Source organism: Rhodanobacter sp. BL-MT-08 (genome assembly GCF_054161255.1).
In genome coordinates, this window is sequence record NZ_CP167872.1 from 3,700,856 (window position 1) to 3,758,526 (window position 57,671).

The window sequence follows — 57,671 nt, forward strand, 5'->3', positions numbered from 1 at the left end:
CCGTCCAAACGGCTGAACACTCGCCCAACCCCGCCGTACGCTAAACGGGCTCGGGCTGCAAAAAGGCACCTGGCGTTGTATCATGCGCGACCTCTTTTATCTCTCTATCCGAACGAAAGGATATAAACCCGATGTCCAGCCACCTGTTCACCTCCGAATCGGTCTCCGAAGGCCATCCGGACAAAGTCGCCGACCAGATCTCCGACGCCGTCCTCGACGCGATCCTCGCGCAGGACCCGCGCGCCCGCGTCGCCTGCGAAACCATGGTGAAGACAGGCGTGGCGATCGTCGCCGGCGAAATCACCACCAGCGCATGGATCGACCTGGAAGCACTGACCCGCAAGGTGATCGTGGATATCGGCTACGACTCGTCCGACGTCGGCTTCGACGGCGAAACGTGCGGCGTGCTGAACCTGATCGGCAAGCAGTCGCCCGACATCAATCAGGGCGTGGACCGCAAGAAGCCCGAAGAACAGGGCGCCGGCGACCAGGGCCTGATGTTCGGCTACGCCACCAACGAAACCAGCGAATACATGCCGGCCGCGATCCACTACGCGCATCGCCTGGTCGAGCAGCAGACCAAGGTTCGCAAAAAGAAGAATTCCCCGCTGCCGTGGCTGCGCCCGGACGCGAAAAGCCAGGTCACCCTGCGCTATGAAAACGACGTCGCCGTGGCCATCGATGCGGTGGTCCTGTCGACCCAGCACGACCCCAGCGTGAAGCAGAAGGACTTGATCGAAGGCGTGCGCGAGCTGATCCTCAAGCCCGTGCTGCCGGCCAAGCTGCTGCACAAGGGCACCAAGTTCCACATCAATCCGACCGGCAAGTTCGTCATCGGTGGCCCGGTGGGCGACTGCGGCCTGACCGGCCGCAAGATCATCGTGGACACCTACGGCGGCTGGGCGCGCCACGGCGGCGGCGCGTTCTCGGGCAAGGACCCGTCCAAGGTCGATCGTTCAGCCGCCTACGCCGCCCGCTACGTGGCCAAGAATATCGTCGCCGCCGGTCTTGCCGACCGCTGCGAAATCCAGGTGTCCTATGCCATCGGCGTGGCCGAGCCCACCTCCATCTCGGTCACCACCTTCGGCACCGGCAAGATCGGTGACGACAAGATCGAAAAGCTGATCCGCAAGCATTTCGACCTGCGCCCGTACGGCATTATCAAGATGCTCGACCTGATCCATCCCATGTACCAGCAGACCGCCAGCAACGGCCACTTCGGCCGCATTCCGCAGCTGGTCAAGGATGCCAACGGCGAAAGCTACACCACGTTCTCGTGGGAGAAGACTGACAAGGCCGAGGCGCTGCGCGCTGAAGCGGGTCTGGACAAGAAAGCGTCTGTCGCACGCCGCAAGTAATCCGCCTCGGTGGGTTTGCCAAAACGGAAAACCCCGCGGGCAACCGCGGGGTTTTTGTTATCTCAACCGGACCAATTGCCTTCAGGCTCCGCGGCTTCCGAATGCCTCGACTTACAGCTGCGCCAGCTTGGGCGATTTCTTGCTGCTGGCGTTGCGGGATGCGAGCTTTGTGCCGCCGTGGCTGCGATGCTGTGGCGGACAGCTGCTGCGCGAGTGCGTAGCGCGACGAGGACAGCTTGCTGCAGCCGCGTGGCTTGCAGTGCCGCGACGGGCGACCACGGTGGGCGCGGCTTTTCCGCGCCGACGGTCATGGCGCGCAAGTGCAACTGGCGCACTCTTTGCGCCACGCCGACTGCGCTTCGGCAGCGAGCGCGTGGCCGGCAGGGTATCGGCCTGCGCCGTGGAAATGGGCGACAGCGCCGCCAGCACCTTGAGGGCCGCGTTTTCGCGCACACCTGCCGCCTGGGCAACCAGGGTGGCTGGGGTCTGCTGGTTGGCGAAGCCATCGTCGAGCAAGCGAGCCATCAACTGATCCCGACCGGCAGCAGTACGGCTGCCGAGCACCACGCCAAACAAACGGTGTCCGTCCCTGACGGCAGTTGACGCAAGATTGAAGCCCGACGCGTCGGTGAAGCCAGTCTTCAGGCCGTCCATGCCCGGATAACGGTCCATCAGGTGATTGTGGCCGCGGACGATATGGCCCTGAAAGACAAATTCCTTGGTGGCAAAGTAGTGCGAGTCCTGCGGAAAGTCCCGATACAGCGCCATGGCCAGCTTGACCATGTCGTTTGCTGTAGTCAGCTGATCCGGATCGGGCAGGCCCGAGGCGTTGTTGAAATAGGTATCGGTCATGCCGAGCAGTCGCGCCTGCGCTGTCATCATCTCGGCGAAGTGCGCTTCGGAACCGCCGAGGCCCTCGGCCATCACAGTGGCTGCATCGTTGGCCGACTTCGTCACCATGCCGAGGATGCAATCCTCGACCGACACCGTCTGTCCATTTCGCAGCCCCAGCTTGGTCGGCGACTTGTTGGCCGCCCAGGAAGACACCGGCAGCTGCTGATCGATCTTCAGCTTGCCGTTTTGCAACGCCTGAAAGGCCAGATACAGCGTCATCATCTTGGTCAACGACGCGGGATGAATCTGGTCGTTGGGATTGACCGATTCCACCACCTTGCCGGTGGTCGCATCGATGACGATGGCGGCATAACCGCCGGCATGAACGACGCCGGCAACCATGGCAAGCGCAGCAAATGCCGTCGCCGCAACCATTCCCCGTAGCCGATTGAAGAACCGGCCTGATTTTTCGGATGCGATGGCCAACGTGGTTTCCCCACTTGTAAGTGCCGCGGCGAAGTCCCGCGTGAGGCAACTGTATAGGCAAGCGCAAGCAATATCCAGAACCAGTATGTGAGGTAAGCCGGCCAAGTGGCTGTTAGATATAAATTTATAACATTAGCCGCTTGCAGGTGTGCTAACCCCGCCCAGGCCAAGTCTCAGGGCGTCTCGGACGGTCACCCCGCCGCAAATTTACGGGTCGCCCGAAATATCCAGCCGGCGGGCTTGTTGCGCTGCAGCTACAATGGGGCATGTCACTTATCCAATTGCAACGCGTCGACTTCAGTATCGGCGGCCCCCTCCTGCTTGAACACGTCGATCTGTCGATCGAGGCGAACGAGCGTGTCTGCATCGTCGGTCGCAACGGCGAAGGCAAATCCACCCTGATGAAGCTGATCGCCGGCGAGCTGCATGCCGACGACGGCGAAGTGCGCGTGCAAAGCGGCGTGGTGATTGCGCGCATGGCGCAGGAAGTACCGCAGAACACGGCTGGCAGCGTGTTCGATGTGGTCGCCGAGGGGCTGGGCGATCTGGGTCGTCTGCTCGCGCGTTACCACCACCTGCTGCACGAGCTGAACACCCCGGCCGATTTCGATGCGCTGGGCGAAGTGCAGACGCAGATCGAGGCCCAGCACGGCTGGGACCTGGACCGGCGCGTCACCGAGGTGCTGACCAAGCTCGAACTGCCCGGCGATACCGATTTTTCCGCCCTGTCCGGCGGCATGAAGCGCCGCGTGCTGCTGGCGCAGGCGCTGGTGCGCAAGCCCGACGTGCTGCTGCTGGACGAGCCGACCAACCATCTGGACATCGAAGCCATCGGCTGGCTGGAAAGCTTCCTCAAGCAGTTCGCCGGCAGCATCATCTTCGTCACGCATGACCGCAGCTTTCTGCGCGCGCTGGCCACCCGCATTGTCGAAATCGATCGCGGCGCGCTGACCGACTGGCCGGGCGACTACGACAATTATCTGCGCCGCCGCGAGGAGCGCCTGCACGCCGAATCGCAGGCCAACGCACTGTTCGACAAAAAGCTGGCGCAGGAGGAAGTGTGGATTCGCCAGGGCATCAAGGCGCGCCGCACCCGCAACGAGGGCCGCGTGCGCGCGCTGAAGGCGTTGCGCAACGAGCGCGCCGAGCGACGCAACCTCACCGGCAACGCCAAGATGGCGCTGGCCACCGGGCAGTCCTCCGGCAAAAAGGTCATCGACCTCGAACACGTGCATCAGTCGTTCGGCGGCCGCGTGCTGATCGAGGATCTCAGCACCACCATCATGCGCGGTGACCGCATCGGCATCATTGGACCCAACGGCGCCGGCAAAAGCACCCTGCTGAAGATCATGCTAGGCGACCTGAAGCCCGAACGCGGCACGGCCGAACTGGGCACCAGCTTGCAGATCGCTTATTTCGATCAGCACCGGGTGCAGCTCAACGACAAGCTCAACGCGCTGGACAACGTGGCCGAGGGTCGCGAGTTCATCGAGCTCAACGGCCAGCGCAAGCACATTGTCGGCTATCTGCAGGACTTTTTGTTTTCTCCCGAGCGCGCACGCGCGCCGATCACCCGCCTGTCCGGCGGCGAGCGCAACCGCTTGCTGCTGGCCAAGCTGTTCGCGCAGCCGTCCAACCTCCTGATCATGGACGAGCCGACCAATGACCTCGACGTGGAAACGCTCGAGCTGCTGGAAGAACTGCTCACTGACTATCAGGGCACGCTGCTGCTGGTTTCACACGATCGCGCGTTTCTCGACAACGTGGTGTCCAGCACGCTCGTGCTTGAAGGTCAGGGTCAGATCGGCGAATACGTCGGCGGTTATAGCGACTGGCTGCGTCAGCGGGCGGGCGTGAAAACGTCGGTGCCTGTGGCAAGCCAAGCGGCCGCGTCACCCGTTGCGGCCGCCGCGATTCCGGCAGCGCCCAAGCGCAAGCTCAGCTTCAAGGAACAGCGCGAACTGGAGCAGCTGCCGCTGCGCATCGAGCAGCTCGAAAACGGCATCGCCGCGCACAGCGACGCCATGGCCGAGGCCGACTATTTCAAACAGGAGAGCGCGGCCATCACCAAGGCGAACGAAGCCGTAGCGAAGATGCAGCAGGAGCTGGATGCCGCCTACAAACGCTGGGCGGAATTGGACGGCTAAACGGCTACCACGAAGATTAGCGGGCCGCCTCCGCTGTTGGATATATAGACGCAGGCGCGTCGGCATGACTTCCGGCGTTTTCCGCAGGCGCTTCGATGCTGCATGCTGGGGGCTCGATCCGACGGAGAAAACCACCATGGCGCATCGCCTGACACCGCTGGCCCTTGGTCTGCTGCTGGGGCTGGGTGGCTGTAGCAGCCTGCCGCACGCCAAGGCCCCCGCGCTGACGCCGCAAACCCTGAGCTCGGGTGGCGTGATGCCGATCGAGCAGTCACGCGTGAACTTCGATCATGCCGAGCTGCACTTTACGGTGAACCCCGCGCAGCAAAGCATCGATGCGAACGCGGTGCTGACGTTCACCGCGAAGTCGAGCATCGATACGCTGCTGCTGGACCTGGATCGCAATCTGCCGATCAGCAAAATCACGTTGGACGGCCACGACATCTCCGCGACCGACTGGAGCAATCCGGACGGACGGCTGCGCGTTCGCCTGCCGGCAACCGTTGTCGCGGGCGGGCATGTGCAGGTGGCGATTGCCTACGGCGGCAAACCGCACGTGGCAAAAAAGGCGCCGTGGGACGGCGGCTTCGTGTGGAGTCACACGCCCGACGGCAAGCCGTGGGTAGCCAGCGCGGTGGAAGGCGAAGGCTGCGACCTGTTTTGGCCGTGCATCGATCAGACCGAGGGCGAGCCCGATCTGGTGGATACCTACATCACCGTGTCGAAGGATCTGGCGGCGCCCGGCAACGGCAAGCTGATCGGCATCACCGACGAGGGCGACAAGCACACGTATCACTGGCGCGCCAAGCATCCCAACACCTACGCCATCTCGATCAACGTCGGCCCGTTCAAGCTGCTTCAGGCCAACTACGCCAGCCGCTACGGCAACACCATCCCCATGCAGTTCTGGTACCTGCCCGGCCAGGAAAAGCAAGCGCAGACGCTCTTCGAGGAATTCCCGCACATGCTGGATTTCTTCGAGCAGCAGATCGGCCCCTACCCGTTCGGCGATGAAAAAATGGGCGTGGTGGAAACGCCGCACCTGGGCATGGAGCATCAGACCATCAACGCCTACGGCAACGGTTTCGCCAAAGACGGCTACGGCTTCGACTGGCTGCTGCAGCACGAGTTTTCGCACGAATGGTTTGGCAATCAGGTGACCAACGCCGACTGGGACGACATGTGGCTGCACGAGGGTTTCGGTACCTATATGCAGCCGCTGTACGGCCGCTATCTCTACGGCGACATGCCGTACTTTTCGATGCTGCAGACCGAGCGCGAGTCGCTGAAGAACAAGTATCCGATCGTGGCCGGCCGCAGCCAGACCGAGGATCAGGTCTACGACGACGCGCACGGGCCCGGCAACGACATCTACTACAAGGGTTCGCTGATGCTGCACTCGCTGCGCCAGCTGATCGGCGACCGCGATTTTTTCACCAGCATCCGCCTGCTGGTGTACGGACGCAGCGATCCGAAACCCGGCAATTTCAGCCCGCGCTATGCCAGCACCAAGGACTACATCGACATCGTCAACAAGCTCACCGGCCGCGACATGAGCTGGTTCTTCAAGGTGTATCTCTACGACGCCGCGCTGCCGCGGCTTGAGGTCAAACGGCATGGCGACATGCTCGATCTGCGCTGGGTCACGGAGCACAACGAAGACTTTCCGATGCCTGTCGAAGTACAGGTCGGCGAGACCTTCCAGACGGTGCCGATGGACGCACATGGCGTCGGACACTTGGCGGTACCGGCTGACAGCCTGCTGATCGTCGACCCGCATTCGAAGCTGCTGCGCGAGATGCCGCATATCGAGGCGTATCAGGAGTGGTTGAAGCAGCAGAAGGCGAAGCACAAGTCGAGGACGTAAACGCTATCCGTACTGCCAACAAAAAGCCCGGCAGATGCCGGGCCTCTTGTTGTCGCCTGACATTCAGACGATGGCGTCAGTGCTGCGTTGCCGCCGGTGTAGAGGCAGGCGCCGCCGGGCTGGCCGACGTACCGGTCGGAGCCGGCAACGTCGTCGACAGCACCGAGTCAGTACCCTTGCCGCCGTAAGGAAGCACCTGCGCCGCCAGTTTCGGATCGGCATTGATCAGGCTGACCGCATCCGAAATGATGTGCGCGGTTTCGTTGAGCTCGACGTCCTTGGCTTTCTTGGCGTCCTTCTCTTCCTTCAGCTCGCTCTTGAGGCTGCGCTCGTTGGCATCCAGCCCATCGTCCAGCGTACTGTCCTCATCACTCTGTACCGCATCCGTCCCGTCGATGGCCTTGTGCCGCGCGCGGAAGGCAGCCTGGACTGCATCCTGCTGCTTGCGCTCGGCTTCGCGGGTGGCGAGGTTCATCGACACCGAGGTCTTGGCGCGCATCATCTTGTACTGCGACAGCTCGTCCAGCATCAGCTGCCATGCCGGCGACTTCGCCGCACGCGCGTCGTGCATCTGCTGCAGCTGCGGCAGATAGGCCTGCAGGTTGGCGACGGGCTGATAACCGGCCGGCGAAATCTGCGTCCACTTCAGTGCGTTGTCGTAGGTCGACTCGCCGTAGTCCTTTTCGTCGCCGTTCTTCGGGAACTGGATGTCCGGCGTGACGCCCTTGAGCTGGGTCGAACCGCCGTTGATGCGGAAGAACTCGGCAATCGTCATTTTCAGCTCGCCGTACTGCGGCTTGCCGTCCGGGTTCTGGCTGAAGTGGTCGAGATCGACCAGGTTCTGCACGGTACCCTTGCCGAAGGTCGGCTCGCCGATGATCAGGCCGCGGTGGTAATCCTGGATCGCTGCCGCAAAGATCTCCGACGCGGACGCCGAACCGCGGTTGACCAGCACGGCCAGCGGGCCCTTCCAGACCATGCCGGGATCCTCGTCACCCTGCACTTCGACCTGGCCCTTGGCATCGCGCACCTGCACCACCGGACCCTTGTCGATAAACAGGCCGGTCAGCGAATCGGCTTCGGCCAGCGAGCCGCCGCCGTCGTTGCGCAGATCGACGACGACGCCTTCCACGCCCTCGGCCTTCAGCTCGTTCAGCAGCTTGGTGACGTCGCGGGTGGCGCTCTTGAAATTCTTGTCGCCTTCGCTGCGCGCGCCGAAGTCGGAATAGAACGCCGGCAGGTCGATGACGCCGATCTTGTGGGTGACGCCACCGTCGGTGATTTCGATGACCTTCTTCTTGGCCGCCGATTCCTCGATGCTGACCTTCTTGCGCACGAGGGTAATGGTTTCATGCTTGCCATCGAGACCGGCGTCGGCCGGCAGAATCTCGATGCGCACGGTGGTGTCTTTCTTGCCGCGGATGCGGTTGACCACGTCATCCAGGCGCCAGCCGATCACCTCGGTGACCGGCCCCGTCGCGCCTTCGCCGATCGCCACGATGCGGTCGCCGACGTGGATCTTGCCGGACTTGGCAGCGGGACCGCCGGGCACCAGTTCATGGATTTCGGTGTAGTCGTCGCGCGCCTGCAGCACCGCGCCGATGCCTTCCAGCGACAGCCGCATGGTGATGTCGAAGTTCTCGGCATCGCGCGGGCTGAGGTAGTCGGTGTGCGGATCGGTCGAGTGGGCATACGCCGTCATGAAGGTCTGGAAGGCGTCTTCCGCGTCGAGCTGCTTGACACGGTCGATATAGCCCGAGTAGCGCTTGTCCAGGGTCTTGCGGATGTCGTCGTCATTCTTGCCGGCCAGCTTCAGGCGCAGCCAGTCGTTCATCGTGCGCATGCGCCAGATGTTGTCCAGCTCGGTCTGATCCTTCGGCCATGCGGCGTTCTTGCGATCGAAGGTGTAAGTGTCGTTGGTCGTGAAATCGAAGCCCTGCTTGAGCAGGCTGCGGGCGTAGGTCATCTGCCTGACCGCGCTCTGCAGGTAATCGTTGAACACGGCGAACGGCGCCGACAGATCCTGGTTCCAGATCGCGTCGTCGAACTTGGTCCGCATCGGCGCGAACTTGTCCATGTCGGCCTGGGTGAAGAAGACCTTTTCGCTGTCGAGCAGCTTGAAGTAGGCGTCGTAGATGCGTGCCGACATGGCATCGTCGAGCGGCTTGGCGTCGTAATGGAAGCGGGTCAGGAAGCGCGCGGAGAGCTGCGCTGCCTGGGCTTCATCAGTAGTGGCCTTGAGCGGCCAGACGGACGCCTTGCGGTTCTGCGTGCCGGCACCCATGTCGGCCGCGGATTGGGCGGCGACGCAGGTAACGGTGAGCGCGAGCAGCAGGAACAGCAGGGAACGAAATTTCATGAATTCTCTCAGGCTGACTCGGTGACACCGGCTGCATGGGCCTGCAGATCGGCGTGATAGGACGAACGTACCAGCGGGCCGGACGCGACGTGGTGGAAGCCCATCGCCTCACCGGCTTCGCGCAAAGCTTCGAATTCTTCGGGAGTCCAGTAGCGCACCACAGGATGGTGGTGGGGTGTGGGCTGCAGATATTGCCCGATGGTGATCATCTCGACGTCATGGGCGCGTAAATCCCCCATGGTCTCGATCACCTGATCCCAGGTTTCGCCCAGGCCCAGCATGATGCCGGACTTGGTCGGCACGTCCGGATGCTGCGCCTTGAAGCGCTTGAGCAGATCCAGCGACCACTGGTAGTCGGCGCCCGGACGCACTTCGCGGTACAGATGCGGCACGGTTTCCAGGTTGTGGTTGAACACGTCCGGCGGAAAATCCTTCAGCACGTCCAGCGCGCGCTCCATGCGGCCCTTGCCGCGGAAGTCGGGCGTGAGGATTTCGATCTTGATGTTCGGGCTGGCGTGGCGCACGGCGCGGATGCAGCTGGCGAAGTGCTCAGCGCCGCCGTCGCGCAGGTCGTCGCGATCGACCGAGGTGATCACGACGTAACGCAGGCGCATGTCGGCGATGGTGTCGGCCAGACGTGCCGGCTCCAGCGGATCGGGCGCCACCGGACGGCCATGCGCCACGTCGCAGAACGAGCAGCGCCGCGTGCAGACTTCACCGAGGATCATGAAGGTGGCCGTGCCCTTGCTGAAGCACTCGTGGATGTTCGGGCACGAGGCCTCTTCGCACACGGTGACCAGCGAATTTTCGCGCAGGCGCGCCTTCAGCTGCTGCACGGCATTGCCCTGCGGCAGGCGCACGCGAATCCAGCTCGGCTTGCGCAGCGTCGGCACAGCGGTATCGAAGCCCGCGCGGTTCAGCGCGATCTTGTCGTTGCCCAGCTTTTTCTCGGGAGCGCCAGCTACGACGCTGATCGGAATGCTGCGAATAGGTGTAGTGGACGTGTCGCTCATCGGCGGTACCTAGACCGCCACGCGGGCGGGGAGTTCAGGTAAAACGGGAGGGGCCAGCTCGGCATCGAAACCGAACTGGCGGCAGAATTCACCGATCAGCACCTCTTCGACGTCCGCCAGACGCGTTGGACCGCCCCAGTCTACCATCTGCGTCACTTCCAAACCCTTGTACCCGCAGGGGTTGATGCGCTGGAACGGCTCCAGATCCATGTTCACATCCAGCGCCAGTCCGTGGAAGCTGCAGCCGCGGCGCACGCGCAGGCCCAGCGCGGCGATCTTGGCCGGGCCGACGTAAACGCCGGGAGCGCCGTCAAGTCGCGCGGCGCTGATATCCCAGTGCGCCAGCGCATCGATGATCGACTGCTCGATCTTGTTGACCAGCTCGCGCACGCTCACGCCGACGCGGCGCAGGTCGATCAGCGGATACGCGACGATTTGCCCGGGGCCGTGATAGGTGACCTGCCCGCCGCGATCGACCGGCACAACCGGAATATCGCCCGGCACCAGCACGTGCTCCATCTTGCCGGCCTGGCCCAGGGTGAACACCGGATCATGCTCCAGCACCCACAGCTCGTCGACGGTATCGGCCACGCGGTTGTCCGTAAACGCACTCATCGCCCGCCACACCGGCTCATACGGCTGGCGGCCAAGGCGACGAACTTTCAGCGGCAACGACATGGGGGGCCTGATGATGGGGAACGGGGAACGGGGAACGGGGAACGGGGAACGGGGAAAAGATCAGGGGCAAAGGACGAAGATCAAGAGCCTAGTCGAAAACAAAGCTCAGCTGTCCGGGCAATCACGAAACGAAGCCATGCACTGAAGCTGTGAAAAACAATCGTTCCCCGTTCCCCGCCACTCCTCACATCGTGTACCGAATATCCGGATTCGCGCGCAGCGCCGCGTGTGCCGCTTCGTACTGCTCGCGGCTCTCGCAGCGGATGCTGACGGTAACGGAGACGAAGTTGCCCTCGCCGGACTGCCGGTGCCGCACGGTCTCGTGGAACACGTGCAGGCCGGCGCGCTCGAGCAGCTGCGGCACATGGGTGGGCAGGTTGGCGCTGGCCTTGCCCACGGCGGTGATTTCGAACTCCCCGGGAAACTGGAAGCCCTTGCCTTCCTGCTTGGCCTTGCTGAAGTCGATCGGTTCCATCACTTGCTACCTGGGGCGGGTTCACTGGTGGTCTTGCTGCTGTGGAACCAGAGCAGGATGCTGTCCCACAGACGGCCGAAGAAGCCGCACTGCGGCGCGTCGTTGAGGGCGATCAGCGGAATCGTCTGCACCGGCTGGTCGGCCAGCGTCACGCGCAGCGTGCCGACCTGCTGGCCTTTCTTGAACGGCGCGATCAGCGTGGACGGAATATCCATCGTCGCCTTGAGCTTGTCGTAATCGCCGCGCTTGACGGTGACCTGCACGTCTTCGGCTACGCCGATCGGCAGCTGGTTCGCCTCACCCTTCCACAGCCTTGGCGTGGCGAGCGGCTTGCTGGCGTCGTAGAGCTTGTGCGTCTCGTAGAAGCGGAAGCCATAGCTGAGCAGGGCCATCGCCGAATCGGCGCGCGCCTTTTCGCTGCTGGCGCCCATCACGATGGCGATCATGCGCGAGTCGCCCTGTTTGGCCGAGGCGGCGAGGCAGAAACCGGCGGCGGCGGTGTGGCCGGTCTTGATGCCGTCCACGCTCGGGTCGCGCCATAGCAGCGTGTTGCGGTTGCCCTGCTTGATGCCGTTCCACTCGAACTGCTTGATCGCCGAGATGGCGTAGTCATCCGGGAAATCGTGGATCAGCGCGCGCGACAGAATCGCGATGTCGTGCGCGGTGGTGTAGTGGTTGGCGATCGGGTAACCGGAGGCGTTCTCGAAATTCGAGTTGACCATGCCGAGCTGCTTGGCGTAAGCATTCATCAGGCCGGTGAAGGCATCTTCCGAGCCCGCGGTGTGTTCGGCCAGCGCGATCGCCGCATCATTGCCGGACTGGATGATCAGGCCGTACAGCAGGTCCTTCAGCGGCACCTGACTGTTGAGCTTGAGAAAGCTCGTGGAACCATCCGTGCCCGCACCGCCGCCGCGCCAGGCGCGTTCGCTGATGGTCACCGGATCGGTCATGTGCACCTTGCCGTTGGCCACCTCGGCCGAAACCACGTAGTCGGTCATGATCTTGGTGATCGAGGCCGGCTCCACCCGCAGGTCGGGATCTTTCGAAGCGAGGATCTGACCGGTGGCGTAATCCATCAGCACCCAGCTTTTACCGTCCACATCCGGCGGCGGCGGTACCGGGGCTTCCGGCACCACCGGGCGCGGCACCGGCGACGGACGCGGGGGCGTCTGCGCCACGGCAACGCCGAGCAGCAATGTCAGGGCAGCAAAAGGAACCAGGGTGCGGCGCAAAAAATTCATCGTTGTCAGTTGTCCAGTCTTTGGATGACGAGGCCGCGCGGGCGTCGGCATGAAGCAAGCAGAAGGGGTTGAAATATTCGCTCAGTCTACCGCGACACGCGGCCGCGGCAGACCCATATTGGCGATCCGATCGCTAACCTGATCGGAGCTGTCCACGTCCGGCAGCGGGCCGAGCCGCACACGATGCACCGTGTGGCCGCCGATTTCAGCATCCATCACCTGCACCGGAGCAAAATTGGCCGCACGCAGCCGCTGCGCGACCTGCTCGGCATTGGCCGGGTCGGAGAATGCACCAACCTGAAGATAGATGCCCGGCAGCTTGCCGGGAGGCGCGGCGGGCGGCGGCGGTGGCAGGTCGTGCAGCGGCTCGCCCGGATCGATGCCGCGCACCTCGACCAGCCCGGTACCCTTGGGCCAGACACCGATTTTCACCGCCGCCACGTAGGACAGATCGATGACCCGGTCCTCGTGGAACGGCCCGCGATCGTTGACCCGAACGATCACGCTCTTGCCGTTGGCCAGATTGGTGACGCGCGCATAGCTCGGCAGCGGCAGCGTCTTGCTGGCCGCCGTGAAGCTGTACATATCGTAGTTTTCCAGGCTGGAGGTTTTGTAGCCGTGGAATTTGCTGCCGTAGAACGAGGCGATGCCGCGCTCGACATACCCGCGCGCCGATGGCAGCACGGTGTAAGTGCGTCCGAGCACGGAGTACGGTGACTTGTTGCCGTACAGCGCGCGCGGCTCGACCTTGGGCACCGGTTCGACCAGGTTGCTGATATCCGGCGGCGGACCGTTCGGAATGCTGTCGTCGCTGTCGCGATAGCGGCTGCTCTGGGATTTGCTGGTGTCGTCGTTGACAGCGCTGCCACTGCGGTTGCTGCGCGCGCTGCCGTTGCCCGAAGCCAGGGGCGACGATGGTGGCGGCATCGCCCCGACGCTGCGCGGTGCGCCGCGGCTGGGCCGGGCCTTCGAACCGCTGCAGCCGCTCAGGAGTAGAGGCGCCAAAAGCATTGTCGCCATCAGGGCGATCGCCGCGTGCCGTGCCGGAGCGCCGCCCCTTTTGATCATTGCGCCGGATCCGCCTGCACTCCGGCGGCGATCGCCTTGGCCAGCTGATCGACCGCCATCGCGTAAAGCGGACTGCGGTTGTAGCGCGTGATCACGTAGAAATTCGGAAAGGTGAACCAGTACTCCGGGCCATTGTCGCCCTGCAGGGTCTGCAGGCTCACCGGTTGCCCCGGACTGAGCGGCTGCAGCGGCGCATAGCCCCACGCTTCGAGCTGTTCCAGAGGCCACTGCGGTTGGGCATCCTTGACCGCGATCGGCTTGGGCGCGGCATCCGGCTGGGCGCGCATGGCGACCTCGCCGCCGCTGACCCAGCCGTGCCTGGCAAAATAGTTGGCGACGCTACCCAGAATATCGGGCAGCGAATTCTTCAGGTCGATGTGGCCATCGCCATCCTCGTCCACCGCGTAATCGCGGATGCTCGAAGGCATGAACTGGCCCCAGCCCTGCGCACCGGCATAGGAGCCGGTCAGCGTGTCAACCGGACCGCCCAGATGGCTGTCCGGCAGCTCCAGCAGCGTCTTCAGCTCGCCGCGAAAAAACGGCGCGCGCGGCGGGTAGTACAGGCCCAGCGTGACCAGCGCATCGAGCACCTTGTACTTGCCGGTGATGCGGCCGTAGAACGTTTCCACGCCCACGATCGCCACGATGTATTGCGGCGCCACGCCGTACTGGCGGCCGATCTGCTCGACCAGCGCGCGGTGCTCGCGATAGAAGGCGATGCCGTCGCTGATGCGCTTGTCGGTGAGGAAGATCGGCCGATACTCGCTCCAAGGCTTGGCCTCGGCCGGCCGGCCCATCGCGTCGAGAATGCTCTGCTTGCGCTGCGCCTTGTCGAGCAGCGCATTGAGCACCTGCGGACTCTTGCCGGTGTCGCGCGCCACCTCGCGCACCAGCGCATCCTGGCCTGGATGCATTTCGGCGTGCGCGGGCGACAGTGCGGTGATCGCCGACAGCGTCAGCGCAGCGGCGAATCGAACAGGGGACGAGGTGAAACGCGACGCGGGAATGGAGGGCATGCAGAATAGTCTTTGGCGTTGAAGCAGCATCGTCGAGAGCCTAACACGCGTGCGCGGCGGGCTCGCCGCGCTGCATGCTTTCGCCAAGCCGGCGTTCACTCATGCATCTTGCGGTTGGCATGGATCGACATCAGCACGCCAAAGCCCACCAGCAGCGACACGGCCGAGGTGCCGCCGTAGCTGATCATCGGCATCGGCACACCGACCACCGGCAGCATGCCCGCCACCATGCCGCCGTTGACGAAGACATAGACGAAAAAGCTCATGCCCAGCGCGCCGGCCAGCAGGCGCGAATAGGTGTCGCGCGCTTCCATGGCGATCCACAGGCAGCGGCCGATGATGAAGGCGTAAAGCACGATCAGCGCGATCACGCCGACCAGGCCGAACTCTTCGGAAAACACCGCAAAGATGAAGTCCGTGGTGTGCTCGGGCAGAAAGTCCAGCCGCGACTGCGTGCTCTGCTGGAAGCCCTTGCCGAACATGCCGCCGGAGCCCACCGCGATCTGCGACTGGATGATGTGCCAGCCGTTGCCCAGCGGATCGGATTCGGGATTGAGCAGGGTCAGCACGCGATCGCGCTGGTACTGGTGCAGAAAATGCCAGGCCACCGGAATCATGCCGCCGACGGCCGCCACGATCAGGCCGATGCGCCACCACGCCATGCCCGACAAAAACAGCGCGAACGCGCCGGCGGCCGCCACCAGCAGCGCGGTACCCAGATCCGGCTGCTTGGCGATCAGCGCCACGGGAATCGCTATCAGCAGGCCGACCACCGCGCTGTCTTTCCAGCTCGGCGGCAGCTGGCGCGGATGCAGATACCAGGCGACCATCATCGGCATGGTCAGCTTCAGCAGTTCGGACGGCTGAAAGCGCATCACGCCCAGGTTGAGCCAGCGGTTGGCACCGCGGCCTTCGCCCAGCACCGCCACCACCACCAGAAACGCGGTGCTGGCCAGGTACAGCCAAGGCGTCCAGTTGCGCAGCATCGACGGCGGTATGCGCGAAATCAGCAGCAGCAGCGCAGCGCCGAGCACGAAGCGCGCCGCCTGCCCGCCGACCATCGCCATGCTGCTGTCGCTGGCGCTGTACAGCGTGACCAGGCCCACGCCCGCCAGAAGAAACAGCGCGGCTGCCAGCGGCAGATCGATACGCGGCCGGGTGAGAATGCGGCGAAGAAATCGCTGCAGGCGTATCGTCATCGTGTCGATCATGGGCCGTCTCCGCTGCTGGAGCTTTCTACCGGTGGCGCTTCCACGGATCGGTCCTCCACAGGCAGATCTTCCACTGCCGCGCTGCCGGTTGGTGCAGGCAGTGATTCGTACGGCAGCGGCGTGTCGGACGGTGTCGGATTGACCTGCGTCGCCGCCCAGCTATCGAAAATCTTGCGCACGATCGGGCCGGCATCCTTGGCGCCCCACGCACCAGCTTCCAGCAAAGCGGCAGCGGCAATTTTCGGACTGTCGGCCGGCGTATAGGCCTCGAACCAGGCACGGTGGCGCGCGGCCAGGTGGGCGTTGCTCTTGTTGGTGTCGTAAGCATCCGACGTGCGCGAGAAGCGCTCGGCGGTACCGCTTTTGCCCGCGATCGGGAACGGGAATCCATCGTTGATACCTTTGCCGGTACCGCCGGTAATCACCGCGCGCATGCCCTCGTTGATCACGCTCCAGTCCGATGATTTCTGGATCAGCGAAGGACCGCTGGGCGGATTGGGCAACATCTGCGGTCGTGCGTCACCGCTGGCGCGCGTGGCCATGACCAGTCGCGGCAGATACGGCGTGCCGTGTCCCGCCAGGGTGGCCACCGCATGACCAAGCTGCAGCGGCGTTACCTCCCAGTAGCCCTGACCAATGCCGGCGATCACCGTCTCACCGGGAAACCAGCCCTGTTTGCTGTGTTTGGCCTTCCATTCGCGCGAAGGCAGCACGCCCTCGCTTTCACCGATCAGATCGATGCCGGTCTTGCTGCCAAAGCTGAAGCCGCTCATCCACTTGCTCAGCCGGTCGATGCCGAGATCCAGGGCAAGTTTGTAGAAATACGTGTTGGTCGACAGCTCGATCGCGCGCACCATGTTGACCGTGCCATTGCCGCCACGCTCGTCATCGCGATAGCAGCGCTTTTGCCCCGGCAGACAGAACTCACCCGTCGACAGCACAGTGTCCTGCGGCCGGCGCACACCGTACTCGAGGCCGCCCAGCGCCAGGAATGGCTTGACCGTGGAGCCCGGCGGGTAAGCGCCTTTGAGCGCCCGATCAAGCAGCGGCTTCTCGGCATTGGTGGTCAGCGCGGCGTAGTCGGCCTGCCCAATGCCGTTGACGAACAGGTTGGGATCGAAGCTGGGCACGCTGACCATCGCCAGCACCTGGCCGTTGCGCGGATCAATTGCCACGGCCGCGCCGGGTCGCCCATCGAACGCCGCCATGGCGGCCTTCTGCATGCGCACGTCGATGCTTAGATACAGATTCTCGCCGGGGGTGGGCGGGATGGTCTTCAGCACACGCTGGGTCTGCCCATCGGCGTTCACCTCGACCAGCTCGTAGCCCGGCTTGCCGTGCAGCACGTCTTCGTAATAGCGCTCCAGACCCGTGCGCCCGACGTGGCTGGTGCCCTTGTAGTCGTCGGGATCGAGCCGATCCAGATCATTGGCGTCGATGCGGCTGACGTAGCCGACCACGTGGGCAAACAGCGGACCGAGCGGATAGTGGCGCGTGAGATACGGCACCACGGCGACGCTGGGAAAGCGCCACCGGTTGACGGCGAAACGGTCGATCTCGTCCTCGGTCAGATGCAGCTTCAGCGGCACGCTGTCGAAGCGCCGGCTCTGCGAAAGCTGCTTCTTGAAGGCGTCGACATCGTCCTTGCCCAGCGGCACCACCGTACCCAGTTCGGTCAGCATCGCCTGCATGTCCGGCACTTTTTCCGGAATCACCTCGAGCCGGAACGCCGGCACGTTGTCGGCGAGCAGCACGCCGTTGCGGTCGTAAATCAGCCCGCGCGCGGGCGGAATCGCGCGCGGCTTGACGCTGTTGTTGGTCGAGCGCGTCACGAACTCGTCGTGATGGGTGACCTGCAGAAAATGGAAGCGCGCCACCAGCAGGCCGAAGCTCAGCAGGATCAGCACAAAGCCCGCCACCGCGCGACGCCGGAACAGCGCGCTTTCGCCGCGGGTATCCTTGAATGATCGCCTGAGCTTCATCGATGCAGCATCACGTTGGCGGACGGATCGCAGCGCATCTCACTGGATCCGCAGGCGTGCGCGCAGATCGTCCAGCAGCAGGAACAGGAACGGCCACAGCAGCGCGCCGACGAACGGCGAAATCCACCAGCTCGCCGGCGGCAGCGAGGCGCCGGACAGCACGCGTACCACCAGCAGCAGGATGCGGTCGTTCAACAGCAGCGCCAGCACGGCCAGGGTCTGCTGCCACATCGGAAAAAAACGCAGGCGCGAACGGAAGCGCAGCGCGATGAATACCAGCGCACAAAGGCGCATGGCCTGCTCGCCCAGCACGACGCCGTTGAGCAGATCGGCGGTCAGGCCGAGCGCAAAGGCCATGCCCAGCGTCACGCGGTCCTCCGACTCCAGGCACCAGTACAGAAGAATCAGCGCGGGCCAATACGGCTTGAACGGCTCCAGCACGCTCGGCAGCGGCACCAGCATCAGCAGCAGCGCGAGCGCGAGCGTGCCGATAAACCACCAGCGGCTCAGCCGCTGCTGCCGGCTCACGGTGGCGCTCCGCTGCTGCTATCGGCTGGCGCGGGCATCGCCGGCTTTTTGACGAAGGCACCCGACTGGCTGGACGCTGCCGACACGGGCGCCGTCTGCACGGGTGGCGCTAGATTCGCGGGCGGCCCCATCGGCGTAGCGGGCGCCGGCGGGCCGTCCGGTTCGGCCTGATCGTGCAGCAGCAGCACGTCCTCGCTGCGGTCGATATCCGCCGCGGGGTCCGCTTGCGCCATCTGAAACATGCCGGTGGGGGACGGTGCCACCGAACGCACCTCGCCAACCGGGAAACCAGGCGGGAAACGCCCACCGAGACCAGAGGTCAACAAGTGATCGCCGGCACGCACGTCGGCCGCCAGCGGGATATTCGGCAGCGTCAGCTGGCCGCCATCGGTCGAACCGTAAGCCACCGTGCGCAGGCCGGAGCGCTCGATCGTGACCGGAATCGCGTGCGATGGATCGGTGATCAGCATGACGACCGAGGTGGTCGGCAACACTTCCTTGATCTGGCCCATGACGCCGTGTGCATCGATGACCGGCTGACCGGCCTTGACGCCGTCGCGCGAGCCCACGTTCAAGGTGAGCTGATAACGATACGCGCCCATGTCGACGCCGATCACGTGCGCCAGCTGCACGTTGAGTTCGAGGCTGTGCTGGGTATCGAGCAGCTGCTTCAGACGCTCGTTCTGCACCGCCACCGCGCTCATGCGGTTGAGCTTGGCATTGGCCAGCAGAAGGTCTTCGCGCAGGCGCTGGTTCTGTTCGGTGAGCCGCTCGCGGTCGGCAAAGGCCACGCTGGCGGTACGAACACCTACCGCCGGCAGGCCGGCCAGCCGATATATCGGCTCGATCACCGTGGAGGCCGTGTACCGGAGCCGCCACAGCCAGCTGTTGCGATGGTCGAGCACCATCAGCACCATGGTCAGCGCAAGATAGAAAATCAGGCGCAGCGTGCCGGCCGCATTGCCGGCGAACAGAGGCGAGGATTCGTCGCGCGCGCGCGCCATGGCCGCCCCTGACTACCGCGTATTATTCGGGTGCGAAGAAATCGCTGCCGTGCTGATCGATCAGCTCCAGCGCCTTGCCGCCACCGCGCGCCACGCAGGTCAGCGGGTCATCCGCCACCTGCACGTGCAGGCCGGTCTCTTCGGAAATCAGGCGGTCCAGATCGCGCAACAGGGCCCCGCCACCGGTCAGCACGATGCCGCGCTCGGCCACGTCGGAGCAAAGCTCGGGCGGCGTCTGCTCCAGCGCCGATTTCACCGCCGCCACGATGCCAGCGAGCGGCTCGTGCAACGCTTCGAGGATCTCGTTGGAGTTGATGGTGAACATCCGCGGCACGCCCTCGGCGAGGTTGCGGCCGGAAATTTGGATTTCCTTGACGTCGGCCTGCGGAAAGGCGCAGCCGATTTCCATCTTGATCCGCTCGGCGGTGGATTCGCCGATCAGCGTGCCGTGGTTGCGACGCACGTAGTTGATGATGGCCTCGTCGAAGCGGTCGCCACCGACGCGCACCGACTGCGAGTAGACGATGCCGTTGAGCGATATCACCGCCACTTCAGAGGTACCGCCGCCGATATCGAGCACCATGGCGCCGCGCGCCTCGTGCACAGGGATGCCGGCACCGATCGCGGCGGCCATTGGCTCCTCGATCAGGAACACGTCGCGCGCACCAGCGCCTTCGGCCGATTCCTTGATCGCGCGGCGCTCTACCTGGGTCGAGCCGCAGGGCACGCACACCAGCACGCGCGGGCTGGGGCGCAACAATCGCGACTTGTGCACCTGCTTGATGAAGTGCTGCAGCATTGCCTCGGTCATGGTGAAGTCGGCGATGACGCCGTCCTTCATCGGACGCACGGTGGCGATGTTGCCTGGCGTGCGACCGAGCATGCGCTTGGCCTCCGTACCCACCGCGGCAATGGTGCGGGGACCGCCCGGGCCGCGGTCCTGACGAATCGCCACCACCGAAGGTTCGTTCAAAACGATGCCCTGACCGCGCACATAAATGAGCGTATTGGCCGTGCCGAGATCGATGGAGATGTCGTTGGAAAAGATCCCGCGAAACTTCTTGAACATGGGTCCGCCGTGGGTCGGCTTGGCTAAAAAGTAAGCTCGCCAGTCTAGTCAGCGCGCCCCCCATGCGCAAGAACATTAACGTTAAGAAATCCTTGTACAACACGGCGATAAGCGCGATTCCTGTGCCTGAAAGTGAGTTTTCGTCACTCGCTAAGTGTCGCCATCAGCGGCGTATGGCAGTACGATTCGAACTTTGGCCGGCGCCGGATGGCCCGGTTCCCGTCGTCCGCCGCTGCGGCGTCGTTTCCAAGCGTTCGACCCATCTGAGGGGCACCCGCACATCATGTCTGCCGTTATCTGCGGATCGCTGGCCTACGACACCATCATGGTGTTCCAGGACCAGTTCAAGAACCACATCCTGCCCGACCAGGTGCACATTCTGAATGTGTCGTTTCTGGTCCCGCGCATGCGTCGAGAGTTCGGCGGCTGTGCCGGCAATATCGCCTACAACCTTAAGCTGCTCGGCGGCGATCCGCTGCCGGTGGCGGCGGTGGGTCAGGACTTTGCGCCCTACCGCGAGCACATGCAGCAGCATGGCATCAATCTGGCGGGCGTACGCGTGTTCGACGATCAGTTCACGCCGCAGTGCTTCATCACCACCGATCTGGACAACAACCAGATCACCGCGTTCCATCCTGGCGCGATGTCCAGCGCGCAGGAAAATCACGTCCGAGACATCGACGATATCGATTTCGGCATCGTGGCTCCCGATGGTCGCGAGGCGATGCTGCAGCACGTGGACGAATTCGCGGCGCGCGGCGTGCCTTTCATCTTCGATCCAGGCCAGGCGATGCCGCTATTCAACGGCGACGAGTTCCGCGCGATGATCGAAAAGGCCACCTACGTGATCGTCAATGATTACGAATCGCAGCTGCTGCAAACGCGCACCGGCTGGAGCGCTGCGGAGATAGCATCGCACGTCACGGCCTACATCGTGACCCACGGACCACGCGGCTCGGTGATCCACGTCGACGGCGAAACGCACCAGATTCCACCGGCGCGCGAGCGCAAGATCGTCGATCCGACCGGCTGCGGCGACGCGTATCGCGCCGGATTGATCTTCGGCATCATGCGTGGCCTGGACTGGCCCACCATCGGCCGCATGGCTTCGCTGATGGGTGCCCTGAAGGTGGAACATCCCGGCACGCAGAATCAGCGCTTCACCTACGAGGAATTCGCGGCCGAGTTTGCCGATCAGTTCGGTTACGCGTTCAGCTGACCTTTCCATGTGGACACATGGTCAATAAAAAAATGGGCGGCGTATCACTACGACGCCCATTCTTTTTCCAGCGTATGATTTTTAAAAGTAACGCGCCTCCATTCGCCTTACGCTTTGACTTTGAAGCCCATCGTCGCCTCAACCGCCTGCTTCCAGCCGGCATAGAGTTTTTCGCGGTGATCTTCCTGCATGGCCGGCTCGAAGCGCCGGTCCACTTTCCAGATTTTGGCAATCTCTTCGCGGCTGGACCAGAAACTGGTGGCGAGACCTGCGAGATACGCCGCGCCCTGCGCCGTGGTTTCCTGGACTTCCGGACGCAGCACCGGGATGTTGAGAATATCGGCCTGGAACTGCGCCATGAAATCGTTGGATATCGCACCGCCGTCGGCGCGCAGCTCCTTCAGCGGAATGCCCGAGTCGGTTTCCATCGCGGCCAGCACGTCACGCGTCTGATAGGCCATCGACTCAAGTGCCGCGCGAATGAACTGCTCCTTGGTCGTACCGCGCGACAGGCCGAACACGGCGCCGCGCACATCGCTGCGCCAGTAAGGCGCCCCCATCCCAACGAATGCAGGGACGAAATACACGCCGTCGTTGTCCTTGGCCCGCTCGGCGTAGGACTGCGAATCGCTGGCCTTGCCGAGCATGCGCAAACCGTCGCGCAGCCACTGCACCACCGAGCCGGCGACGAAGACGCTGCCTTCCAGCGCGTACTCCACTTTTCCATCGATTCCCCACGCGATGGTGGTGAGCAAACCATTCTTGGACGCCACCGCTTTCTCGCCGGTGTTCATCAGCATGAAGCAGCCGGTGCCGTAGGTATTCTTGGCCAGACCAGGCTCGAAGCATGCCTGCCCGAACAGCGCGGCCTGCTGATCACCGGCGACGCCGGCAATCGGCACTTCTCGACCCAGCAGATACTGCGGCAGCGTCGTGCCGTAAACCTCGCTGGATGAGCGCACCTCGGGCAACATCGCGCGCGGCACGTCGAGCATCTTCAGCAGCTCGTCATCCCAGTCCTTCGTGTGGATGTTGAACATCAGCGTGCGTGACGCGTTGGTGTAATCGGTGACGTGCGCCTTGCCGCCGGTGAGATTCCAGATCAGCCAGGTGTCGATGGTGCCGAACAGCAGCTCGCCCTTCTCGGCTTTTTCGCGCGCCCCCTCGACCTTGTCGAGGATCCACTTCACCTTGGTGCCTGAAAAATAGGCATCGATCAGCAAACCAGTTTTTGACCGGACCATGTCTTCGTAGCCATCGGCCTGAAGCTGATCGCAGACTTCGCGCGTCTGCCTCGATTGCCACACGATCGCGTTGTAGATCGGCTGACCCGTCGCCTTGTCCCACACGACAGCCGTTTCGCGCTGGTTGGTAATACCGATGCCGACGATGGATTCGGCACTGACCTGGGCGTTGTTGATCACCTCGGTCAAGGTCACCAGCACGCTGGTGAGGATTTCGCGTGGGTTGTGCTCGACCCAGCCCGGCTGCGGAAAGATCTGGGTGAACTCACGCTGTGCGGTGCCGACGACCTGGCCGTCGTGATCGAAAAGCATCGAACGCGAGCTGGTCGTGCCCTGGTCAATGGCCAGGATGTATTGCTTGCTCATGGAATTCGCCTCACATGGTCGAAATGATGAAGAGCGCTAGCGGGCCTAGTCGCCACGATTGGGCGCGATGGCTGCAGTTGATCGCGAAAGCATTACTTGTGCAGTGCGCCTCCCGACGCAGCCATCGCTGCACGTTCTTCTTCTGCAGCGCGCACGCGCGCCGGAAGGAACGGACGGATCAGGCACTGATAAGCGCCGCCTCCGATTACGCCACCAATCAGCGGCCCGACGATGGGTACCCACCAGTAGTTTCCGGGGGACGGGAAGGCCGCGGTATTCCATCCGGCCAGATAGGCGAAAAGGCGCGGCCCGAAGTCGCGCGCGGGATTCAGCGCCCATGCCTCGAGGTAGCCCATGCATGAGCCGATGATGGCGACCAGCAAGCCGATCATTACAGCACCGGAATTGGCCATCGGCGCCATCTCGTTGTACTGCTCGGTGATCGCGAAGATGCCGAACAGCAGCAGGGCGGTGAGAATGATCTGATCAAGCAACGCATGCATCGGCGTGATCGCCAATCCCGGATGGGTGAAGAACACGCCGGCAGCACCGCCGGCTTCGCGAGTCAGATGCTGGGTAGCGTTGAAATGATCAATCACCGGTCCGAACAGCACGTACACGATGGCGGCGCCGGCAAAGCCGCCGACCACCTGCGCCAGCCAATACGGCACGACTTTCTTCCACTCGAAATCGCGGAATATGGCGAGCGTCAGCGTCACCGCGGGATTCGCGTGCGTGCCGGAGACCGAGCCCGTGGCATAAATGGCCAGCGTTACTGCCATACCCCAGGATATGCACACGCCCCAGTAGGCGTTTTGGTAAGGGCTGGGATCGTAGAGCGTGTACATCGCCGCCACCGAGTCGCCGAAGGCGATAACGATGAACATGGCTATCGCTTCGGAAATCAATTCACCTGTGAGTTTGCGCATCTCGCTTCACCTTTTGATTTTTATGCCGCATGGTTGCTGACGCGCAGCGCGCGCAGCCTACATTGGCTCGACAAGCACGCGAATTTATCGAGCGGAAATCCTGGCGAGATAGGCGGTCAGTCTCGCCACGTCGTCAGGGCCGACGCGCAAACCGAGCTTGCTGCGTCGCCAGAGAATGTCCTCGGCCTGAGTGGCCCATTCGTGCCGCACGAGGTAATCGACTTCGGTCTGGTAAAGGTCGGCTCCGAAATGTTCGCCGAGTGCGTCCAGTCCGCTGGCATCGCCGAGCAAATCGCGTGCGCGCGTGCCGTAGTTGTGCACCAGCCGCCAGGCCATGGTTTCGGGCAACCACGGGCGACTCGCACGCAGGTCGTCAAGCAGCGCATCGATATCGGATTCACCGCCGCCAGGCAGTGGACGGGCAGTAGCGGTCCAGGCCGGCTCTGCGTTGCCCAACGCCTCGCCGAGCAGATCGAGCGCTTCTTCGGCAAGCTTGCGGTATGTGGTGAGCTTGCCGCCAAACACGTTCAACAGCGGCGGGCCGCTGCTGCTGTCCAGTTCAATGTGATAGTCGCGCGTCACTTCGGAGGCGTTACCGCTCTTGTCTTCCAGCAGCGGGCGCACGCCGCTGTAACTCCACACGACATCGGCCGGCGTCAGGTTGCGTTTGAAATAACGATTGGTCGCCTCGCAGAGATAGGCCGTTTCCTCCTTGTCGATGGCGGGATGCGCTGGATCGGTCTTGTACTCGATATCGGTAGTGCCGATCAGCGTGAAATCGCGTTCGTAGGGAATGGCAAAGACGATGCGGCGATCGGGCTGTTGAAAAATATAGGCATAGCGATGATCGAACAGCTTGGGAACGACAATGTGACTGCCCTTGATCAGGCGCAGCGCATGGTCGTGTTTGACCTTGGCGATATCGTCGAGAAAGCTCGCTGCCCAAGGACCTGCCGCATTGACGAGGGCGCGTGCGCGAACGATGCGGCGGCTGCCGTGGCCGGATTCAAGCTCGACGATCCAGTCCTCGCCATCGCGCTTTGCGCTGACGCAGCGGGTGCGGGTAAGGATTTCCGCGCCACGATGCGCAGCGTCCATCGCGTTGAGCACAACCAGCCTTGCGTCCTGCACCCAGGCATCGGAGTAGACGAAGCCGACGTGAAATTCATCGCGCAACGGGCCGCCGACCACATGCTTGCTGAAACGAATGCGGCGCGAGCCTGGTAGCGTCCGTCGTCCGCGCCCCAGATGGTCGTAGAGGAATAGACCGATCCTAATCATCCACGCAGGACGCAGGTGCGGTTGGTGCGGCAACACAAAGCGCAGCGGCCAAATGATGTGCGGCGCCGCCTTGAGCAGCACTTCGCGCTCCGCCAGCGCTTTGCCGACCAGCGCAAACTCGAACTGTTCCAGGTAGCGCAGCCCGCCGTGAATCAGTTTGGTGCTTGCGCTGGAAGTGTGCGAGGCGAGGTCATCGCGCTCGCAAAGAAGCACCGATAACCCTCGACCAACCGCATCACGCGCGATACCGACGCCATTGATGCCGCCACCGACCACCAGTACATCGACCCGCTCCACCATATGGCACTCCAAGACCTCAAAACCAGGCGACGAATGCACGAGCATTACATCTCGGCGCGAGAGCCGGATGAGGCATGCCGTTACGAAAAACGAAAATAGGGTTACTTTTTCGAATAAAAGGGAAAACTAACTCTTTGTTATTCGTCACAAACGATCATATTCGAACATTTTCGATCACGCACGCTGCGCTGCAGCGAAGCACCGACGTGCCTCGCTATCCGGCTGTGATGAAAACGGGCCTGTTAAATGGGAATCAGAGCTGCTATCAGCTTGCGATGTGCAGCTGTGTCTCGGATTGTTCGAGCACGGCCGTCAGCGCATCCGGGGGAGGTCGATCGGTAAACCAGGCATTGATCCGAGCAATGGGCCCGAGGCGAACCAGAGCGTTCCGACCAATCTTGCTGTGGTCCGCGGCTAGATACACCTGCCTGGAATGCTCGATGATGGCCTGCGCAACACGCACTTCCTGGAAATCGAAATCGAGAAGCGTACCGTCCAGATCGATCCCTGAAATGCCCACGATGCCGAAGTCCACCTTGAATTGCCGGATCAGCTCAATCGTCGCTTCACCTGTCACGCCGTGGTCCCTCCCCCGCACCACGCCACCGGCCACGATCACCTCGAACGACGGGTTGTTGCTCAACATGATCGCCACATTGAGATTGTTGGTGATGACTCGCAAACCTTTGTGCGTCATCAATGCGCGGGCGACGTCTTCGTTGGTGGTTCCAAGATTGATGAATAGCGAAGCATCATCAGGAATATGCTCCGCAACAAGACTGGCGATGCGCTGCTTTTCCGCCTGCAGAAGCCCCTTGCGAGCGGTGTAAGCCAAATTTTCCACACTCGACGGAAGACTTACCCCACCGTGATAGCGCCGCAGCAGCCCAGCATCGCAAAGTGTTGCCAAATCCCGACGAATCGTTTGTTGCGTCACATCGAAGTGGGACGCCGCCTGTTCAACCGCTACGAAACCCTCGCGCTGAACGAGCGCAATCAGTTCCTCCTGGCGGCGATTGAGTCTTGGATCCATCGTTAGCGGAAGCGTCATCTAGAGGTGCCGATATGATGACTGCTGCGGTGAACGATGTCATGCCGGCGAGAAACGGTGAGGCATAACGTCCTTTGACGCGCCACGCTGGCTAGCGCTTCATATCGTTCGCAGCGTGAAGGCGCTCAGTGGGTGTATGCAGTTGCAGAGGCAAGTCCACGTCTGAACCGGTGAAGTACGAACGAGTCGGCGACGGTTAACCGATAAATAGTAGACATCGCCGAAAATTAGATTACAGCGAACTTCATCGCCGCAAAAGAGAGTTTGCAGGAGCTTGCCGACAGCGTGGCGCAGACAGGCAGCCGATTCGTTTTACCAGGTTAGTAAAAACACAATCCAATCAGTTGATCGAGACTGGGAGGTTTATAAAGCCTCGTAGGCTGTCCCGGTGCGCGCATTGGGCGGCACCGTAGAGAGGCAGCCAAGAAAGATCTACGACGTCTCCGCAGCAGTCTTTCAGCATAAAGCCAGTGCCTGTTCCGCTCGGCCGTTCGGTTGCGGCGCGCATGCGCCGGGCCAGCGCCATAAAACAAAACCCCCACCGATTCCGGTGAGGGTTCTGAGGTATAAGGCCCCTGGCGGTGACCTGTTGCAGCCCGCGCGCTGCGCGCGCAGCCGCACGTCCACACCGCCATAAAACAAAACCCCCACCGATTCCGGTGAGGGTTCTGAGGTATAAGGCCCCTGGCGGTGACCTACTCTTGCATGGCAAAGCCACACTACCATCGGCGCATGCGCGTTTCACTTCTGAGTTCGGGATGGGATCAGGTGGTACCACGCCGCTATGGCCGCCAGGGAAGGGGTTGAAGCAGCGCATGACGCGCCGGCTTCAATCTGGTTCGAGCCCTTTTGAAGAGTCCGCCAAGGATGGCGGGCTTTGCTCTTCGCGAAAAGGACTCGCGTCAAATAGAGGTGTAAACGAGTGACAAGCGTCGAGGTGAAATCGGACGAGACAAGCTTCAAGGAACAAACTGAAGCGTCTTGGGGTTATATGGCCAAGCCTCACGGCTCATTAGTATCAGTTAGCTCCATGCATTGCTGCACTTCCACACCTGACCTATCAACCACCTAGTCTTGATGGTGCCTTAAGGAGAGTCAAGCTCTCGGGAGATCTCATCTTGGGGCGTGCTTCCCGCTTAGATGCTTTCAGCGGTTATCACTTCCGTTCATAGCTACCGGGCAATGCCATTGGCATGACAACCCGAACACCAGCGGAACGTCCACTCCGGTCCTCTCGTACTAGGAGCAGCCCCCCTCAAATCTCCAACGCCCACGACAGATAGGGACCGAACTGTCTCACGACGTTCTGAACCCAGCTCGCGTACCACTTTAAATGGCGAACAGCCATACCCTTGGGACCGGCTACAGCCCCAGGATGTGATGAGCCGACATCGAGGTGCCAAACACCGCCGTCGATATGAACTCTTGGGCGGTATCAGCCTGTTATCCCCGGAGTACCTTTTATCCGTTGAGCGATGGCCCTTCCATACAGAACCACCGGATCACTATGACCTACTTTCGTACCTGCTTGATCCGTCGATCTCGCAGTCAAGCACGCTTATGCCATTGCACACAGTGCGCGATGTCCGACCGCGCTGAGCGTACCTTCGTGCTCCTCCGTTACTCTTTGGGAGGAGACCGCCCCAGTCAAACTACCCACCATACACGGTCCCTGACCCGGATTACGGGCCTAGGTTAGAACGTCAAGCACTTCAGGGTGGTATTTCAAGGTTGGCTCCACGCAAACTGGCGTCTGCGCTTCAAAGCCTCCCACCTATCCTACACAGAAGAACTCAACGTTCAGTGTAAAGCTATAGTAAAGGTTCACGGGGTCTTTCCGTCTTGCCGCGGGAACGCTGCATCTTCACAGCGAATTCAATTTCACTGAGTCTCGGGTGGAGACAGCGCCGCTGTCGTTACGCCATTCGTGCAGGTCGGAACTTACCCGACAAGGAATTTCGCTACCTTAGGACCGTTATAGTTACGGCCGCCGTTTACTGGGGCTTCGATCAAGAGCTTCGCCTTGCGGCTGACCCCATCAATTAACCTTCCAGCACCGGGCAGGCGTCACACCCTATACGTCCACTTTCGTGTTTGCAGAGTGCTGTGTTTTTGATAAACAGTCGCAGCGGCCAGGTTACTGCGACCCTTCAACGCTCAGTCACGCATGTGACCACGCTAAAGGGCGCACCTTCTCCCGAAGTTACGGTGCCATTTTGCCTAGTTCCTTCACCCGAGTTCTCTCAAGCGCCTTGGGATTCTCACCCTGCCTACCAGTGTCGGTTTGCGGTACGGTTCTTCTCTAGCTGAAGCTTAGTGGCTTTTCCTGGAAGCGTGGTGTCAGTCACTTCGCCCAATAGGGCTCGTCTCGGTGCTCGGCATAAAGGGTCCCGGATTTGCCTAAGACCCATGCCTACCGCCTTTCCCCGGGACAACCAACGCCCGGTAGACCTAACCTTCTCCGTCCCCACATCGCACTAGAGAAAAGTGCAGGAATATTAACCTGCTTCCCATCGACTACGCATTTCTGCCTCGCCTTAGGGGCCGACTCACCCTGCGCCGATGAACGTTGCGCGAGGAAACCTTGGGCTTTCGGCGTGGGGGCTTTTCACCCCCATTATCGTTACTCATGTCAGCATTCGCACTTCTGATACCTCCAGCAGACTTTACAATCCACCTTCACAGGCTTACAGAACGCTCCTCTACCGCGTACACATAAATGTGCACACCCCGAGCTTCGGTGCATGGCTTAGCCCCGTTAAATCTTCCGCGCAGACCGACTCGACCAGTGAGCTATTACGCTTTCTTTAAAGGATGGCTGCTTCTAAGCCAACCTCCTGGCTGTCTATGCCTTTCCACATCGTTTTCCACTTAGCCATGACTTTGGGACCTTAGCTGCGGGTCTGGGTTGTTTCCCTTTTCACGACGGACGTTAGCACCCGCCGTGTGTCTCCCGTGTAGTACGTGTTGGTATTCGGAGTTTGCCATGGTTTGGTAAGTCGCGATGACCCCCTAGCCATAACAGTGCTCTACCCCCAACAGTATTCGCACGAGGCGCTACCTAAATAGCTTTCGAGGAGAACCAGCTATCTCCGAGTTTGTTTAGCCTTTCACTCCTATCCTCAGCTCATCCCCATCTATTGCAACAGATGTGGGTTCGGTCCTCCAGTGCGTGTTACCGCACCTTCAACCTGGCCAAGGATAGATCACTCGGTTTCGGGTCTACTGCCTGAGACTATGCGCCCTATTCAGACTCGATTTCTCTTCGCCTCCCCTATACGGTTAAGCTTGCCACAGACAGTAAGTCGCTGACCCATTATACAAAAGGTACGCAGTCACCCTTGCGGGCTTCCACTGCTTGTACGTATACGGTTTCAGGGTCTATTTCACTCCCCTCTCCGGGGTTCTTTTCGCCTTTCCCTCACGGTACTAGTTCGCTATCGGTCAGTCAGTAGTATTTAGCCTTGGAGGATGGTCCCCCCATGTTCAGACAAGGTTTCACGTGCCCCGCCTTACTCAATTTCACACAAAATGTCTTTTCGTCGACTGGGCTATCACCATCTATGGCCGGCTTTTCCAAACCGTTTGACTAAAACATAATGTGCTTTTGGGCTAGTCCCCGTTCGCTCGTCGCTACTCAGGGAATCTCGGTTGATTTCTTTTCCTCCGGGTACTTAGATATTTCAGTTCCCCGGGTTCGCCCTGCATGGCTATGTATTCACCATGCAGTACTGCTTGCGCAGTGGGTTTCCCCATTCGGACATTGCCGGATCAAAGCTTGTTGCCAGCTCCCCGACACTTTTCGCAGGCTGCCACGTCCTTCATCGCCTCTGACTGCCAAGGCATCCACCGTATACGCTTAGTCGCTTGACCATATAACCCCAAGTCGCCTCGGGGCATGCACCCTCATCAGGTGCAGCCAAGTTACTTCGTTTCGTTGCCTTAACACTTATCTCGGTTCGGTTTCGAACCAAGACGCTTGTCACTCGTTTACAGTTTTTCAAAGAACGTCACACCGGCCTCAACGCCGGATGACTTCAAAATCTTGAGGTGTGCTTATATTTTACGAACTGGTCATTCCATGGTGGAGCCTATCGGGATCGAACCGATGACCCCCTGCTTGCAAAGCAGGTGCTCTCCCAGCTGAGCTAAGGCCCCAAGGAATCCTTGGAATATGGTGGGTCTGGGTGGACTCGAACCACCGGCCTCACCCTTATCAGGGGTGCGCTCTAACCACCTGAGCTACAGACCCGGTGAGACTGAACCCAGAACCCAGACCAAGTAACCTGCATCAGGTTACCCAAGACCACGTTCGAAGCGGCTGTTGATGAAGAGTCCGGCCATGGATGGACGGTCTTGATCTTCGCTCTTCGCGAAACGGATTTCGCGTGAAACGACTACGTAAAATACAGGTGCCTTGTGTGGACGTCTTGCGCGAGAGAGCTCGCGACCGTCATTTCTTGAAAGGAGGTGATCCAGCCGCACCTTCCGATACGGCTACCTTGTTACGACTTCACCCCAGTCATGAACCACTCCGTGGTCGTCGTCCCCCTTGCGGTTAGACTAACGGCTTCTGGAGCAACTCACTCCCATGGTGTGACGGGCGGTGTGTACAAGGCCCGGGAACGTATTCACCGCGGCATAGCTGATCCGCGATTACTAGCGATTCCGACTTCACGAAGTCGAGTTGCAGACTTCGATCCGGACTGGGATCGGCTTTCTGGGATTGGCTCCACCTCGCGGTATCGCAACCCTCTGTACCGACCATTGTAGTACGTGTGTAGCCCTGGCCGTAAGGGCCATGATGACTTGACGTCATCCCCACCTTCCTCCGGTTTGTCACCGGCAGTCTCCTTAGAGTTCCCACCATTACGTGCTGGCAACTAAGGACAAGGGTTGCGCTCGTTGCGGGACTTAACCCAACATCTCACGACACGAGCTGACGACAGCCATGCAGCACCTGTGTTCTGATTCCCGAAGGCACTCCCGCATCTCTGCAGGATTCCAGACATGTCAAGGCCAGGTAAGGTTCTTCGCGTTGCATCGAATTAAACCACATACTCCACCGCTTGTGCGGGCCCCCGTCAATTCCTTTGAGTTTCAGTCTTGCGACCGTACTCCCCAGGCGGCGAACTTAACGCGTTAGCTTCGACACTGATCTCCGAGTTGAGACCAACATCCAGTTCGCATCGTTTAGGGCGTGGACTACCAGGGTATCTAATCCTGTTTGCTCCCCACGCTTTCGTGCTTCAGCGTCAGTGTTGTCCCAGATGGCCGCCTTCGCCACTGATGTTCCTTCCGATCTCTACGCATTTCACCGCTACACCGGAAATTCCACCATCCTCTGACACACTCTAGCCAGCCAGTATCCATCGCCATTCCCAGGTTGAGCCCGGGGATTTCACGACAGACTTAACTAACCGCCTACGCACCCTTTACGCCCAGTAATTCCGATTAACGCTTGCACCCTTCGTATTACCGCGGCTGCTGGCACGAAGTTAGCCGGTGCTTATTCCTCAGGTACCGTCAGCCCCATAGGGTATTAACCCGTGGTATTTCGTTCCTGATAAAAGTGCTTTACAACCCGAAGGCCTTCTTCACACACGCGGCATTGCTGGATCAGGCTTGCGCCCATTGTCCAATATTCCCCACTGCTGCCTCCCGTAGGAGTCTGGACCGTGTCTCAGTTCCAGTGTGGCTGATCATCCTCTCAGACCAGCTATCGATCGTCGCCTTGGTGAGCCATTACCTCACCAACTAGCTAATCGAACATCGGTTCGTCTCACCGCGCAAGGCCCGAAGGTCCCCTGCTTTCTCCCGTAGGACGTATGCGGTATTAGCGTAAGTTTCCCTACGTTATCCCCCACGTTGAGGTAGATCCCGATGCATTACTCACCCGTCCGCCACTCGCCACCCACAGAGCAAGCTCTGCTGTGCTGCCGTTCGACTTGCATGTGTTAGGCATGCCGCCAGCGTTCAATCTGAGCCAGGATCAAACTCTTCACTTAAGTTTTCGACTGTCCGAAGACAATCTATCTTTCTGAAGCGTTAGTCCCAACAAAATCAAAACTCATTACTGACTTTTTCTTTCATTGGACGCTTGCATTTGTTGGACAGGTCGTAACCCTCCATCGCAAGACGTCCACACAATTCACCTGCGCACACTGTCAAAGATCAACCACTTGCAACCGATTCCTCGTGTTGCGTCTAAGACGTTTCGTCCTAGGTGAGCCGCCCATTCTATATCGTTTTTTGTGGCCGTCAACAGCGACGTTGAAAAATTTTCATTGTCGCTCGAGAGCCGCAACCCTTTGACGAAGTCGTTTCGTCGGAAGGGAGCGAACTATAGCGCCGACGGACGAATCTGTGAAGAGTGCGTGTGCATATTTTTACAAAAACAAGTCGCTCCAGCGCTGTGAAGCCTCATCCAACCGCGCTTCAGCAGGAACCCGCTTGGCCCTTTACTAACTATCGCTTGCTATCGCTTGCTATCGCTTGCTATCGCTTGCTATCGCTTGCTATCGCTTGCTATCGCTTGCTATCGCTTGCTATCGCTTGCTATCGCTTGCTATCGCTTGCTATCGCTTGCTGCACGCACAGGCACAGGCACAGGCACAGGCACAGGCACAATCACTGCTTGCAGACGCCCCCGCCGCCACATGCTCGCAGGGGGGTTTTGGCGGGGCGCCGGAAAAACCATGGCTGCCTCGACCCGAACATTTTTGAGCATACCCACGCGATAAGGCACGAGATCTTCAGGTCGCAGATTCGCCAGTGCGTCCCAGTCGTCTTCGAAGGGAATGAATTGCTGCATGGTTCGCCACCTCGGGAATGTCTGGCGCGGCAGTGCGCGAGACACATCACAGCAGATGATCGTGCCGGCAGCGTGGCTAATTAGGGCGATTCTCGGGCGCGAAGGCCATCAGTCGATTTCGATCATCTCGAAATCATCCTTGGTCGTGCCGCAATCCGGGCAGGTCCAGGTGTCGGGCACGTCTTCCCACCGCGTACCGGCAGGAATCCCTTCGTCAGGCACACCGATGCTTTCGTCGTATATGTAGCCACATACAACGCACATCCATTTGCGGGTTGCTGCTTCGGAAGAACTCTGGCTCATGGGTCTGGCTTCTTTGTTCACAGGGGAATGGTGCATTCTCGCAACTCGTCCGACATTACGAAAGCGCGCGTGACAATGTATCGCCGGATAAGTGAAAACGAGCATGCCGACACTAAAGGAGCGGATTTGAAATCGATAGCATTGTTGCGCGGTCGCGGCCTGTACACCGTGACTGACGGGCCGCGGCCTGATTTGCTTGACGTGGTCACGCAGGCGTTGGCGGGCGGCGCACGCGTCGTGCAATACCACGACGATACTGCCGATGACCTTCGGCGCCGCGCCGAAGCCGCTGCTTTGAAGCAGCTGTGCCATCGGCACGACGCACTGCTGATCATCGATGCCGACGTCACGCTGGCCAAAGAGGTTGCTGCCGATGGCATCCATCTGGGGCCCGACGATGCCGACCCAGGCTTCGTGCGGCATGAACTTGGTGCCGACGCCATCATTGGCGTGTCGTGCCTGACTTCGGCGGAACGTGCAAGCGCGGCAGTAGCGGCCGGAGCCAGCTATGTATCGTTCGGTGCGTTTTTCAAATCGCCGACCAAGCCACTGGCAGGGCACGCACCTATTGAACTGCTGAGACAAACGGCCGCGTTAGGCATACCGCGGGTGGCGATTGGCGGCATCACGCCGGACAATGGCAGGCTGCTAGTCGATGCCGGGGCGGATTTCCTTGCAGCGGTGTCGGCCATCTTCGGTGCCGCCGACATCCGCGCCGCCGCGCAACGCTTCACTGACCTTTATTCCATCGATCGCGATCACGGAACGCCTGCATGACAACCAACCAAGAACTCTTTCAGCGGGCACAGGGCCTGATGCCCGGCGGCGTCAACTCGCCGGTGCGCGCCTTCAAGTCAGTCGGCGGCGAGCCGTTTTTCACGGCGCGCGCCGAGGGCGCTTATCTCTGGGACGTCGAGGGCAAGCGCTATATCGACTACATCGGTTCGTGGGGCCCGATGATCCTCGGCCACAACCATCCTGCCGTGCGCGACGCGGTGGAGCGCGCGGTGAAAAACGGCTTGTCCTTCGGTACGCCGTGCCCGGCCGAAGTGACCATGGCCGAGACGATCACGCGGCTCATCCCGTCGATCGAGATGGTGCGCATGGTCAACTCCGGCACAGAGGCGACAATGTCCGCGATACGGTTGGCGCGTGGTGCCACCGGTCGCAGCAAGATCGTGAAGTTCGAAGGCTGCTATCACGGCCACGGCGACAGCTTTCTGGTGAAGGCTGGTTCGGGTGCGTTGACGTTCGGCGTACCGACCTCGCCTGGCGTACCGAAAGCGAATGCCGATCTCACGTTGACCTTGCCGTACAACGATATCGAGGCGGCCAAGGCACTGTTCGCCGAGTGTGGCGACGACATCGCCGGACTGATTATCGAGCCGGTCGCCGGCAACATGAACTGCATTCTGCCTTTGGACGGCTATTTGGCGGCACTGCGCGAGCTGTGTACGCAGCACGGCGTGCTGCTGATCTTTGATGAAGTGATGACCGGCTTTCGCGTCGCGCTCGGTGGCGCGCAGGCGCATTACGGCGTAACGCCCGACCTCACCTGCTTCGGCAAGATCATCGGCGGCGGCATGCCGGTTGGCGCGTACGGTGGTCGGCGCGACCTGATGGAGCAGATCGCGCCCTCCGGCCCGATCTACCAGGCCGGCACACTGAGCGGAAACCCGGTTGCGATGGCTGCGGGACTGGCGGTGCTCGAACAGGTCCAGACGCCCGGCTTTCATGACGCGCTCTCGACAAAGACGAAGCTACTCACCGACGGACTTCAGCGCGTCGCGGATGAGGAAGGCATTCCCTTCAGCACCAATGCCGTCGGCGGCATGTTCGGTCTGTTTTTCAGCGCGGAGAAAGTGACCAGCTATGCGCAGGCCACATCAGCCGACAGCGCCATGTTCAACCGCTTCTTCCACGGCATGCTGAAACGCGGCGTGTATCTGGCGCCGTCAGCGTTTGAAGCGGGGTTCATCTCCATCGCGCACAGCGAACAGGACATTGCCGATACGCTGGACGCCGCGCGCGCCTCCATGCGGGACGCACGCGGCTGATGTCTGAGCCCGCGGCACGATCCAACTCGTGCCGCGCGCGGATGTCTGTCATCGAAAAGAAGTCACCAGACGCCCGTGTTCGCCATCGACGCCCACGGCTCCTGCGGAGCCAGTTTGCCATCCTGCAGCAGCTCGACTGAAACCAGCTCCGGCGAGCGGACGAATGCCATATGTCCATCGCGCGGGGGACGGTTGATCGTGTAACCCATGCTCTGCAGGCGCTCGCAGGTCGCGTAGATGTCGTCGACCTGGAAGGCGAGATGACCGAAGTTGCGCGCGGAACCGTAGTCTTCTTCGGAACCCCAGTTATGAGTCAGCTCGATCTCGGCTTCCGGACTATCGGGCGCCGCGAGAAAGACCAGGGTGAACTTGCCCTCGGGAACGTCCTTGCGGCGAACCTCTTTCAGACCCAGACCCTCGCAGTAAAAGCGCAGGTTCGCATCGAGGTCGCGCACGCGCACCATGCTGTGAAGATATTTCATCGACGTCTCCAGACGAGTGGTTGTTAGTGGGATACGAAATCGCGCAGAGCGGCATCCAGACGCTTGAGCCCTTCGGCCAGATCGGCATCGGAAATGATCAGCGGCGGCACAAAGCGCAGCACGTCGGGCCCGGCCTGCAGCACGAGCAAACCGTGCGCCGCCGCGTGATCCAGAATATCGCCTGCCCTGCCCCTGTAGGCATCGGCCAGCACGGCGCCGATCATCAGGCCGCGTCCGCGCACTTCGGCGAACAGCGCCAATTCATCGTTGATCGCCTTCAACCCCGCGCGCAGCGCGGCGGCCTGTCGGTGCACGTTCTCAAGCACTGGCGGTGAGGACAGCTTGCGCAAGGCCACGCGCGCCACGGCCGCCGCCATCGGGTTGCCGCCGAAGGTGGTGCCGTGCGCGCCGTACTGCATGATCTGCGCGACCTTGGCGCCCGCCAGCATGGCGCCGATCGGGAAACCACAGCCGAGCGCCTTGGCGAGCGTCACGATATCCGGCAGCACGCCGTCCTGCACGTGTGCGAACAGCGTACCGGTGCGGCCCATGCCGCATTGAATTTCGTCGAGCACCAGCAGCGCATCGTGCTTGTCGCACAGCTCGCGCACGCGCTTCAAAAAGCCCGGCGCCGCCGGCAGCACGCCGCCTTCGCCCTGCACCGGCTCCAGCATCACCGCCGCGATATCGCCTGCGTCAAACGCGACCTCCAGCGCGGCAGCATCATTGAACGGTAGATAGCGAAAGCCGCCGGGCAGCGGCTCGTAGCCCTCCTGATATTTTGGCTGCGCGGTCGCTGTGACCGTCGCCAATGTGCGGCCGTGGAACGACCCCTGGAAAGTAAGAATGACCCGCCGCTCCGGTGGCCGACCCTGCGCCGTGGCCCACTTGCGGACAAGCTTGATCGCCGCCTCGTTGGCCTCGGCGCCGGAGTTGCATAAAAACACCCGCTCTGCAAAACCTGACGCTCGCACCAGCTCCTCGGCCAGATGCAGCGGCGGCTCGCTGTAGAACACGTTGCTGCTGTGCCAGAGCTTTCGCGCCTGGGTGGTGAGCGCATCGAGCAGGTCGGGATCCTGGTGACCCAGCGCATTCACCGCGATGCCGGCACCGAAGTCGATGTAATCGCGCCCCTCGCTGTCCCACACGCGCGAACCCTTGCCATGATCGAGCAGAACATCGCGCGGCTTGTACACCGGCAGCCAATAGCGCTTGCCCAGATCAAGCAGCGACGCCGTGGTGGCATCGGATACATGCACGCTTGCTTGCGCAGCGTGATCCGAAAGCCCGCCGTCTTGCTGCAGGTGATCGGAGGGAATGGGATCATTCGGTACTTGCATGGTGGGCTCCGACCTCGCTGCGAACGAGGCCACATCGGTAATGCCGATCGATCGTTGATTCGATCAGTCAGTCAAAATCAGTCCAGGAAAAAATCCGGCAACAGCGCGGTCCCCGGCTTCACCGCGTAGTGATCGAAATCGGTGACGCCCTCGTTGCGCAGCACCTCGTCGTCGATCGCGAAGTGGCCGGTGTATTCGCGCGATGGCCGGGTGAGGATCGCGTGTGCCGCGTCGGCGACGATATCGGGCGTACGGCACTGTTCGGGTTTGACGCCATCGATCATGCCAATCGCCGCCGTCGCCACCACCGTGCGAGGCCACAGCGCGTTGACCGCAATGCCAAGCGATGCGAACTCCGCGCTCATGCCCAGCACGCACAGGCTCATGCCGTATTTGGCGATCGTATAGGCGGTGTGCTGAGCAAACCACTTCGGATCGAGATTGAGCGGCGGTGACAGCATCAGCACGTGCGGATTGGCGGCCTGCTTCAGGTATGGCAAGCAGCTTTGGGTGACCAGAAAGGTGCCGCGTGCATTGACCTGCTGCATCAGATCGAAGCGCTTCATCGGCGTCTCAGCGGTGCCAGCCAGCCAGATCGCGCTAGCGTTGTTGACCACGATATCGATGCCGCCGAAATGCTCGGCCGCCTGTGACGCGGCGGCGCACACCTGCTCCTCTTCGCGAATATCCACCTTCAGCGCCAAGGCGCGGCCGCCGGCTTCCTCGACCGCCGCCGCCGCACTATGGATGGTTCCGGGCAGCTTCGGATTGGCTACCGAACTCTTGGCCGCGATCACGATATTCGCGCCGTCCCGCGCCGCGCGCAGCGCTATGGCCAGACCGATGCCGCGCGATGCGCCGGTAATGAACAGAGTTTTGCCGGCGAGAGTACCCATGCGCATGAGTCCGTGAAGATAGGCTGCCATCAAGCAGAGCGGCCTAGTTTAAGCGCTAAGGCTCAGGCTTTCTGGAATCGCGGCAGAATATCGCGCAGCTCGGCCAGCCGCAGCAGCGGGTCGGTCAGCTCGAGCATGTGCTGCTGCTCGGTGACATCCAGCGGCAGCAGCTCGGTCAACCGATAGCCGAGCCAGCTGGAATCCTCGTAGGCGCTGCGCGGCGCATCGCGCCAATGCGGCGCCATGGTCTCGATCAGCCGCTCAAGAATGCTTTGCAACAGCGCGAATTCCACCGGCACCGGCACCTCCGGCTCCGCCGCCCAGATCTCGATATCGCCGCGCAGCAGGCCGTCACTGCGCACGCGGCTGCGGTTGACCCTGAAACGCGAACCGCCCTTGGCCACGATGCCGAGCAGGCCATCATCATCGCGGTCGAAATCCTGAATATGCGCCACCGTGCCGACGGCAGCCGGCGTGCTGGGTTCGCCGACTTCATAGCCCTCGAGAATCAGGCACACGCCAAAGCCGGAGTCATAGCGGGTGCATTCGCGCACCATATCGAGATAGCGCGGCTCGAAAATGCGCAGCTGCAGCTGGCCACCGGGAAACAGCACCGTGTTCAGCGGAAACAGGGGCATCTCGATCAGCGGAGACTGGGCGGCCATGGGGTAAGTTTAACCAGAGGCAGCGTGACGAACCACGATGCATGTCGCCGCACGCTCCGCAGGTGGCGTCGGGTATGGCGCAGGCGAGAATCCGATGTAGTGAACGAGCGTCAGCGTTGACGCAGTTTTTCGACGAAACGACGCGGCGCGGCCTCGAAACCACCGTTCGACATGAAGATCACCTGGTCGCCCGATCGGGCCTGCCCGGCAAGCGCGTCGAGCAGCGCATCCACCGTGGGCACCATGCTGCCGCGACCGTTCAGTGCCGCCGTGACCTGCCCGGCATCCCAGGCCAGCTCCGCGCGATGCAGAAAAACCACCGCATCGGCATCGGCCAGCGACGGCGCCAGTGCCTCGGCGTGAGCGCCCTGGCGCATCGAGTTGGAGCGCGGCTCCAGCGCCACCAGGATGCGCGCATCGCCAACCTTGGCGCGCAGGCCGGCCAGCGTCGTGGCAATCGCGGTCGGATGGTGGGCGAAGTCGTCGTAGACGCGCACGCCGCCAACCTCGCCGACCAGCTCCATCCGTCGCTTGACGCTCTCGAAGGTGGCGAACGCTGGCAGCAGCGCGCGCGGATCGGCACCGGCCGCCGATGCTGCGGCGAGCGCGGCCAGCGCATTCATCACGCTGTGATGGCCGAGCAGCGACCACTGCACGTCGCCGATCAGCTCGCCGGCGCGATGCACGGTAAACGCCGAGCCGTCGGGCTCGACCAGCGTGGCCTGCCAGTCGCCACGGCCGATGCCGAAGGTTTCCACCGGCGTCCAGCAGCCCATCGCAAGCACCTCGGCCAGACGCGCGTCGTGCGCGTTGACAATCAGCCGGCCGTTGCCGGGCACGGTGCGTACCAGATGGTGAAACTGGCGCTGGATCGCCGCCACGTCGGGGAAAATATCGGCGTGGTCGTATTCAAGGTTGTTGAGAATCGCGATACGCGGCCGGTAGTGTACAAACTTGGAGCGCTTGTCGAAAAACGCGGTGTCGTATTCGTCGGCCTCGATCACGAACGGCTTGCCGCTGCCCAGCCGCGCCGAAACACCGAAATTGCCCGGCACGCCGCCAATCAGGAAGCCCGGCGCCAATCCGACGCTGTCCAGCAGATGCGCCAGCAGGCTGGTGGTGGTGGTCTTGCCGTGCGTGCCGGCGACGGCCAGCACGTCGCGATCGGCCAGCAGCGTTTCGCCCAGCCACTGCGGGCCGGAGATATAGCGCAATTGCTCATCGAGCATGTATTCCACGGCCGGGTTGCCGCGGGTCATCGCATTGCCGACCACCACCACATCGGGCGCCGCACGCCCCGGCGAAGCCTGCAGATGCTCGGCCGTGTAACCCTGCATCAGCGCGATGCCGAGACCCTCCAGCTGGGTACTCATCGGCGGGTAGACGTTGGTATCCGAGCCTTCCACGTCGAGCCCGAGCTCGCGCGCCAGCGCGGCAACGCCGCCCATGAAGGTGCCGCAGATGCCGAGGATATGCAGACGCATGGCAAGCCCAGAGAAATAAATCGCGTGGAAAGGAATCACGGCCCGCGCGAAAACCACGAAGCCAAAGAAGTTGCCGCGATGGTCACGTCAAGGCCGCCTCGCGGCGACCCTTCGTATCAGCCGTGTGCGGTGGCGGACGTGTCCCGCAGCGCGTTTTGCACTCGCGCCGTGACTTCGCTCAATTCGCCCACGCCATCGACCACCTGCAGCTTGCCGCGGCGCGCGTAGAAGTCGGCCACCGGCGCGGTCTGTTCGGCGTAAATGGCCAGGCGCTTGCGCACGGTATCCGGATTGTCGTCAGCGCGGCCTTCGGCCTTGAAGCGGATTTCGCAGCGGCCGATGATGGTGACGTTGGGCACTTCGAGCTGGATCACCGCATCGAGAGGCTGGCCGATCTTGGCCAGCAGGTGGTCGAGTGCATCGGCCTGAGCCAGGTTGCGCGGGTAGCCGTCCAGGATGAAGCCCGATTTGGCGTCGTCCTGCGCCAGGCGCTCCTCGAGCATGCCCAGCAGGATGTCGTCGGACACCAGCTGGCCGGCATCCATCACCGCCTTGGCTTTAAGTCCCATCGCGGTGCCCTGCGCCACCGCAGCGCGCAGCATGTCGCCGGTGGAAATGTGCGGCACGCCCAGCTCCGCCTTCAGGCGCGCCGCCTGCGTGCCTTTGCCCGATCCGGGCGCGCCAAGTAGGACCAGTCGCATAATGCTCCACACGTTTGGCAGGCGGCCGCACACTGCCGCAGCCCGCTTCATTCTCAGATTAAGCTGCCAAATTAGCGTTTGCACCGGGTGCCGTCAAACGCGGGCGCCATTCACGCTACCCCAAGTCCCTGTTGCGAAAAGATTTGCCGCTTCCGGCTTGGTACGCTCGTGTGATCCATAATCGGTTTCCCGTCTGACCCGCCTGTCGAGGATGTCCATGAGCCTGACCCGCCGCCCTTCTGCCGCTACCGGCCATTTCCTTTACGCCCAATCCGGTGGCGTGACTTCGGTCATCAATGCCTCGGCCGCCGGCGTGATCGAAGCCGCGCGCGCCAAGGGCGTCAAGGTGTACGCCGCGCGCAACGGCATTCTGGGCGCGCTGCGCGAGGAGCTGATCGATACCTCGAAAGAATTCAAAAGTGCGATTGCCGCGCTTCGGCATACGCCCGGCGGCGCCTTCGGCTCATGCCGCTACAAGCTGAAATCGCTGGACGCCAACCGGGCCGAGTATGAGCGGCTGATCGAGGTGTTTCGCGCGCATGACATCCGCTGGTTTCTCTACAACGGCGGCAACGACTCGGCCGATACCGCGCTGAAAATCTCCCAGCTCGGCAAGGCGATGAACTATGACATCCGCTGCATCGGCGTGCCCAAGACAGTGGACAACGATCTGGCGGTCACCGACTGCTGCCCCGGCTTTGGCTCGGTCGCCAAATACATCGCCATCTCCACCCGCGAAGCCAGCCTCGACGTCGCCTCGATGGCCGAGACCTCGACCAAGGTCTTCATTCTCGAGGTGATGGGCCGGCACGCGGGCTGGATTGCCGCCGCGGCGGGGCTCGCCGGCGACACCGCCGACGCGGCGCCGCACATCATCCTGTTTCCCGAGAACGTCTTCGACGAGGCGGCCTTTCTTGCCAGGGTCAAAGCCACCGTCAAACGCGTGGGCTGGTGCACCGTGGTCGCCTCCGAAGGCGTGCGCAATGCGGCCGGTCAGTTCCTCGCCGAGGCGGGTGGCCGCGACGCGTTCGGCCACGCGCAGCTCGGCGGCGTGGCGCCGGTGCTGGCAGCGCTGGTAAAGGAAAAGCTCGGCTACAAATATCACTGGGCGCTGCCGGATTATCTGCAGCGCTCCGCCCGCCACGCGGCGTCGAAGGTCGATGTCGAGCAGGCCTACGCGGTCGGCAAGGCCGCCGTCGATTACGCGCTGAAAGGCATGAACGCGGTGATGCCGGTCATCGTGCGCAGCAGCGATGCGCCCTACCGCTGGAGCATCCAGCCGGCACCGCTGAGCAAGGTCGCCAACCACGAAAAGAAAATGCCCAAGAGCTTCATCACCCGCGACGGCTTCGGCATTACTGCCGCAGCACGTCGCTACCTGAGTCCCCTGATTGCGGGCGAGGCCGCGCTTCCCTACGGCAAGGATGGTCTGCCCCGCTACGTGCAGTTGAAGAATGTAGCGGTGGCGAAGAAGCTGCCGGACTTTGCGCCTTGATCGAATGTTGCCGACTTCTACAACCCCGCACGCGCGCGTGATCGGCTGATCTTTCGAAGCCTTCCTGCGTCCGTGCCCTAACGAGGTATCGCCAAGTTACCCGCGCATTGCGCCGCACAACAGGATGCGCGGCGTGGTCTGCCTATACTCGGCGCAACCGCCCGTACGGGACGGCTATCTCCGGGTTCGCCGATGGAAAACCCGGCACTAGGGTGACTACTCGTGGGAGGCTCCGATGCTGCAGCAATATGGCTGGTGGATCGTCGTTCTGGCGTGTGCGGTGATAGCAATTGGTTACGGCGCAGTTTCGACAAGATGGATCCTGGCGCAATCGCCGGGCAACGCGCGCATGCAGGAGATCGCGGCGGCGATCCAGGAAGGCGCTGGTGCCTACCTCAACCGCCAGTACCGCACCATCGGCATCGTCGGCGTGGTGCTGTTGCTGCTGATCGGCTTCTTTCTCAACTGGCCGACGGCGATCGGCTTTCTGCTCGGCGCGATTCTTTCGGGCGCCGCCGGCTATATCGGCATGAATGTCTCCGTGCGCGCCAATGTGCGTACGGCGGAGGCGGCGCGTAACGGGCTCAGTCCGGCGATGGACGTGGCGTTTCGCGGCGGAGCGATCACCGGCATGCTGGTGGTGGGTCTGGCCCTGCTGGGCGTCGCCGGCTACTGGATCGTGCTGAACCAGATGGGCATGCACGGCGAACTGGCGCTGCATGCGCTGGTCGGCCTGGCCTTCGGCAGCTCGCTGATCTCGATTTTCGCGCGCCTGGGCGGCGGTATCTTTACCAAGGGCGCCGACGTGGGCGCGGACCTGGTCGGCAAGGTCGAGGCCGGCATTCCCGAGGACGACCCGCGCAATCCGGCCGTGATCGCGGACAACGTCGGCGACAACGTGGGCGACTGCGCGGGCATGGCCGCCGATCTGTTCGAAACCTACGCGGTAACCGTGATCGCCACCATGCTGCTCGGCGGCCTGATGACCGAAGAGGTCGGCCCGAACGCCGTGCTGTACCCGCTGCTGCTGGGCGCGGTGTCGATCATCGCCTCGATCATCGGCACGCTGTTCGTCAAGGTGAAGCAGGGCGGCTCGATCATGGGCGCGCTGTACAAGGGTGTGATCGTTTCCGCGGTATTGGCTGCGGCCGCGTTCTACCCGATCACCACGCAACTGATGACAGGCTTCAGCCACGGCTCGATCAACCTGTGGGGCTGCTCGCTGATCGGGCTGCTGCTGACCGGTGTGATCGTGTGGGTGACCGAGTACTACACCGGCACGCAGTACAAGCCGGTACAGCACATCGCGGCGGCGTCGACCACCGGGCACGGCACCAACATCATTGCCGGTCTGGGCGTGTCGATGAAATCGACCGCGCTGCCGGTGATCGCGGTGTGCTTCGCGATCTGGGGTGCGTTTGCGCTCGGTGGCCTGTACGGCATCGCGATTGCAGCCACGGCCATGCTGTCAATGGCCGGCATGATCGTGGCGCTGGACGCCTATGGCCCGATCACCGACAACGCCGGCGGCATTGCCGAAATGGCCGACCTGCCGCCGGAGGTGCGCGGCGTCACCGATCCGCTCGACGCGGTGGGCAACACCACCAAGGCGGTCACCAAGGGTTACGCGATCGGCTCGGCGGCGCTGGCCGCGCTAGTGCTGTTCGCCGACTACACGCACAACCTCGATGTGGCCGCGCAGGCCAAAGCGGCGCTTAGCGGCACGACCTACGTGCCGATGACCTTCGACCTGTCCGACCATATGGTGATCATCGGCCTGCTGATCGGCGGCCTGATCCCCTACCTGTTCGGCGCGATGGCGATGGAAGCGGTGGGCCGCGCCGCCGGCGCGGTGGTCGAGGAGGTGCGCCGTCAGTTCCGCGACATCCCCGGCATCATGCTGGGCACGGCCAAGCCGGAATATTCGCGCGCGGTCGACATGCTGACCAAGTCGGCGATCCGCGAAATGATCGTGCCGTCACTGCTGCCGGTGGCCGTGCCGATCGTGGTCGGCCTGCTGCTGGGGCCCAAGGCATTGGGCGGCGTGCTGATCGGCACCATTGTCACCGGCCTGTTCGTGGCGATCTCGATGACCACCGGCGGCGGCGCCTGGGACAACGCCAAGAAGTACATCGAGGACGGCCACTTCGGCGGCAAGGGCTCGGAGGCGCACAAGGCCGCGGTGACTGGCGATACCGTGGGCGACCCGTACAAGGACACCGCGGGCCCCGCGGTGAATCCGCTGATCAAGATCATCAACATCGTCGCCCTGCTGCTGATCCCCTTGCTCTAAGGCGATCGACTACGAGTAACGGAAAATCCCGCTTCGGCGGGATTTTTTTATGCCCTTACCAAACAGCTCACCCTGACTTTAGTCACAGGCGGCCACAACGGGCTGCGGTTAGGCTCGAACGCTGGCGGCCTGCGTCAGCACGCTGTCTCCACCCACACCTTGCACACGAGGCGCATACGATGAAATCGGTCTGGCTGACGCTGGCTCTCGGCGTCACACTGGTAGGCATGAATACGACTCACGCTGATGGCAATACCCCCGCTGCCGCATCCACCGGCGCTCAGGCCTCCGACGATCCGTTCCTGTGGCTGGAAGACATCCACGGCGCTCGCGCGATGGACTGGGTCAAGACGGAAAACGCCAAGACCACCAAGCAGTTCATCGATAACGCCGAGTTCGACAAAACCCGCGACCGCATTCTCGAAGTGCTCGATTCGGACGCGCGCATTCCGGAGGTCAGGCGCATGGGTGACTACCTCTACAACTTCTGGCGCGACAAGGCCAACCCGCGCGGCGTGTGGCGCCGCACCACGCTGGCCGAATACCGCAAAGCCGCCCCGCAGTGGGAGGTGCTGCTCGATATCGATGCGCTAAACAAGGCCGAGAACAAGCGCTGGGTGTTCAAGGGCTCGCAGTGCCTGAAACCGGCGTACACGCGCTGCCTGCTGTCGCTGTCGCCGGACGGCGGCGACGCGGTGACCGTGCGTGAGTTCGACCTCCCGAGCAAATCCTTCGTCAAGGACGGTTTTGTCCTGCCGGTCGCCAAGACCGAGGCCAGCTGGATCGACGAGAACACGCTATACGTCGGCACCGATTTCGGCCCGGGCACGATGACCGCCTCGAGCTACCCGCGCATTGTCAAGGAATGGAAGCGCGGCACGCCTATCGCCGATGCCAAGATCGTATACGAAGGCAAGACGACCGACCTCGCAGTCGGCGCGATGCACGATCGCACGCCCGGTTTCGAGCGTGACTTCGTCTCGGTCGCGAAGGATTTTTTCCATAGCGAGCTGTACCAGCGCAAGAACGACAAGCTCACCCGCGTCGACGTGCCGACCGACGCCAGCGCCGACGCCCATCGCGAATCGCTGCTGGTGCAGACGCGTTCCGCCTGGACCGTGGGCGGCAAAACCTATCCCTCCGGCGCGCTGCTGGCAGCGAACTTCGACGCCTTCATGGCCGGCAAGCCGGCGTTTACCGTACTGTTCAAACCCGATGCGCATACCTCGCTGGAGTCGTACGCCTGGACCCGCCATCACCTGATTCTCGACGTGCTCGATGACGTCAAGAGCCGGCTGGAAGTGCTCACGCCACCCGACCACGCCAACGCAACGGCCGACTGGAAACACGAGGCGGTGCCCGGCGCACCGGCGCTCAGCTCGATCAGCGTGGCCGATACCGACCCCGACAACAGCGACGAATACTGGCTCGACGTCACGGGCTTTCTTACGCCCTCATCCCTGCAGCGCGGTGTGCTGGGTAGCGTGCCGGCCGAGACGATCAAGCAGGATCCGGCCTTCTTCGACGCGTCGAAGTTCGAAGTGACCCAGCATTTCGTCATCTCGAAAGACGGCACCCGCGTGCCGTACTTCGAGATCGCGCCGAAGGGCCTCAAGCTCGATGGCTCCAACCGCACCCTGCTCTACGGCTACGGCGGCTTCGAAGTATCGCTGTCGCCGCACTACAGCGGAAGCATCGGCCGCGCGTGGCTGGATCGCGGCGGCGTCTACGTGCTGGCCAATATCCGCGGCGGCGGCGAGTACGGTCCGCAGTGGCATCAGGCGGCGCTGAAGGCCAATCGCCCGCGCGCGTACGAAGATTTTGCGGCGGTCGCCGAGGATCTGGTCAAACGCGGCGTCACTTCGGCCAAGCACCTCGGCGCCGAGGGCGGCAGCAACGGCGGACTGCTGATGGGCAACATGCTGACGCTGTATCCGCAGCTGTTCGGCGCGATCGCCTGCGAGGTGCCGCTGCTCGACATGAAGCGCTACACGCACCTGTCGGCCGGCGCATCGTGGATGGCCGAGTACGGCAACCCCGATACCGCCGACTGGAAATTCATCCAGACCTTTTCGCCGTACCAGAACGTGAAAAAGGACGGCCATTACCCGCCGGTGCTGTTCTACACCACCACCAGCGACGATCGCGTCGGCCCGGTGCAGGCCCGCAAGATGGCGGCGAAGATGCAGGCCATGGGTCACCCCGACGTTTGGTTCTACGAGAATCTCGAAGGCGGACACGGCGCCGGTGCCGACAACAAGCAGGCGGCGCTGATGCATGCGCTGGCGTACGACTTTCTGTGGGATCAGCTGAAATAAGTTACGCAGTGATGGAGATTTCAACGAGCCGGCAGTTGCCGGCTCGTTGCTTTATGGCCTCGGCCGCCCTCACAACGTTCACTCGCCGCCGCCGCTAAAGTAAGCTCTCAACGTCATCGACCCAGCCACATCGACCCACCCACGCCGCCATGAACTCACGCCCGTCGATCCGCCCCGAACTGCGCGAATGGATTTTGTCCACCACGCGCGCCGGCCACAGCGTGCCGGAAGTACTGCAGCTGATGAAGCAAAGCGGCTACGACCCGCGCCAGAGCCGCAGTATTCTGGCCGATGTGCTGAAAATTCCGCTGGCGGCGCTCAACGCGACTGCAGTGGCGCCCGCTGCGAGCTCGATGCCGGGAAAACGAACGCGCCACCCTGAAGCGCCCAGCGTCATCGTCGACGGCCATCGTGTTGATATCTCGGTGAGCGTGAACGAGCCGGTGCTGCGGGTTCTGGACGGCTTCCTATCGGACGACGAATGCGCCGAGCTGATCGAGCTGGCGCGGCCGCGCCTGAAGCGCGCCATGACCGTCGATACCGACGGCAAAAACCAGGTCGACAACCGGCGCACCAGCGAGGGCATGTTTTTCTCCCTCAACGAGCTGCCGCTGGTCAGCACCATCGAGCAGCGCCTGGCCACCTTGCTGGATATGCCGGTCAGTCACGGCGAGGGCCTGCAGATTCTGCATTACCTGCCGGGGCAGGAATACGAGCCGCATTTCGACTGGTTCGATCCACAGCAGCCGGGCTTCAGCACCATTACGGCGGTCGGTGGGCAGCGCATCGCCAGCATCGTGATGTATCTGAACACGCCCGAGGGCGGCGGCGGCACGGCGTTTCCGGAAATCGGGCTCACCGTAACCGCGCGGCGGGGCTCTGCGGTCTACTTTGCCTACGACAGCGGCGATCAGAGCTCGCTGCACGCAGGCCTGCCGGTGACCAGCGGCGAAAAGTGGATTGCCACCAAATGGCTGCGTGAAAGGCCGTACAGGCGCGGCTGAGCGGCGCCACCATTACCCGCGCCGCTGCGCTGCAGCAGCGTTTCGCGTATCCTCAGTGGTCGACTTTTTCAAAACATCAAGGACAATTCATGGGACTGCATCTCGTCTCCGCCGGCCGCGACGTGCCGAACGACATCAACGTCATCATCGAAATCCCCAAGGATGCCGAACCGGTCAAGTACGAAGTGGAGAAGGAAAGCGGCGCGATCTTCGTCGACCGCATTCTTTCCACTCCGATGCGTTATCCGTGCAACTACGGCTACGTGCCGGGCACCCTCGGCGGCGACGGCGATCCGCTGGACGCCCTGGTGATCCTGCCGCTGCCGCTGATCCCCGGCGCGGTGATCCGCTGCCATCCGGTCGGCATGCTGAAGATGACCGACGAAGCCGGCAGCGATGAAAAGCTGGTGGTGATTCCCACCGCCAAGGTGTTCCCCGGTTACGCCCACATCAAGGATATGAGCGGTGTGTCGGGGCACTGGCTGGAGCGCATCGGCCATTTCTTCGAGCACTACAAGGATCTGGAGAAAGGCAAGTGGGTGAAGGTGGAAGGCTGGGTCAGCGCCGACGAAGCGAAGGCCGAGATCGTGGCCGGCGTGCAGCGCTATCAGCAGGAACAGCACTGATCGCGGCAACTGCCCGACTGCATTGATTGCCATCGCGGCGTTTCGCAAGAGGCGCCGCGTTTTTTTTTCGGCGATACATAACCGGATGCTCACCCTGCGATCGCTATGCTTCGCCGGCATTCCACGTATGGAGGCCGTATGAAAGCCGTCGCCCTCACCCGCTATCTGCCGATCGACGATCCCGAATCGCTGGTAGATGTTGATTTACCTCAGCCAACCGCCGGCGGCCACGATCTGCTGGTGCGCGTGGAAGCCGTTTCGGTAAACCCGGTCGATACCAAGGTGCGCTCACCCAAAGCGCAGGTCGAGTCGCAGCCCAAGGTGCTGGGTTACGACGCGTCGGGCGTGGTCGAGGCCGTGGGCGACTCGGTCAGCGGTTTCCGCGTCGGCGATCGCGTCTACTACGCCGGTGACATCACCCGCCCTGGCAGCAATGCGCAATATCAGCTGGTCGACGCGCGCATTGTCGCGCACGCGCCAACGTCGATGGACGCCGCGGACGCCGCGGCGCTTCCACTGACCGCGCTCACCGCGTGGGAGCTGCTGTTCCAGCGCATGCCGTTCGATAGCGAGCGCGGCGGACAGGGCAAATCGCTGCTGATCATTGCGGGAGCCGGCGGCGTGGGCTCCATCGCGATCCAGCTGGCAAAACGCGCGGGTTTTGTCGTCATCGCCACCGCGTCACGGCCGGAAACAGCCGACTGGTGCCGTTCCATGGGCGCACATCATGTCGTCGATCATCGCCATCCGCTGCCAGCCCAGCTGCAGGCGCTGGGCTTTGCGGAGGTGGATGCGGTGGTGAATTTCGCCAATACCGATCACTACTGGGAAACCATCGGCGAGGTGCTTGCGCCGCAGGGCCACGTCGGCCTGATCGTGGAACCCAGCGGCGCGCTGCGCATCGGCGATCCGTACAAATCCAAGTGCATCGGCATCCACTGGGAGCTGATGTTCACCCGCGCGCGCTACAAGACTGCCGATCAGAACGAGCAGGGCAAAATCCTCGACCGCGTGGCGGCGCTAATCGACGCCGGCGAGCTGCGCGGCACCCGAACCGAGACGCTCTCGCCTATTTCGGCGTCCACGCTGCGCCAGGCGCATCGGCGACTGGAGTCCGGCAGCACGATCGGCAAGCTGGCCCTTTCCGGCTGGTAAGCTGACCGCGGCAGACCTTGGCCTTCGAAACGAACAAGGGACCGCATGCGGTCCCTTGTAGCTTATCCAATAGCGTCGCTCTGGCGACATGTAGGCGGCAGAGTTCAGTGGTGCTTGCTGGAGGCCTTCTTGTCCGGCGCAGGCTTGGCCGGCTCGCCTTTCTTGCCCAGCTGCTCCAGCAGCGTGTTCATGTCTTCGGCATGTTCCTCTTCCTGCGCCAGAATGCCTTCGAGCATGCGGCGCGTGGTCGGGTCATCGGTGCCGATGTAGTCGATGATTTCGCGGTAGCTGTCGATGGCGATGCGCTCGGCCACCAGATTCTCCTTGATCATGTCGACCAGATCGGTGCCTTCGACGTAGTCAGCGTGGCTACGGGTCAGCAGACCTTCGGGCGAGAGATTGGGCTTGCCATCGAGCTGGGTGATGCGCTCGGCGATCAGGTCGGCGTGGCCCTGCTCTTCGTTGGCGTGCTCCAGAAACTCGGACTTCACGGCCTGCGAGTTGATGCCGGACGCCATGTAGTAGTGATACTTGTAGCGCAACACGCAGACGATTTCGGTGGCCAGCGCGTGATTGAGCAGCTTCACCACGGTAGCGCGGTCGGCGCTGTATCCGGCGGTCATGGCGCCCTTTTCGATATCCTGACGCGCACGCTTGCGGATGTTCTCGATGTCGGTAACGAACGGCTTGGCCTTGGCCATGGCTTGCTCCTCAGATGGATGAATAGGCGCCGGTCTCGCCAACAGCTTTCACCGGCAGCGCCCTACAAAGACCACTAGCGTAGAAATGTCGTTGGCAAGGCCGAGTGAAGAACGGGTCGAGCGATTCTCGCTGTTGTAGCGATCCGGCCACCGCACCCTGCGCCGGACAAGCCTATTTGGCACCTGCGGACGCCGGCACACGCGGCTCGTCCGCTGCCGCAGCCACCTCATGATCCGCCAGCGCAACGCGCAACAGCATGGCACGCAGCGTGGATAGAAAATCCGCGCCGTTGACGAGGCGCAGTGGTAACGCGGCCTGGGCCATCGCGCTCTCGAACGCGTCGAGCTCCCTGCGATACAGAGGCCACGCGGATACGTCATCACCGTGCTCGGCCCAGAGCGACTGCCACACCGTCTGCAGCTGCGTGATCATCTGGTGGACAATGCCGAGCTGCGGGTGGGGAATGATGTCGCGCAGCAGGAATCCGAAATGTTCGCGCATCTCCCACGGCGTCATCACCGTGGGCACATTGACGGATTCGAAGCGCAGGGGTGGCCCGCTGCCCGAGTCGAAAGAAACGGGATGCGCTGTCCAGCCGCTGAAGTCGCCCGCACCGGGCGCGCGGCCCTTGCCGACCAGATCCCAGAAGCGGGCGCTGCCGACGGTATCGGCCACCAGATGGACGCGCTCCTCGTCTGCGGCATTGATAACACGATGCGAGCGCCACGTATCGAATATCCAGCACTCGCCCGGCGCCATGTTGACCTCGGCATCCCCGCAGAGGAAACGCACGCTCGGCTGCGTCAGAATGGGGACATGAACGCGCACACGCTCACGCCAGTAGTAGTTGATGTCGGCGTGCGGACTGACCTCGGCCTGACCGCTGAGTTTCATCAAACGGGTTCGACCCCAGACCCCGCCAAGCGTCAACAGTACCTGCATCAGATAGGGACACTCGGCCAGATACGGCGTCGGCCGCATCACACCCGAAACCGCGTCACTGTCGGGATCGCCGTCAACGGAGATCAGCGGCAGGGCGAAGTTCCCCGGAAATTTCTGCGGATGCTCGCGCCAGCGGCTACCATCCAGCGCAGCGAGTTCCCGCCTCAGCAGGTCGGCATCGAATTGCAGCGGCAGCTGGACAAAGGGGACCTGCAGTTTCATGGCGTGTTCTTGCTCGATGGTTGAAGCGACGCATGCGCGCGGCCCAGTATCCCTCATTGCGCCATGAATCGTTCCAGCCGGGCAAGCGTTGGCTGAAGGGCCGGAAGCATTTCGTTGATCAGGGCTTCGTGGCGTCGCCACTTGTCCGGGGCGGGCTCGGATACGGTGAACCGAGAAAGTGGAAGCGTTCCGTCGATGGGGCGATCCCAGGCCAGGCCGAGCACCGCACACAGGCGCTCCATTTCCTGCTCAGGATTGGCCAGTATGTCGTCGTAACGCACCACGTGCACACGGTCGGCGGGCATGGCCGAAAGATCGTCCAGCAACGCGTTTGTCGTGGTTTTCCACTGGGCCGCGACGATTTCCTGCAGCGGCCGCCCGATCAGCTCGCGCCAACCGGGCACCAGCAGCAGGGACCACGATGGTCCAGTCCACCCCGGCAGCTTGGGGTACGTGCGAAACCTGCCCGACTGCCAAGCCTCGATCATGCTGCTCAGCGTCTGACGTATATCGCGATGCAGATAGACGAAATGGCCGTCTGAAAATATCTTTGCCAGGAACGGAATGCGCAGCGCGTTTTTCGGCGTTTTTTCCAGCATTCGCACCGGCAGCTGCGGCGGCGCGTGGCCGTCGCGGTCGCGCAGTTCGGCCAGGAATCGCTGACGCAGCACCGCTCCTAACTCGGCCGTGGCGTCGTTCGCCTGAAGGCGGTTTGATGCGAAATCACGGTTAGCCGGGTTCAGGGCCGGCACGCCCTCGATCAGGGCGTGGCTTTCCTGACCGATCGTGTAAAGATCCCTCGCCTGTGCCAGCGTTTCGAACAGCAGGGTGGAGCCCGAACGCGGCGACGAAATAATGAAAACGGGACGCTCAAAGACCTCATCACGATTCGCCGGAGCTTCCACTGCCGCCGTCTCGGGCTTGTCGGGCTTGCGCGGTTCATAGGCGCCCAGCTCGCCACCCTGGTCGGCGAGCGCCACGTCCAGCAGCATCGGCTTCAGGATGTTCAGCACCTTGGCGCCGTGAATTGCGCGCAAGGATGGCCCCGCCGCGCGCATCTCGGCATCGAAACGATCCAGCGCCTCGCGGTAGATCGGCCATCCCGTGCGATCGGTACCGTACTGCGCCCACAGCGTTCTCCACGTGGCAACGAGCCGCGAGGAAATTGCCTGAGCCTGCGCCAGCTCCGGGTGGGGCAATACTTCGCCGAACAGAAAGACCAGATGGCTCTGCAGCTCCCACGGCGTCATGACCTCGGGGACGTTGACCGACTCGCACGCGAGTTCGGGGAAATGATCGTTCACGGCAGCGATGGGTTCCGCCTGCCAGCCGCCGAGGCTGCTTTTTCCCGGAGCGCGGCCGCGGTTCACCAGGTTCCAGAAACCGTCGCTGCCGACGGTGTCTGCCACCAGGTGGATGCGTTCGTCATCGTCGCCATTGATAACCCGATGGTTACGCCAGGTATCAAAAATCCAGCACTCGCCGGCCGCCATGTTCACTTCACTGTCGCCGCAGATGAAGCGGACGGTAGGCTTGGTCAGGATCGGCACATGCACGCGCGTGCGCTCTCGCCAGTAATAGCTGACGTCCGCGTGTGGCGTGACCTCTGCATGCCCGCTGAGCTTCATCAGACGCGTGCGGCCCCACACGGCGCCGAGACGGTGCAAGACCTGGGTCAGATACGGCGACTGCTGCAAATACGGTGTGGGACGCATCGGACCATTGATGGCGTCGATGTCCGGATCCCCGTTCACGGCGATGAGCGGCAAGGCGAAATTGCCGGGAAAATTCTGCGGATGCCTGCGCCAGCAGCTGTCATCCAGTGCCTGGATTTCGGCCGCCAGCCTGCCCGCATCAAACTGTACCGGCAGCTGGACGAAGGGAACGGAAAGTTTCATCTTGGAGCCCCGGACCTTGCGGTGGATCGCACCGTCGATACTACGGAACTTGGCGGCCTTTTTGTCACGAAGTCACGACGCGCAAGGCCCTGGTTCGGTCAATGGGCCTGACGGCAGGCTAGCCGCACGGCTGCGTCGCTTTCCCACGCGCGGCGTGGCTGCGCCGCCACGGGCCCGATGGCGCCGAGCCTGTCCGGCATTGCGCGGATTCAACGGGTCCTGTAAGCGCGCAGAAAGGTCGCTACGCCCGCTTTGGCGATGGTCTCGATCTCTGCGGCTGCGGTGTCCGGGCACTCATCGCAGGCGCATAAACGACGAAGCAGCAGGTCGCCCTTGATCAGCGACATGAACTGGATGGCTGCCGTCTTGACGCAGGAAATTTCCAGCACGCCGTCGTCGACCGCATCCTGAAAAAGCTGCTCCATCAGTCGATGGTTGCGGGCCGGACCCTCCTCCCACAAGAGCTTGCCGTAGCGAGGGTTGCCCTGACGGCAGTCGCTGAGAATGGCGCGAAACGTGCCCACACTCTCTCGCTGGCAGTCGATCAGCATGTGCGCGTTCGCGATTTTTTTCAGAATATCGCCGATGTCGACATTCGGGTCGTAGGCGTAGATTTCCTCCGGCAACCAGTCCTGCACGCGCGAGCGAATGACTTCACGGAAGAGGTTGTCCTTGTCGCCAAAATGGCTGTAGACGGTGAGCTTGGATACGCCGGCGTCGGCCGCGATGGCATCCATGCTGGTTCCAGCAAACGCATTGCGCACGAACAATGCCTTCGCCGCAGCGAGAATGGCCGCACGCTTTTCCATATCCTTGGGGCGCCCGGGCCCCTGGGGTCTGATTTGCGCGCTGATACTCATGCCCGCACCTTCACAAATGATGATTCGAGCTTTATTATACGCAGCGGTTCAATTATTTTCCAAACACCTGTTTCAAAGCGTTCAGAGACGGCGCCCGCGAAAACCCGCGGTTCGCGACGTGACGGCAGTCAGCTTGTTGCGGTGACTTCCGGCACTTCGAAGGCCGCGTCACAACCGGCACGCTGTGATTGCACCTTTGCTGCGTTGTCGGGCTCCCGCTGCTGCAACTATCCTTTTCCACCTTCCTTTTGATCGACACGGGACACGAAACAATGGCAATGAACTTCGATCAGGCGCGCTTGAACATGGTGGAAAACCAGGTACGCCCCTGGGAAGTGCTCGATGGTCGCGTGCTGGACGTCATCGGCAAAATTCATCGCGAGGACTTCGTTGCGCCCGCGCATCGCCAGCTCGCTTTCGCGGACCTGTGTCTGCCGCTCGGCCACGGCGAAGTGATGATGAAGCCGGTGGTCGAGGGCCGCGTGCTGCAGGCGCTGGACCTGAAGCTTACCGATCGCGTCCTTGAAATAGGCACCGGCTCGGGATTTCTCACCGCCTGCCTGGCCAGCCTCTCGGCCCACGTTACCAGTGTCGATATCCATGCCGATTTCACCGTTGCTGCAACCAGGCGCTTGCAAAATGCCGGCATCCAAAACGTCAGCCTCGTAACGGGCGAAGCCGTTGACAGTTGGGAGCCGGGCGAACTGTTCGACGCACTGGTCGTCACCGGAGCCGTATCGAGCATGCCGCCACGCTGGCTGAACTGGCTGAAGACGGGCGCGCGCGCGCTGGTCATACGTGGCCATTCGCCGGTGCAGCATGCCACCTTGCTGACCCACGAAGGCGCCGGACGTTATCGGGAAGAAACGCTTTTTGAAACCGACCTGCCGTATATCACTCATGCCGAACCGCTGAAGCGTTTCGTCTTTTAAGTTCGCCCCCGACCGATTTCCACGAGGCACCCCATGCGTTTGAAGCTGCTCTCCCTGGCGTTGGTTCTCGCCGCCATTTCGCTGCCCGGCCATAGCGAAGACCTCCTCGACACCTACCGTCAGGCGCGCGCCAACGACCCCGTGCTGCAGCAGGCCGACGCGACCAATCTCTCCACGCGCGAAGGCGTGCCGCAGGCGCGGGCGCTGCTGCTGCCGCAGATTTCCGCCAGTTACGGGCTGACCCAGACTAGCGGCGGCAGCTCGTCGAGCGGCAGCCTTTCAGGCGTCGGCGGCACCAGTTATCTGTGCGACGGCATCGCCGCGGGAACCGGCACCTACGCGTGCACCGGCCCACTGTCGGATGGCACGACGGGCGGCAATTCCAGCACCGGTCACGTGCGCACGCGCAATCTCTCCGGCCAGATCGATCAGGTGATCTTCGATTTCAGCAAGATCGCCGACCTTCAGGCCGCGCACGCCACGGCGGATGCGGGCGAGCAGACGTACCAGTCGGCCGAGCAGGATTTGTACGTACGCGTCGCGACAGCATATTTCACCATCCTCACCGACGAGGACGCACTGACCTTCGCCAAGGCGAACGAAGACGCCTACAAGAAGCAGTACGAGCAGGCCGACGCACAGTTCAAGGCGGGCACCGCCGCAATCACCGGTGCCTATCAGGCGAAGGCGGCGTACGAAGCGGCCAAGGCCCAGACCATCACGGCGCAGAACACGCTCAACGACGCGCGCGAAGCGCTCACGCAAATCACCGGACAACCGGTCGGCGAACTGAAAAAGCTGCGGGACGATCTGCCGCTCGACCCGCCCGTGCCGGCCGACCCGAATGCGTGGGTGCAGGATGCGATCAAGTACAACCCCAGCATCCTCTCGCAGCAGTACACCGTCACCGCTTACGAGCACGACATCAGTGCGGCGCGCGCCGGGCACCTGCCCACCCTCAATGCCACCGCCAGCCGCGCGAAGAGCACGGAGTGGCTGCAGAACGGCAGCGCGGCGGCATACACCGGCAACGGCCGCTTCGGCAACACGATCGGTGTGACGCTCTCGGTACCGATTTTTTCCGGCGGTGCGGTGCAGTCGCGCGTGCGCCAGTCGATTTACCAGCGCGATGCGGCGAAGGATTCGCTGGAGTCGCAGCGCCGGCTGGTCATTCGCACGACGCTCAACTACTACCGCTCGATACTGGCGGACATCGAGGAAGTGCAGTCGGGCAAGTCCGCCGTGGAATCCGGACAGAAGGCGCTGGATGCCACCCGCGCCGGCTTCAATGTCGGCACGCAGACCATCATCAATGTGCTCAACGCGATCCAGACGCTGACCTCGGCCGAAAACACCTACTCGCAGGCGCGTCATCAGCTGGTGCTGGACAAGCTCAACCTGCAGTACTCGGTTGGACGGATCGAGTACAAGGATCTGCAGGACGCCAACGTACTGCTGCAGTAGCCGCAGCCGCCGCGCTCAGCGCGTGCTTCGGGTAAAAAAGCGGGCCATTCGGCCCGTTTTTTTTGACTATTCCTGCAGCAGGCTGTCGATCATCCGCATGATCCGGTGCACTGCGCCGCGCTCGCGGTCGAAGACCGTCTGCGCCGCCTGCCCCATCCGCTCGCGCTTGGCCGGATCCAGCAGCAGCGCCAGTACGTCCGGGCCAAGAGCCTCGGTACTGGCCACGCGTTCCGCGCCGCCCTGCTGCATCAGGCTGACGGTGATTTCCTCGAAATTGAAAGTGTGCGGTCCC

At 62.3% G+C, this 57,671-nt stretch carries 43 protein-coding genes, 2 tRNA genes and 3 rRNA genes (1 of these 48 cut by a window edge); 14 read left to right on the plus strand and 34 right to left on the minus strand.

Annotated elements, in window-relative coordinates:
* The first annotated feature begins 131 nt into the window (after positions 1-131).
* Positions 132-1,358, plus strand: coding sequence for a methionine adenosyltransferase (metK, locus tag ACDK93_RS16510; RefSeq protein ID WP_458070066.1), 1,227 nt, complete (start codon positions 132-134; stop codon positions 1,356-1,358).
* 111 nt (positions 1,359-1,469) lie between these two features.
* On the opposite strand, the gene ACDK93_RS16515 is transcribed toward metK, so the two are convergent.
* Positions 1,470-2,627 (minus strand): serine hydrolase, encoded by a 1,158-nt coding sequence (locus tag ACDK93_RS16515; RefSeq protein ID WP_458070068.1) that lies wholly within the window; start codon positions 2,625-2,627, stop codon positions 1,470-1,472.
* Between the two features lie 317 nt (positions 2,628-2,944).
* On the opposite strand from ACDK93_RS16515, the gene ACDK93_RS16520 reads away from it, so the two are divergent.
* Positions 2,945-4,825, plus strand: coding sequence for an ATP-binding cassette domain-containing protein (locus ACDK93_RS16520; protein ID WP_458070069.1), 1,881 nt, complete (start codon positions 2,945-2,947; stop codon positions 4,823-4,825).
* Between the two features lie 136 nt (positions 4,826-4,961).
* Positions 4,962-6,692: a M1 family metallopeptidase gene (locus tag ACDK93_RS16525; RefSeq protein WP_458072507.1), complete on the plus strand. Its 1,731-nt coding sequence runs from the start codon at positions 4,962-4,964 to the stop codon at positions 6,690-6,692.
* 76 nt (positions 6,693-6,768) lie between these two features.
* On the opposite strand, the gene ACDK93_RS16530 is transcribed toward ACDK93_RS16525, so the two are convergent.
* From ACDK93_RS16530 to ACDK93_RS16585, 12 genes are all read right to left on the minus strand, one after another.
* The gene (locus ACDK93_RS16530) at positions 6,769-9,051 is read right to left on the minus strand and encodes a carboxy terminal-processing peptidase (RefSeq protein ID WP_458070070.1); all 2,283 of its coding nucleotides are present in this window, start codon (positions 9,049-9,051) and stop codon (positions 6,769-6,771) included.
* 8 nt (positions 9,052-9,059) lie between these two features.
* Positions 9,060-10,064, minus strand: a complete 1,005-nt coding sequence (gene lipA / locus ACDK93_RS16535) for a lipoyl synthase (protein ID WP_458070071.1) — start codon at positions 10,062-10,064, stop codon at positions 9,060-9,062.
* 9 nt (positions 10,065-10,073) lie between these two features.
* Complete coding sequence (gene lipB, locus ACDK93_RS16540; RefSeq protein WP_458070072.1) at positions 10,074-10,742, minus strand: lipoyl(octanoyl) transferase LipB; 669 nt, start codon at positions 10,740-10,742, stop codon at positions 10,074-10,076.
* Between the two features lie 184 nt (positions 10,743-10,926).
* A complete protein-coding gene (locus tag ACDK93_RS16545; RefSeq protein ID WP_458070074.1) occupies positions 10,927-11,217 on the minus strand; it encodes a YbeD family protein in 291 nt (96 codons plus the stop codon).
* Positions 11,217-12,458 carry a D-alanyl-D-alanine carboxypeptidase family protein gene (locus ACDK93_RS16550; RefSeq protein WP_458070075.1) on the minus strand — a complete coding sequence of 414 codons (1,242 nt, stop codon included), beginning with the start codon at positions 12,456-12,458 and terminating at the stop codon, positions 11,217-11,219. Before ACDK93_RS16550 ends, ACDK93_RS16545 begins: the two co-directional genes overlap by 1 nt.
* Positions 12,459-12,539: 81 nt before the next feature.
* Positions 12,540-13,526, minus strand: a complete 987-nt coding sequence (locus tag ACDK93_RS16555; RefSeq protein ID WP_458070076.1) for a septal ring lytic transglycosylase RlpA family protein — start codon at positions 13,524-13,526, stop codon at positions 12,540-12,542.
* Entirely contained in the window at positions 13,523-14,542 is a 1,020-nt protein-coding gene (gene mltB / locus ACDK93_RS16560; RefSeq protein ID WP_458070078.1) for a lytic murein transglycosylase B, read from the minus strand. Before mltB ends, ACDK93_RS16555 begins: the two co-directional genes overlap by 4 nt.
* A gap of 95 nt (positions 14,543-14,637) precedes the next feature.
* The gene (gene rodA, locus ACDK93_RS16565) at positions 14,638-15,753 is read right to left on the minus strand and encodes a rod shape-determining protein RodA (RefSeq protein WP_458070079.1); all 1,116 of its coding nucleotides are present in this window, start codon (positions 15,751-15,753) and stop codon (positions 14,638-14,640) included.
* On the minus strand, positions 15,750-17,735 hold the full coding sequence (gene mrdA / locus ACDK93_RS16570; RefSeq protein WP_458070080.1) for a penicillin-binding protein 2: 1,986 nt from the start codon (positions 17,733-17,735) through the stop codon (positions 15,750-15,752). Before mrdA ends, rodA begins: the two co-directional genes overlap by 4 nt.
* 39 nt (positions 17,736-17,774) lie before the next feature.
* Entirely contained in the window at positions 17,775-18,263 is a 489-nt protein-coding gene (mreD, locus tag ACDK93_RS16575) for a rod shape-determining protein MreD (RefSeq protein ID WP_458070081.1), read from the minus strand.
* Positions 18,260-19,267: a rod shape-determining protein MreC gene (gene mreC, locus ACDK93_RS16580; RefSeq protein WP_458070083.1), complete on the minus strand. Its 1,008-nt coding sequence runs from the start codon at positions 19,265-19,267 to the stop codon at positions 18,260-18,262. The genes mreD and mreC overlap by 4 nt, the downstream gene beginning before the upstream one ends.
* A 22-nt stretch (positions 19,268-19,289) precedes the next feature.
* Positions 19,290-20,336, minus strand: coding sequence for a rod shape-determining protein (locus ACDK93_RS16585; RefSeq protein ID WP_184605095.1), 1,047 nt, complete (start codon positions 20,334-20,336; stop codon positions 19,290-19,292).
* 283 nt (positions 20,337-20,619) lie between these two features.
* On the opposite strand from ACDK93_RS16585, the gene ACDK93_RS16590 reads away from it, so the two are divergent.
* A complete protein-coding gene (locus tag ACDK93_RS16590) occupies positions 20,620-21,555 on the plus strand; it encodes a carbohydrate kinase family protein (RefSeq protein WP_458070085.1) in 936 nt (311 codons plus the stop codon).
* Between the two features lie 107 nt (positions 21,556-21,662).
* Here ACDK93_RS16590 and glpK read toward each other — a convergent pair whose 3' ends face one another.
* From glpK to ACDK93_RS16640, 10 genes are all read right to left on the minus strand, one after another.
* Positions 21,663-23,165, minus strand: coding sequence for a glycerol kinase GlpK (gene glpK, locus ACDK93_RS16595; protein WP_458070086.1), 1,503 nt, complete (start codon positions 23,163-23,165; stop codon positions 21,663-21,665).
* Between the two features lie 92 nt (positions 23,166-23,257).
* On the minus strand, positions 23,258-24,094 hold the full coding sequence (locus tag ACDK93_RS16600) for an MIP/aquaporin family protein (protein WP_458070088.1): 837 nt from the start codon (positions 24,092-24,094) through the stop codon (positions 23,258-23,260).
* Positions 24,095-24,178: 84 nt separating this feature from the next.
* Positions 24,179-25,675, minus strand: coding sequence for a glycerol-3-phosphate dehydrogenase (gene glpD / locus ACDK93_RS16605; protein WP_458070090.1), 1,497 nt, complete (start codon positions 25,673-25,675; stop codon positions 24,179-24,181).
* A gap of 265 nt (positions 25,676-25,940) precedes the next feature.
* Positions 25,941-26,726, minus strand: coding sequence for a DeoR/GlpR family DNA-binding transcription regulator (locus ACDK93_RS16610; RefSeq protein WP_458070091.1), 786 nt, complete (start codon positions 26,724-26,726; stop codon positions 25,941-25,943).
* A gap of 682 nt (positions 26,727-27,408) precedes the next feature.
* Positions 27,409-27,522 (minus strand): 5S ribosomal RNA (gene rrf / locus ACDK93_RS16615).
* A 195-nt stretch (positions 27,523-27,717) separates the two neighbouring features.
* Positions 27,718-30,599 (minus strand): 23S ribosomal RNA (locus tag ACDK93_RS16620).
* A gap of 209 nt (positions 30,600-30,808) precedes the next feature.
* Positions 30,809-30,884: transfer RNA gene (locus tag ACDK93_RS16625), tRNA-Ala, on the minus strand.
* Positions 30,885-30,901: 17 nt separating this feature from the next.
* Positions 30,902-30,978: transfer RNA gene (locus ACDK93_RS16630), tRNA-Ile, on the minus strand.
* Between the two features lie 211 nt (positions 30,979-31,189).
* Positions 31,190-32,734, minus strand: a 16S ribosomal RNA gene (locus tag ACDK93_RS16635).
* The 16S, 23S and 5S rRNA genes sit together here with 2 tRNA genes alongside, the layout of an rRNA operon.
* A 914-nt stretch (positions 32,735-33,648) precedes the next feature.
* The gene (locus ACDK93_RS16640; RefSeq protein WP_458070092.1) at positions 33,649-33,843 is read right to left on the minus strand and encodes a rubredoxin; all 195 of its coding nucleotides are present in this window, start codon (positions 33,841-33,843) and stop codon (positions 33,649-33,651) included.
* 126 nt (positions 33,844-33,969) lie between these two features.
* Here ACDK93_RS16640 and thiE point away from each other — a divergent pair, with 126 nt between their 5' ends.
* Together thiE and hemL are read left to right on the plus strand one after the other, a co-directional pair.
* A complete protein-coding gene (gene thiE, locus ACDK93_RS16645; RefSeq protein WP_458070094.1) occupies positions 33,970-34,620 on the plus strand; it encodes a thiamine phosphate synthase in 651 nt (216 codons plus the stop codon).
* A complete protein-coding gene (gene hemL, locus ACDK93_RS16650) occupies positions 34,617-35,900 on the plus strand; it encodes a glutamate-1-semialdehyde 2,1-aminomutase (RefSeq protein ID WP_458070096.1) in 1,284 nt (427 codons plus the stop codon). The genes thiE and hemL overlap by 4 nt, the downstream gene beginning before the upstream one ends.
* Positions 35,901-35,962: 62 nt before the next feature.
* On the opposite strand, the gene ACDK93_RS16655 is transcribed toward hemL, so the two are convergent.
* The 6 genes from ACDK93_RS16655 to ACDK93_RS16680 form a co-directional block, all read right to left on the minus strand.
* The gene (locus tag ACDK93_RS16655; RefSeq protein ID WP_458070098.1) at positions 35,963-36,382 is read right to left on the minus strand and encodes a lactoylglutathione lyase; all 420 of its coding nucleotides are present in this window, start codon (positions 36,380-36,382) and stop codon (positions 35,963-35,965) included.
* A 23-nt stretch (positions 36,383-36,405) separates the two neighbouring features.
* On the minus strand, positions 36,406-37,722 hold the full coding sequence (locus ACDK93_RS16660) for an acetylornithine transaminase (protein ID WP_458070099.1): 1,317 nt from the start codon (positions 37,720-37,722) through the stop codon (positions 36,406-36,408).
* A gap of 77 nt (positions 37,723-37,799) precedes the next feature.
* A complete protein-coding gene (locus ACDK93_RS16665) occupies positions 37,800-38,618 on the minus strand; it encodes an SDR family oxidoreductase (RefSeq protein WP_458070100.1) in 819 nt (272 codons plus the stop codon).
* Positions 38,619-38,680: 62 nt separating this feature from the next.
* Positions 38,681-39,283 carry an LON peptidase substrate-binding domain-containing protein gene (locus tag ACDK93_RS16670; RefSeq protein ID WP_458070101.1) on the minus strand — a complete coding sequence of 201 codons (603 nt, stop codon included), beginning with the start codon at positions 39,281-39,283 and terminating at the stop codon, positions 38,681-38,683.
* A 110-nt stretch (positions 39,284-39,393) separates the two neighbouring features.
* Complete coding sequence (gene mpl / locus ACDK93_RS16675) at positions 39,394-40,767, minus strand: UDP-N-acetylmuramate:L-alanyl-gamma-D-glutamyl-meso-diaminopimelate ligase (protein WP_458070102.1); 1,374 nt, start codon at positions 40,765-40,767, stop codon at positions 39,394-39,396.
* A gap of 116 nt (positions 40,768-40,883) precedes the next feature.
* On the minus strand, positions 40,884-41,468 hold the full coding sequence (locus ACDK93_RS16680; RefSeq protein ID WP_458070103.1) for an adenylate kinase: 585 nt from the start codon (positions 41,466-41,468) through the stop codon (positions 40,884-40,886).
* 217 nt (positions 41,469-41,685) lie between these two features.
* On the opposite strand from ACDK93_RS16680, the gene ACDK93_RS16685 reads away from it, so the two are divergent.
* The 6 genes from ACDK93_RS16685 (at position 41,686) to ACDK93_RS16710 (ending at position 50,359) form a co-directional block, all read left to right on the plus strand.
* On the plus strand, positions 41,686-42,963 hold the full coding sequence (locus tag ACDK93_RS16685; RefSeq protein ID WP_458070104.1) for a 6-phosphofructokinase: 1,278 nt from the start codon (positions 41,686-41,688) through the stop codon (positions 42,961-42,963).
* A gap of 235 nt (positions 42,964-43,198) precedes the next feature.
* Entirely contained in the window at positions 43,199-45,256 is a 2,058-nt protein-coding gene (locus tag ACDK93_RS16690; protein ID WP_458070105.1) for a sodium-translocating pyrophosphatase, read from the plus strand.
* Between the two features lie 227 nt (positions 45,257-45,483).
* On the plus strand, positions 45,484-47,574 hold the full coding sequence (locus tag ACDK93_RS16695) for a prolyl oligopeptidase family serine peptidase (protein WP_458072509.1): 2,091 nt from the start codon (positions 45,484-45,486) through the stop codon (positions 47,572-47,574).
* A gap of 149 nt (positions 47,575-47,723) precedes the next feature.
* Positions 47,724-48,578, plus strand: a complete 855-nt coding sequence (locus tag ACDK93_RS16700) for a 2OG-Fe(II) oxygenase (protein WP_458070107.1) — start codon at positions 47,724-47,726, stop codon at positions 48,576-48,578.
* Between the two features lie 89 nt (positions 48,579-48,667).
* Positions 48,668-49,204 (plus strand): inorganic diphosphatase, encoded by a 537-nt coding sequence (gene ppa, locus ACDK93_RS16705; RefSeq protein WP_458070109.1) that lies wholly within the window; start codon positions 48,668-48,670, stop codon positions 49,202-49,204.
* A gap of 138 nt (positions 49,205-49,342) precedes the next feature.
* Positions 49,343-50,359 (plus strand): zinc-binding alcohol dehydrogenase family protein, encoded by a 1,017-nt coding sequence (locus tag ACDK93_RS16710; RefSeq protein WP_458070110.1) that lies wholly within the window; start codon positions 49,343-49,345, stop codon positions 50,357-50,359.
* A gap of 104 nt (positions 50,360-50,463) precedes the next feature.
* On the opposite strand, the gene ACDK93_RS16715 is transcribed toward ACDK93_RS16710, so the two are convergent.
* From ACDK93_RS16715 to ACDK93_RS16730, 4 genes are all read right to left on the minus strand, one after another.
* Positions 50,464-51,060 (minus strand): ferritin-like domain-containing protein, encoded by a 597-nt coding sequence (locus ACDK93_RS16715; RefSeq protein ID WP_458070111.1) that lies wholly within the window; start codon positions 51,058-51,060, stop codon positions 50,464-50,466.
* Positions 51,061-51,232: 172 nt separating this feature from the next.
* Positions 51,233-52,225, minus strand: coding sequence for an aspartyl/asparaginyl beta-hydroxylase domain-containing protein (locus ACDK93_RS16720; RefSeq protein ID WP_458070112.1), 993 nt, complete (start codon positions 52,223-52,225; stop codon positions 51,233-51,235).
* Positions 52,226-52,278: 53 nt separating this feature from the next.
* Positions 52,279-54,123, minus strand: a complete 1,845-nt coding sequence (locus tag ACDK93_RS16725) for a sulfotransferase (protein ID WP_458070114.1) — start codon at positions 54,121-54,123, stop codon at positions 52,279-52,281.
* A gap of 209 nt (positions 54,124-54,332) precedes the next feature.
* Entirely contained in the window at positions 54,333-54,983 is a 651-nt protein-coding gene (locus tag ACDK93_RS16730; RefSeq protein WP_458070116.1) for a TetR/AcrR family transcriptional regulator, read from the minus strand.
* A 272-nt stretch (positions 54,984-55,255) separates the two neighbouring features.
* Between ACDK93_RS16730 and ACDK93_RS16735 the strand changes: the two genes are divergently transcribed.
* A complete protein-coding gene (locus ACDK93_RS16735; protein ID WP_458070117.1) occupies positions 55,256-55,915 on the plus strand; it encodes a protein-L-isoaspartate O-methyltransferase family protein in 660 nt (219 codons plus the stop codon).
* A 33-nt stretch (positions 55,916-55,948) separates the two neighbouring features.
* Positions 55,949-57,379, plus strand: coding sequence for a TolC family outer membrane protein (locus ACDK93_RS16740; RefSeq protein ID WP_458070119.1), 1,431 nt, complete (start codon positions 55,949-55,951; stop codon positions 57,377-57,379).
* A gap of 66 nt (positions 57,380-57,445) precedes the next feature.
* Here the strand turns inward: ACDK93_RS16740 and waaA are convergent, their stop codons facing one another.
* Positions 57,446-57,671 carry the 3' end of a lipid IV(A) 3-deoxy-D-manno-octulosonic acid transferase gene (waaA, locus tag ACDK93_RS16745; protein ID WP_458072511.1) on the minus strand. 1,040 nt of this gene lie beyond the right edge of the window, so the window shows 226 of its 1,266 coding nt (coding positions 1,041-1,266); its start codon lies beyond the right edge, outside the window; it ends in the stop codon at positions 57,446-57,448.

Bases quoted from the DNA above. Each gene is read 5' to 3' on its own strand.
- metK (WP_458070066.1), top strand. From the start codon at position 132: ATGTCCAGCCACCTGTTCACCTCCGAATCGGTCTCCGAAGGCCATCCG.
- ACDK93_RS16515 (WP_458070068.1), bottom strand. From the start codon at position 2,627: ATGGTTGCGGCGACGGCATTTGCTGCGCTTGCCATGGTTGCCGGCGTC.
- ACDK93_RS16520 (WP_458070069.1), top strand. From the start codon at position 2,945: ATGTCACTTATCCAATTGCAACGCGTCGACTTCAGTATCGGCGGCCCC.
- ACDK93_RS16525 (WP_458072507.1), top strand. From the start codon at position 4,962: ATGGCGCATCGCCTGACACCGCTGGCCCTTGGTCTGCTGCTGGGGCTG.
- ACDK93_RS16530 (WP_458070070.1), bottom strand. From the start codon at position 9,051: ATGAAATTTCGTTCCCTGCTGTTCCTGCTGCTCGCGCTCACCGTTACC.
- lipA (WP_458070071.1), bottom strand. From the start codon at position 10,064: ATGAGCGACACGTCCACTACACCTATTCGCAGCATTCCGATCAGCGTC.
- lipB (WP_458070072.1), bottom strand. From the start codon at position 10,742: ATGTCGTTGCCGCTGAAAGTTCGTCGCCTTGGCCGCCAGCCGTATGAG.
- ACDK93_RS16545 (WP_458070074.1), bottom strand. From the start codon at position 11,217: ATGGAACCGATCGACTTCAGCAAGGCCAAGCAGGAAGGCAAGGGCTTC.
- ACDK93_RS16550 (WP_458070075.1), bottom strand. From the start codon at position 12,458: ATGAATTTTTTGCGCCGCACCCTGGTTCCTTTTGCTGCCCTGACATTG.
- ACDK93_RS16555 (WP_458070076.1), bottom strand. From the start codon at position 13,526: ATGATCAAAAGGGGCGGCGCTCCGGCACGGCACGCGGCGATCGCCCTG.
- mltB (WP_458070078.1), bottom strand. From the start codon at position 14,542: ATGCCCTCCATTCCCGCGTCGCGTTTCACCTCGTCCCCTGTTCGATTC.
- rodA (WP_458070079.1), bottom strand. From the start codon at position 15,753: ATGATCGACACGATGACGATACGCCTGCAGCGATTTCTTCGCCGCATT.
- mrdA (WP_458070080.1), bottom strand. From the start codon at position 17,735: ATGAAGCTCAGGCGATCATTCAAGGATACCCGCGGCGAAAGCGCGCTG.
- mreC (WP_458070083.1), bottom strand. From the start codon at position 19,267: ATGGCGCGCGCGCGCGACGAATCCTCGCCTCTGTTCGCCGGCAATGCG.
- ACDK93_RS16585 (WP_184605095.1), bottom strand. From the start codon at position 20,336: ATGTTCAAGAAGTTTCGCGGGATCTTTTCCAACGACATCTCCATCGAT.
- ACDK93_RS16590 (WP_458070085.1), top strand. From the start codon at position 20,620: ATGTCTGCCGTTATCTGCGGATCGCTGGCCTACGACACCATCATGGTG.
- glpK (WP_458070086.1), bottom strand. From the start codon at position 23,165: ATGAGCAAGCAATACATCCTGGCCATTGACCAGGGCACGACCAGCTCG.
- ACDK93_RS16600 (WP_458070088.1), bottom strand. From the start codon at position 24,094: ATGCGCAAACTCACAGGTGAATTGATTTCCGAAGCGATAGCCATGTTC.
- glpD (WP_458070090.1), bottom strand. From the start codon at position 25,675: ATGGTGGAGCGGGTCGATGTACTGGTGGTCGGTGGCGGCATCAATGGC.
- ACDK93_RS16610 (WP_458070091.1), bottom strand. From the start codon at position 26,726: ATGACGCTTCCGCTAACGATGGATCCAAGACTCAATCGCCGCCAGGAG.
- ACDK93_RS16640 (WP_458070092.1), bottom strand. From the start codon at position 33,843: ATGAGCCAGAGTTCTTCCGAAGCAGCAACCCGCAAATGGATGTGCGTT.
- hemL (WP_458070096.1), top strand. From the start codon at position 34,617: ATGACAACCAACCAAGAACTCTTTCAGCGGGCACAGGGCCTGATGCCC.
- ACDK93_RS16655 (WP_458070098.1), bottom strand. From the start codon at position 36,382: ATGAAATATCTTCACAGCATGGTGCGCGTGCGCGACCTCGATGCGAAC.
- ACDK93_RS16660 (WP_458070099.1), bottom strand. From the start codon at position 37,722: ATGCAAGTACCGAATGATCCCATTCCCTCCGATCACCTGCAGCAAGAC.
- ACDK93_RS16665 (WP_458070100.1), bottom strand. From the start codon at position 38,618: ATGGGTACTCTCGCCGGCAAAACTCTGTTCATTACCGGCGCATCGCGC.
- ACDK93_RS16670 (WP_458070101.1), bottom strand. From the start codon at position 39,283: ATGGCCGCCCAGTCTCCGCTGATCGAGATGCCCCTGTTTCCGCTGAAC.
- mpl (WP_458070102.1), bottom strand. From the start codon at position 40,767: ATGCGTCTGCATATCCTCGGCATCTGCGGCACCTTCATGGGCGGCGTT.
- ACDK93_RS16680 (WP_458070103.1), bottom strand. From the start codon at position 41,468: ATGCGACTGGTCCTACTTGGCGCGCCCGGATCGGGCAAAGGCACGCAG.
- ACDK93_RS16685 (WP_458070104.1), top strand. From the start codon at position 41,686: ATGAGCCTGACCCGCCGCCCTTCTGCCGCTACCGGCCATTTCCTTTAC.
- ACDK93_RS16690 (WP_458070105.1), top strand. From the start codon at position 43,199: ATGCTGCAGCAATATGGCTGGTGGATCGTCGTTCTGGCGTGTGCGGTG.
- ACDK93_RS16695 (WP_458072509.1), top strand. From the start codon at position 45,484: ATGAATACGACTCACGCTGATGGCAATACCCCCGCTGCCGCATCCACC.
- ACDK93_RS16700 (WP_458070107.1), top strand. From the start codon at position 47,724: ATGAACTCACGCCCGTCGATCCGCCCCGAACTGCGCGAATGGATTTTG.
- ppa (WP_458070109.1), top strand. From the start codon at position 48,668: ATGGGACTGCATCTCGTCTCCGCCGGCCGCGACGTGCCGAACGACATC.
- ACDK93_RS16710 (WP_458070110.1), top strand. From the start codon at position 49,343: ATGAAAGCCGTCGCCCTCACCCGCTATCTGCCGATCGACGATCCCGAA.
- ACDK93_RS16715 (WP_458070111.1), bottom strand. From the start codon at position 51,060: ATGGCCAAGGCCAAGCCGTTCGTTACCGACATCGAGAACATCCGCAAG.
- ACDK93_RS16720 (WP_458070112.1), bottom strand. From the start codon at position 52,225: ATGAAACTGCAGGTCCCCTTTGTCCAGCTGCCGCTGCAATTCGATGCC.
- ACDK93_RS16725 (WP_458070114.1), bottom strand. From the start codon at position 54,123: ATGAAACTTTCCGTTCCCTTCGTCCAGCTGCCGGTACAGTTTGATGCG.
- ACDK93_RS16730 (WP_458070116.1), bottom strand. From the start codon at position 54,983: ATGAGTATCAGCGCGCAAATCAGACCCCAGGGGCCCGGGCGCCCCAAG.
- ACDK93_RS16735 (WP_458070117.1), top strand. From the start codon at position 55,256: ATGGCAATGAACTTCGATCAGGCGCGCTTGAACATGGTGGAAAACCAG.
- ACDK93_RS16740 (WP_458070119.1), top strand. From the start codon at position 55,949: ATGCGTTTGAAGCTGCTCTCCCTGGCGTTGGTTCTCGCCGCCATTTCG.